This window comes from Magnetococcales bacterium (assembly GCA_015228815.1).
GTDB lineage: Bacteria > Pseudomonadota > Magnetococcia > Magnetococcales > UBA8363 > UBA8363.
On record JADGCV010000010.1, the window covers coordinates 56035 to 112822 of the forward strand.

The following is a 56788-nucleotide window of genomic DNA, read 5'->3' on the forward strand; positions in this document are numbered from 1 at the left end:
AGTTCGGTGATCCGGCGGCGCTGAACAAATATCAGACGATTTTCATCGATTCGATCACCGTGGCCGGGCGACTCTGTTTCCACTGGTGCAAGGGTCAGCCGCAAGCGTTTAGCGATAAAACTGGGAAGCCGGATCTGCGCGGAGCTTACGGTTTGCACGGCCAGGAGATGATCAACTGGTTGGTTCACCTTCAGCACACCAGGAACAAGAATATCTGGTTCGTGGGCATCCTCGACGAGAAAACCGACGACTTCAACCGCCGCTTCTTCGCCCCACAAATCGAAGGTGCCAAGACCGGCCTGGAACTGCCCGGCATCGTTGACCAAGTCATTACCATGACGGAACTTCCTGACGAAAACGGAAAACTGTACCGCGCCTTCGTCTGCCAAACCATGAACCCCTGGGGTCTGCCCGCTAAAGACCGCTCCGGTCGCCTGGCCATGGTGGAGGAACCCCACCTGGGCCGCCTCATGGCCAAGATCAGCGGTCCGGTGCGCCCCATCCATGAACGCCTTGAATACGGTCAACCGGCTCCCGCCGAGACCACCACCACTGCTTCCAACTGACGATACCAGGAGATTACACCATGAATATGAACACTGCTTGGCAGGATTACAACGACGCCGACACCCAGAACAATTTCGACCTGATTCCCAAGGGGACCATCGCACCAGTGCGCATGACCATCAAGCCCGGTGGCCTCGACGATCCCAACCAGGGATGGACCGGAGGCTACGCCACCCTCGCCAATAGAAGCGTCGCGGTCTACCTCAACTGCGAGTTCGTCATCACCGCCGGGGAATACGCCAAGCGCAAGGTCTGGAGCCTGATTGGCCTTCGCAGCCCCAAGGGGCCGGATTGGGGCAACATGGGCCGTACCTTCATCCGCGCCATACTCAATTCCGCCCGGGGCCTGTCGGACAAGGACACCTCTCCCCGCGCCCTGGAAGCCCGTCGCATCCGTGGGTTCGTCGATCTGGATGGCATTGAGTTCCTGGCCAAGATTGACGTGGAAGAAGATGCCAACGGCAATCCGAAGAATGTGATCAAAGTTGCTGTCACCCCGGACATGAAGGAATACCAAGGGTTCCAGCCTTCTTCCACACCGGTGACCGCTACCACCACCCAGCAGGTTCCCGCCAGCCAGGGCGGGTGGCAACAGCCTCCTCAGCAACAGCAACCGGCCCAGCAGGGATGGCAACCGTCTCCGCAGAAACCGCCGCAGCAACAGCAACCGGCCCCAGCCCAGGGTATGCCGTCTCGTCCCCTTTGGGCGCAGTGATGATGAAACGGATCTCATGCCCTGTGTGCGAGGGCAAAGGATGTATCTCGTGCGCAGGGCATGGACGTATCTCGGTCGATTATGAATGTGAAGATTGTCGCGGGGCAGGTTGGGTTCGCATGCGCCTGGACCTGCCGCCATACCAATTCGGGTCGCGCACCCTGTGCAACTGTTATCGACCGCTGCGCGGAGCGGCCAAAAAAGCAAAGAGGTCATGAAATGCTGTTGAGACCCAGACAGGAACAGTTCGTGGAGCGGTCGGTGGCGGCCCTCCGCGAACACGGTAATACTCTGGCAGTTGCATTTACCGGATTTGGAAAAACTATAGCGCTTTCCGCCGTGGTGGGCCGCATGCTGACAGGCAGTGAAGGCAAGGCATGTATTCTGGCCCACCGTGATGAGTTGACCCGGCAGAACCTGACCAAGTTCAGCCGGGTCAATCCCGGTCTTTCCACCTCCGTGGTAGATGCGGAATCCAAGTCCTGGCGGGGACGGGCCACCTTCGCCATGGTGCCCACCCTGGCGCGGCAACGCAATCTGGACGCCATGCCGGATCTGGATCTGCTGGTGATCGACGAGGCGCACCATGCCACCGCCGACAGCTACCGGCGCATCATCGACGTCGCCCGGAACCGCAATCCGGATTGCCGCCTCTACGGAGTTACAGCCACGCCCCACCGGGGCGACAAAAAGTCGTTGCGTCCCGTCTTCTCCAACATAGCGGATCATGTCCGGCTGGGCGAGTTGATCCAGTCCGGGCATCTGGTCAAACCGCGCACCTTCGTTGTTGACGTCGGCACCCAGGAGGCATTGAAGAGCGTCAAGAAGACAGTGGACGACTTCGATATGGCCGAAGTCAGCAAGATCATGAACAAAGCCCCGATCACCGAGGCGGTCATCCGTCATTGGCGGGAAAAGGCCGGTGACCGTAAAACGGTAGTCTTTTGCTCCACCGTGGACCATGCCCGGAATGTCACCGACGCCTACAACGCCGCTGGCATCGAGGCGGTGCTGATCCATGGCGACCTCGCCGACGGCGAACGCAAGGCCGCCCTGGCCCGGTTCGAAAAAGGTTCCGCCATGGTGGTGGTCAACGTGGCCGTCCTCACCGAAGGGTGGGACTACCAACCCACCTCGTGCGTGGTGCTGCTCCGGCCCAGCTCCTACAAATCCACCCTCATCCAGATGGTGGGCCGGGGCCTGCGCACCGTCGATCCCAATGAGTTTCCCGGGGTAGTCAAGATCGATTGCATTGTTTTGGATTTTGGGACTTCCAGCCTGTTGCATGGCTCCCTGGAGCAGGACGCCAATCTGAATGGCAAGACGTTCATCGGAAAGGCTCCCACCAAGCAATGCCCGAAGTGCCAGGCCATCGTTCCCCTGGCAACCATGGAATGTCCGCTATGCGGCCATGTCTGGGAATTGGAAAACGACATCGAAGACGACGCCGAACCCTTGGCCGAGTTCATCATGTCGGAAATCGACCTGCTCAATCGCTCCAGTTTTTTGTGGGTCGATCTCTTTGGCGACGACGCGGCGCTGATGGCCAATGGATTCACCGCCTGGGGCGGGGTCTTTTGCCTCAACGGGCGCTGGCATGCGGTAGGTGGCGCAAAGGGAGTCCCGGCCCGGTTGCTCTCCGTCGGTGAACGTATGGTGTGCCTGGCTGCCGCCGACGACTGGCTCAATGAACACGAAAGTGAAGACGGCGCTCATAAAACCAAGCGTTGGCTGCGGGATCCGCCCACCGAGAAACAGCTCCAATACCTTCCTGCGGAATACCGCCACGACCACGGACTGAATCGATACCAGGCATCGGCTTTACTGACGTTTAAATTCAATAAGAAAATCATTCATGATCTGGTGTTTAGAACGGGAACACAACATCTGGAACAGGTCGCGTAACTCCAAGCAAATGGCGTGGCTGGGCTAGGCGCAGCCTGGCACGGCACGGCACGGCACGGTTCGGCATGGCATGGCGTCGCAGGGCAAGGCACGGCAAGGCGCGGCAAGGCACGGTTTTCAATAAGGCTATTACGTTCATGAACATCGTTTGGACCAGACAGCGTACCAACTGGCACGACCATCATCTGGGGTGGATCTCCTTGCCACCGGGGGTGCGTTGCCACCGGGTCTGGTTGGAAGACTTGCTCCCCAGGGAGCGAGTCATCTTCGAGACCCTGCTCAAACGTCATCCTGGGCACCTCATCGTGCGCCTGGTGGGACGACACCGGGTTCTTTCGAGAAATCTACTGTTGGAGGTTCGCAACATGATGAATGCAACTGACCTTGAGAAGGAGGCGATGACCACCGCATTGCGCCCGTTGGGTGAATTCATCGCCAGCATCGGCATGCATCGCCCCCTGGCGGATTACAGCAAGGAAGAAGTGCTGAATATGATTAAAGTAGTTATCTCCAGCTACCAGGACTACTTCCAAAAGCACAACGACGACATTCCATTCTGAAGGCGATGGAAATGCAATCTGGAGCAAGCACAATGATTCAGGTAGCTGCATTGTACGTCGAGACCAATGGCTCGTATTCAGGTCTTTCCAACGTTGATCTGTGGGATGAAGATCGGGACGCCAGGCTTTATAACGGCCCGTACCCGGTAGTAGCGCATCCACCATGTCAACGTTGGGGACGGTATTGGCACGGATCGCCAGCGAAACCGCATCAGTACTGCCAGGGAGACGACAACGGCTGTTTCGCTGCGGCGCTGCATGCGGTGCGAATATATGGCGGGGTTTTAGAACATCCCGCTGACAGCCATGCTTGGCGATGGTTTGGTCTGAATCATCCACATCGGAAAGGTGGGTGGATCAGTGCTGACAAGGTAGGTGGCCTGACCTGCTGTGTCTGGCAGGGACACTATGGTCATTTCGCAGGAAAACCTACTTGGCTTTATACCCATGGGATCAATCCTCAGGATCTGATTTGGGGGCCGACGGAGCAGCGGATACATCCGGAAGCATTGAAGAAATACGGATATGAAAAAGCACGCAGGATTGGGATGATGGCGATGGTTGGGGGTAGGGACAAAACACGGATACGCAATTCCACACCCCCTACGTTTCGAGATTTGTTGATTGGAATGGCAAGAACCGTCTCCGTGAGAACCAAACAATGATCGATTTCAATCATTGCGCTGCCTTCGGTGAGATCGTCACCGGTTTGATCGATACCGCACTGGTCGCCGAGGAAGCCGCCAGTCCACCCCGGCAATATCTGGGTGGCTCCCGGCTGGGCGTCGCCTGTGAACGAGCGTTGCAGTTTGAATACGCCGGTGCCCCCAGAGATCCGGGCCGGGGGTTCGATGGCAAGATCCTGCGAATCTTCGCCGCCGGGCATCTCTTCGAGGAACTGGCCATCCGTTGGTTGCGGGCCGCCGGATTCAACCTCGCTGTCCGAAAAAAGGACGGCGGCCAATTCGGCTTTTCGGTGGCCAAGGGGCGCATCCAGGGTCATGTGGATGGCATCCTGACCGGTGGCCCACTCGATGTCCCCATGGGCTATCCCGCTCTGTGGGAATGCAAATCACTCAACGACAAATCCTGGAAGGATACCGTCAAGCGTGGGGTGGCCATTTCTAAACCGGTCTACGCCTCCCAGATCGCCACCTATCAAGCCTATATGGAGACCGCTGTTCCTGGCATTACCGCCAACCCGGCTCTGTTCACCGCCATCAACAAAAACACCGCCGAGTTGCATTTTGAACTGGTCCCCTTCGACGCTGCCCTGGCCCAACGCATGACCGACCGGGCGGTGCGTGTCCTCCAGGCTACCGAGGCTGGTGAATTGTTGCCGCGCATCACCCGCGATCCCAGCCATTTCGAATGCCGCTTCTGCGACTGGCAGGACCGCTGTTGGAGGCTGACATGCTGACGACCATTTCAGTTCGGAAGGGCATGGAGTTTGATCCCCATCGCCCGGATCACCTTCATGACGGTATCGAAACGTGGTTTCGCCCCTGGGGCGAAGACTTTGTAGAGACTTTCCCGGCCAAGCCCGGTGTTCTTGGCCAGTTGGGTCATGCCTCGTGCCTTGGCGATGTGGCCGAGTGCCGCAAGCAGCTCCTCCGTGTCGCCATCCGCCATGACCTGGGAGACGTATTCGGCAATCATCTCATCACTGTCCAGATATTGGGCGGGATCGAATGGTGTATATCCATCGGGATTCATTGTTCAAACCTCCTTGGCCATGGTTTGAGCCAGAACGATATCTCGCCTTTGGGTGGATTTGTCGCCACCGCAAAGCAAGATGATTACGGTGCCACCACGCCGGACAAAATACAGTCGATACCCGGGGCCATAGTCAACCCGCATTTCGAAGACACCCCCGTCAACCGGTCTCACGTCACCAAGGTTGCCCCTTTCAGCCCTGATCAACCGACGAAGAATCGCCGTCCTACCCCGAAGATCCTTCAAAGAGGAGAGCCACATACTAAATGTTGGAGATTGGATGATCGCGTTCATGGGGTGAATTGTATCTATGTAGATACGAAAACGCAAGAGGCGGCAGGCCGCTTGGGAGAAGTGGCATGTTGACGCCTCGGCTGGACTTCAACAACACCCAACCCCAACCGGAGAATCTGACGAATTCCGTCGATTTGACCCCTGATCCGAAGGCCATTGCCGCCTACTTCGATCTGGTCTTCGGCTATTGCGACGGCATGATTTCCCTGCGAGGGCTGACTGATCCCGGCCAGGGACTGGCCAACCATCCCCACCACGTCTGGATTGAGGCGGATCAGCAGGTTGCGGCCAAAGCCCTTACCTTCGCCCAATGGGCCGCCAACAACGGCTCTGCCTTCTACGTCATTCCCGGCACAGTGGCGCAACGTGGACAGGCAAAGGCCAGCGATGTGGTGCAACTCCAGACTGTCCTGGTGGACTTGGACGCCGGAGATGTGGAAGCCAAACTTGAGCACCTTTCCAACTATCTGGGAGAACCCACTGCCGTCGTTGAATCCGGCGGCATCACGCCGGAGGGACAAAGCAAGCTGCACGTCTACTGGAAACTGTCGGAACCCGCAGAGAAGGAGGACATCACCCTGGTTTGCCGCCTGCGCCACGAAATTGCCCTCAAGGTGGCTGGCGATCCCCACTTTCGCTCTGCGCATCAGCCCATTCGGGTCGCCGGGTCGGTTTATCACAAGCACGGCCACAAACGGTTGGTGGTCTTCCGTACTTTCACTCCACAGAAATTCCACCTTCCATTTTTGGCGGAAGCGATAGGCGACATGCCTTCCATGGAAGGGATCGACGTCTCCAAACTGGACTTCAATACCGCGTCCATGGCCAAACCGTCCGTGGCCTCCATTCTCACCACCCCGGTACGGGACGAAGCCCAGGATGCCTGGACCCGCTTCGATGGAGCATCCGCCGCTATCGGCCACTACATCCGCATGGCCCATGAAGGCCGCATGAAACGTGACGATGCCTGGGAAGCCATCCGCCAATACAACGCCGCCATGCTGCGACCACCATGGTCGGAGAAGCGGCTGGCTAACGAGTCGGAGAAATTGTGGAAAAAACACTGCGAAAATAATGGTCCAGCGATTGGTGCGCAACGAGGTGATCATGATTGGCCGGAGCCACTTCCCCTTTCCAATACCATGGAAACGCCACAGCCTTATCCCCTCGATGCTTTGCCAGAAGTGTTGCGAAATGCTGCCCGTGAGGTGGCCCGTTTCGTCAAGGTTCCCGTCGCTTCTCCGGCAGTGATTGGGCTGTCGGTGGCAGCCCTCGCCATCGGCAAGAAGGCCCGTATCCAGGAACGGCCTGGGCTTTATCACCATTCTGCCCTGTTCCTCGCCCTGATCGCGGCCAGCGGCGAGCGCAAAAGCCCGCCATTCAAACTTATGACTTTGCCTCTGGAACACTGGATCGAGGGAGAACTGGATGATTATCACCGACGCGTCGCCGAGGCCTCCACTACCAATCAAGTGCTGGACGCCCTGATTGCCTCCCTGAAAAAACAGGCAACCAGTGCAAAATATTCGGAGCAAGCGCAACAAGAATTCGTTCGCAGAATGGCCGAAGAGGAGTGCAAAAGGATTCCAGTGCCGCCTCACCCCCGCATGTTTACTTCCGACGCCACCGAGGAACGACTGTTCCAACGCATGCATCTCCGGGGTGGAGAATACGCCGTCCTATCCGGCGAGGGACGCCCCGTCTTCGATGCCATCATGGGCAAATATTCGGGCAAGGATCGCACCGGTGATGCCATCTATCTCACTGGAATTTCAGGAGACACCATCACACGCGACCGGGTGGGCAACGAAAACGGTCCCGAGGATCGCATGATCGTGAATCCCTGCCTCAACGTTTGCGTCATGGTCCAACCGGACAAGTATTTGGAAGCGGCTCGCCATCCGACCCTGCGGGAATCAGGGGCATTGGCCCGTATTTGGCCGGTTTGGCTTCCTTCCTTGGTGGGGACCCGCATGGAGGAGGTCAACGAACCCGGTCTCAACGAGTTTCTCCTGCAACCCTACGAGGAGACCATCCAGGGGCTTCTCAACGCAAGGGTTACGGAAGAAAAGGACAAATCCGCCTGCCATCTGGTCAGGCTCTCCCCAGAGGCACGGGAATCCCGACGGCAATGGCATAACGCCGTGGAACTGCAAATGGCAGAAGGGCGCGATCTGGAAGACGTGCGGGACATCGCCAGCAAGGCGGTCTCGGCCACGGTCAAGGCGGCGTTGGTGCTGCACCTCCTGGAACGCCCAGGTCTGCTTATGGAGGAAGAATCGGAACTGGATCTGTCCACCTGGGAGCGGGCCAAATTGCTCGGAGAATACCACTTGGCAGAGGCGATACGGGTGCAGCGTCTAGCCGGGGATGCGCTTGAATCCGCAGCCCTGAGAGTGGCCCGATGGGCTATGGAGTCTGGAACAATGGAGTTTTCGGTCAGAACCCTATGCAAATTTGGACCACGGCCAAGGATGCAAACGAAGGAAGCAGAGTCGATCATGGGATTCATGATCGAAATGAACTGGGCGAGGAAGCTACCACCAAGTCCAGGAGAACGAGCCATCCGATTTGGCATCAATCCCAAGTGCCGCCATGCCGCCAGTGCCGCCAGGGTAGAGGTGGAAAGTGAAAAATAGGTTTTTGGTAAAAAAGGGTGGCGGCATGGCGGCACTGGCGGCAGATGGCGGCATTGGCGGCAAATAGGAGACAGATACTGTTTTTAATAATTTGATGATGTCTACACCCTCCTATAGGAGGATAAATACGAATAAAAATTGTGTGTAATTGTCTGCATGAATCTAATCAGGATCAGGAGAAAAACGAGATGAAAGAAATAATCACCCTACCACAAGCCAGAACTCAGGCATGTGAAGGACTCCCAGTCGGTTCCGCCCCTATGTGGAACATGAAACATCGGGAGACCTATGAGCAGCGGTTAATGGAGATTCTTGATCACGGTAAACGCCCATTCAGCTATGGAGAGTGGATATTTGATCCCGAAACTTTGGTGCTACGCCATAGACAAAGCGACTACGAATTGGATCTTGAACGGGCAACAACAGCAGCACAACTCCTTGATTGGATTCTTCAAATATCCAAAAAACCAGGAATGCAACTGGAACAAATGCTGACCTTGTTGAGAGCGGTAGCAAATGTTCGAAATGTAGGATCGTTACAAGGAGCATTCTGTCCATACGGTCGAACTATGCCTCCGGTTAAATGGTGACATCATGGCAAGCAAAAAAAATAAATGCGGACAGTGGTGATGTTCTTGGCGGGACCCCACCACCGTCCTAACCACATCAACCATCAGGAGGATTGAACATGGCTGTTGAGAATTTGCCCTACGAGGACGCAATCAGGAAAGGGATGATCCTTGCCCTGGATCTGGGCAGCAAGACCGGATGGGCATTGGGAGCGCCGGGCGGCAGGCCCATCATGAGCGGGACAGATGAGTTCCGCCTCGGTCGCTTCGAGGGCGGCGGCATGGTTTTTCTGCGTTTCACCCGCTGGCTGGATGAGGTCAGAAATCTCACAGTTCCCGCCGGTGGACTGAAGGCGGTCTGCTTCGAAGAGGTGCGAAGGCATATTGGAACCACCGCTGCCCACGTCTATGGCGGCTTCCTTGCCCACCTCACCGCATGGGCCGAGGCAAATCAGATCCCGTATCAAGGCGTGCCGGTCGGAACCATCAAACGCCACGCTACCGGCAAGGGCAACGCCAACAAGGCCGCCATGATCGCCGCAATGAAAGCCAAGGGACACCGTCCCGGCGATGACAACGAAGCCGATGCCCTCGCTCTGCTGCATTGGGCGCTGGCCCAGGAGGTGGTGTGATGTTTGACGGACCTCGTCCACCGCGTTCCTGTCTGGCCCGGTTGCAGGCAACCCGACGCGATCCCGAACGGGAGCGATGTAACGGCTGGCGTAACCACGGCATCCTGGTGGTGTCAGAAAACGATCCACGGCTGGGTTGGCCCGAACGGGAGATGATCAGGCATCTGGCCGAAAAACTGTTTGGCAATCGCAAGGGAAAGGAGGCATGCCGTGGTTGAATCGAAATGGACCCCAAAGCTGGTGGCCGACCGTCTGGAAGAAGCTGCCAGCACCCTGCGCCGTCTCCCGGTGACCGGGATGAAACCCAGAGAACATGGCAACTCCTGGCCCACGGTGATCCACGACGCCATGGAAGCCTACGGCTGGAACGATGCCGAACTCCGTCCGGGACCGCCTCCGGCGGATGCCATCACCCGCATGGACGAATGTCTGGAGTGGTTGCGGTGGGTTGCTCCCGAGGAAATCCGGCTGGTCTGGCTGCGTGCGGAACGGATGCCTTGGAAGGAGATCATGCGTCGGTTCGGAGTTTGTCGGACCACGGTCTGGTCCAGGTGGATGGCGGCTTTGCTCCAGATCGCCACGCACCTCAACGCTGGTTCTGGGAAAAAGATGTTTAAACACGGTGTTTAAACATCTTCACGCTGAACATCCGAGACAGAATTTGCTATGATCCTGACTATGATCGCGGAATCGCGCGCACGGCGACGCCGGCCTCTCTGATCACCGCCCAAACCCGCCCGGAACACTCTGTGGCGGGTTTTGCTTTTTGGGAGACCATTTCAGAGTTTGGCAACATGAACCCGCTTGGGGAGATACCAACGTGAAACACGGATTGGCCGTCAGTCGAATCAAAGGTGTTCGTATGGTCTGTCGCAAATGTCAGGCTGAATGGCTATTGCCCCTGGACGCAGTTTCCCTGCCGCCACGCTGCTTCAATTGCCAGGCAACCGTTCCGATCGAACCCCTCCAGGACGCACTCCGTGGAATCGCCCGCTTGAAAAACGCCGTGGTCAGCGGCAGTAGCACGTTTGAATTCGACGCCGTAGTCGAGAAAACGTAATCAACCGGCAAACGCCAATGTTCACCGTCACCGCCAACGAGGCCGCCATCAACCGCGCCTTCGACACCCTGGAAAAGCAATTGCGTTTCGCTGCCGCCCAGGCCCTCACCCACACGGCCCAGGACGCTCAGGTAGAAGTAAAGCGGCAGCTTCCCGAACGCTTCACCATCCGCACCAACTGGTTGGCCAAGGGCATCCGCATCCGTCCGGCCAGCAAGAGTACCTTGTCGGCATCGGTGTTGGTGAAGGACGCCTTCATGGCCCTGCAGGAAACCGGTGGTGACAAGACCTCCACTTCCGGTAGCGCCCTGGGCGTGCCGGTGGGGGCACGGCCCACGCCGCAGAGCATCATCCGCCCATCGAATTTTCCCGGTGCGATGGCATCGAGGAAAGGATACTTCATCGGCGTTCCGCGTGGATGGAATGTCAGTGTGGCCTACACTGCAACCGGGAGATCACGGAAAAACTTTTGGAGAAGCCAAGAGGTGAAACCGGGTGTCTGGCAGCGGCTGGGATACAAAGGTCGTAGCGGACTGAAATTGATGTACGTCTTTGAAGAAAAGGTGCGGCTCAAACCCAGGTTCGGTTTTCGCGCGACGGTACGCAAGGTGGCGGCGGAACGCTTCCCCCATCGATTTGCCGAGGCGTTGAAAAAGGCCCTGGCGACGGCACGGTAGCGGAAATGCAAAACCGCCCCGTTTCCGAGGCGGTCGTTGGGGGTTGGCTATTGAGCAAAGTAGGTGGTGAATGAACCGGGTGATCCTTGTTGGTTTGGTCCAACCACCCTCAACTTGTTGGTGGTGATCACCAGCCCCAGTTTCTTTTTGGCGATGGAGAGGAAGCCCCTGATGGTGTGTCCTTTATGCCGACATCGGCATAAAGGACATTATGCCGACGTCCGGATTATGCCGAACTGCGTTGGCAAACCATTATCCGGGGCGGTGCTCGCTGCGATGGCATCGGCATAATCAGAGAGCCTCGAGGAAGGCGAGCAGTTTATCGGTCGGTCGGAAACGGCCGGGTTTTGTTTCTATCGGAGCCGTCTTTTCCAAAGCGCGTTCCTTGATCTCCAGATCCGCGTGCAGGTAGATTTGGGTTGTCTCGATCTGTTCGTGGCCGAGCCAGAGCGCGATCACCGAAGTGTCGATGCCGGCCCGCAGCAGGCGCATGGCTGCGGAGTGCCTCAGTACATGCATGGTCACCCGCTTGTGTGCCAAGGATAGACAAACGGTCGTTGCGACCTCGACATATCCGGCCAGTCGGCGTTCGAGCGCGTCGCGGCTGAGGGCGCGTCCAATCCGTGTTGGGAACACCGGGTCCGCAGGCAGACCTGCGCGCTCGGCCAGCCAGGACCGCAGGAGCGCGACGGTGCCCGAGGTGAGCGGCGTGATCCGCTGCTTTCTCCCCTTGCCATTGCAACTGACATGCGCGCCAAGTCCGAGATGGACGTCGGCACAGCTCAGCCCGATCAGTTCAGAGGCCCGAAGCCCGGTCTGGACGGCGAGTCCGAACAGCGCCGTGTCGCGCCGCCCAGTCCATGTCGCCCGATCCGGCGCGCCCAGCAGGGTTTCGATTTCCACCTCGGTCAGGTAGGTCACAAGCCGTCGCTCAAAGCGTTTCGGTGGAATGGCGAGAACGCGTTCGATGGTGGCAGCATGTTCAGGATGGCGAAGTGCTGCGTAACGGAACAGGGAGTGGATCGCGGCAAGTCGTGCGTTGCGCGTGCGCACGCTATTCTTCCTATGGCTCTCCAGATGGTCGAGGAAGGCACCGATCAGAGGCGCGTCGAGATCGTTGATATCGAGTCGGCTTGGCGTCTTGCCGCGTTGCTCCGAAGCGAAAACCAAGAGCAACCGCAGTGTGTCGCGATAGGCACCCACCGTGTTCGGGCTGACCTGCCGTTGGCGGATAAGGCGATCGGAAAAGAACGCCTGTAGGGTCGTGGTGAGCGCACTCATGCATCACCTCGCAGGTGGCGCTCGAGCCGAACGCAGGCCAACTCCATCAGTTCCGGCGCGGACGAAAGGTACCAGTAGGTGTCGCCGGGATCGGCATGACCGAGATACGTGGACAGGATCGCAAGGCGGGAACCAGGGGCGCTTGTCCTGTAGTCATCGGCGATGGTGCTGACGGCGAAGCTGTGCCGAAGATCGTGGATCCGGGGCCGGCAGGTCGCCGAGCGCGGGGCAATGCCACAGTGATGCAAAAGTTTGCTGAAAATCGGCTGCACGACAGTGTAACGCAATCGCTTTCCAGCCGAGTTGGACAGCAAGACCTTCACGGTCTCCTCACCGGGGCGATCGTCCCGGCGCAGGTATGTATCCAAGGCCGCGACTGTTGTTGGATGCAGCGGCAATTCGCGGGACTTGCCGAATTTGCCGTTGCGGACCGTGAGGATGCCACCCGCCGCATCGAAGTCGTTGCAGTCGAGGCCGATTGCCTCGCCAATGCGCATGCCGGTTGTCGCCAGGAGGCCGATCAGCATCCGGTATGTCGCCTGCACATGTGATCCGCGCAGGTAGCTCGTGGCCCGCATCAGATCCGCGATCTCCTGCGGCGTGTAGAGATACGGCGTCGCGCGACGCCCTCTCGCCGGTAGAAGATCATCGGGCGGCACCTCGGTCATCGGGTCGAGTGCGCGGAGGTGCCGGGCGAAGAGGCGAACATCGGCCAGACGTCTGGAGTACCATGTCGCGGCGGCGCCTACGGGTAGGATCGCCCAGGCCAGCGCCGTCTCGGTCCGGATATGAGCCTCGCCACGATCTTCGGCGAAGGCGATGAACTGGCCGACAAGCCGCTCAGCTTTGTCCATCTTGTAGCCGAGGGCGCGCCGCATGGTCAGATAATCGGTAAGGGCCTGACGAAGTGGGCTCATTGTTCGTCCTCCGGCCAGGGGCGCGCGATCAGGCGCAAGCTGTCCCGGTCGACCTTGGCGTAGATCGCTGTGGTTTCTACTCGGCGATGACGCAGCAGTTGGCCGATCTCCGGCAAGGATGCGCCGGCGCGTAAAAGCTCGGTTGCCGCAGTATGGCGCAGGCGATGCGCATGGACGCGCCCAAGACCCGCCCGCCGGGCGGCGTCCGCCACGATGGTGCTCACACGAGTCGCGCCAAGCGCGTGATGTGGTGCGAAGTGCCGGACGAACACGGTTCGGCCCAGGGCGTCCGTAGGCCGGGCGCTTGCCAGATACTCTGCCAGTTTGAGACCGACATCAGGCGGCAATGGCATCCGTTCATGACAATTGCCCTTGCCGCCCACAATGATCGTGCCAGCGCGCCAGTCGATATCGTCGAGCCTGAGCCCGGCAACCTCGCCGCGCCGCAGACCGAGGCGTACCAACAGGGTCAGTATCGCCAGGTCGCGGCAACCGACGGGCGTGTGGGCATCACATGCGGCAAGAAGGCTCCGCACCTGATCGGGTTCGAGCCCCTTGGGCAGCCCGGCCAGTCGGCGGCGCGCAACCGTCGGCACGGCAGAGACGAGCGATCGTTCCGTGACGCCATCGAGATGCAGAAATCCGAGGAACGAGCGCAGCGCCGTGACCGTCAGCTTTGCCACACCGCTGTTCAGACGCGGGCACCAGGCCATCACGAAGGATGTGATATCAGCCGGGGTCAGGCTCCCGAGTTGGAGACCATTGGCAGACATCCTTCGGTCCAGAAACGGGCGCAGGCAATTAATGTATCCAATGGCCGTCACCGGGACCAAGCCACGTTCCGTGGCCAGGAAGCGCTGGTACCGGTTCAGAATTCTTCCGGCAGGTCCGTCCTCCCCGGGGGGGTCGACTACAGGCGAGATCCCCAGCTCGCGAAGATAGCCGAGAATGGGTTCCAGTCCCTTGCGGGTCTTGGGTTTGGCGGCACCGGCAGAACGGCGATCCGACAGAAAACGATCAATCTGCGCCATGGACAAATCGCTTGCGGTGAGCTGCCGCATCTGCAGCCAGTCGCTCAAATCGCGCAGTAGCCACCGTTGTTGTAAAATCGTTCCGGGCGCATATCCTTGCCGCCGCAAATTTTCCGCAAAGCCCTCCGAAAGGGCCGCAAGCGGAGCGCTACTCGGTGTCTTGCTGGGGTCAATCAACATTGAAGTCTCCTCGTTTCGAAGTGAAAGAGGAGATATTACCAGTTCTCGGCCCTATGGATTATGCCGACCAATGGGCAACAGATTTGAGGTTATTCAGAAGCATACAGACCTACATCGGCATAATCCAGGCATCGGCATAATGACCTTGCCATCCCGTTGCTGCGGCGATCTGGGCGGCGGTCGCTCCTTCCGGGCGTTTCAGCATCTCAATGACCTTCGCCTTCTTGGTGTTGTCCCTGGCCTTCGGTGTCTTGGCGATGGCCTGTTCGGCAGTGGCGACCTCTGCCTCGACGTCGTTGTTGGTTTCAAGCGTTGTGGCCGCTGGCGGTTCGTTGGCCTGAACCTGCCAGTCCCAGACCATCCCCTGTTGGGCTGCAACAATTTCGGCATCCTCTTTGGCCTGTCGCTCTGCCTCGCTGCGGTTCAGGTATTGACCTCGTGCCGATTTGAAGTCTGGATCCAGCACCATCAAGGTGTGCATCGGTATCTTGTCGTCTTCGGTGATGAGTCCTTTGGCCCGGAGGGATGTAAGGACCTTGTTCACTGCGCCACCCTTGATGTGATCTGGCATCGGGTGGATCGACCCATCTTCGCGGGTGGTTGCGGCCATAAGGATCATCTCTTGGGTTTTTGTCAGCTGGCTCATGGTCTTCGCTCCTGAAGAGTTTTTGTTTTCGATGGCCCCATGAAGCTATCGTTTGCGTCACATAATCAAGCGCAAAATTGTTTTGATTTGATGATTTTTAATATCATAAACCTTACCATGATCGGCACGAACCGGATGGGACGGTTGTTATGGAGCGAGGGATAAATTACAAGAGAAGAGTAAAACAAGTAAAAGAGTTAAAAAATCCCTTGACAAAGGCGTTTGAGTACGGTTTTCACCCAAATTCGGTCACCGAAAAGAGGAACGAAATGCTCTATAACAACCGAGTATTCCAATGGTTATTCGTGAATTTTTCAATAATATCATTATTTTGGGTCCTTCCTGGCCATGGACCCGATGGGTGCCGCGCGACCCCGGCATTTCGCTAGCGCCAGACGATTTCACAAGGTTGACAAATCCCGGTTGACACGGTTGACAAATCAGGACCAGAAGCCTGTTGTGAATGCATTTTTTTGTCAACCAAACCTTGTCAACCAGACCCGGTTGCCAGCCGGATTTGTCAACCAACACCTGTCAACCGGACTGGTTGACAAAACCCTTTCCCTGGAAGCAAACCATGCCACTGCAAATTGAAAACTGGCCCCTGGACCGGTTGACACCCTACGCGCGAAATCCCAGGCGCAACGATGAGGTGGTGGACCGCATGGTGGGGGCCATCCGGGAGTTCGGCTTTCGTATTCCCATCGTTGCCAAAAGCGATGGACTGGTAGTGGATGGCCATCTGCGCCTCAAGGCGGCCCGGCGACTGGGAATGGTGGAGGTGCCGGTGGTGTTGGCCGACGACCTCACGGAGGCCCAGATCAAGGCCTTCCGGTTGCTGGCCAATCAATCCGCCAACTGGGCGCAGTGGGATGAGGATCTGCTCAAGGTTGAGCTGGAAGAGCTGCGCGCCCTGGATTTTAATCTGGAGATGACCGGGTTTGACCTCTCCGAAATCGACCGCATGCTGGAAAGGGAGGGTGGCGAGGAAGGCGGAGGCGGTTCCTGCGGCACCGAGATCATCCCGGAACCACCGGCTACCCCGGTTACCCGGGCGGGGGATCTGTGGATCCTGGGGGATCATCGTCTTCTCTGCGGCAGCAGTCTGGTGGCGGAGGATGTCATTCGCCTGATGAACGGCGAACGGGCGGTTTTATTTGCGACCGACCCGCCTTATCTGGTGGACTACAACGGCACCAATCATCCTCCCAACAGTGCCCGCAAGGCCAAAACCGCCCGGGGTGACACGGGTGGCACCAACGGCAACAAGGATTGGTCCGCCACCTACGGGGTCACATGGGACGACTCTTCCCAGGGGCCGGAACTCTACGAGGGATTCATCAGGAATGCCATCGACCATGCCATCGATCCCCATTCGGCCTGGTACTGTTGGCATGCGTCCAAACGCCAGGCCATGTTGGAATCCATCTGGGAGAAGTACGGAGCCTTCGTTCACCAGCAACTGATCTGGTCCAAGACCCGTGCGGTCATGACCCGGACCCATTATCTTTGGGGGCACGAGCCGTGTTTCTTTGGCTGGATCAAGGGCAACAAACCGCCCCGGGTAAGCGAAGAATATCTCTCCACCGTCTGGCACATGGCTGGCCTGGAGGGTGACGATCGTCCGGAACACCCGACGCCCAAGCCCCTGGACTGCTTCGCCATTCCCATGAAGCAGCATGTCCAGCCGGGCGGTCTTTGCTACGAACCCTTTTCCGGTTCCGGCTCGCAGATCATGGCCGGCGAAAAGACTGGACGGCGCGTATTCGCCATGGAGATCAGCCCGGTCTATGTGGATGTGGCGGTGAAACGATTCATTCAGACCACCGGGCGGATCGTCTACCTGGACGGCTCCGGGGGGAAAACGTTCGAGGATGCAGCGGCGGAACGGGGAATTGATTTGAATTCCTGAAGATCCAGCCTTTCCAGACAGGCCATGGGGACGTAAAGTACCGGGATTCGTTGCCCATTTTCTTCCAGCGCAGACGGTGTTCCCATGAGTTCCCTGACCAAAGCCGAGATCGTCGAGACCCTCTACCGCAACCTTGGTGCGGGCTGGACACGGCCCCAGGCGCAGGACCTGGTGGAATCGGTTCTTGAAATGATCCGGTCATCGCTGGAACGAGGGGAAACGGTCAAACTGCCCGGTTTTGGCAACTTTTCCGTCCGAAAGAAACGCGCCCGGGCGGGCCGTAATCCCAAAAGCGGCGAGGAGGTGGAAATCTCCGCCAGGAAGGTGGTGAGTTTCAAACCCAGTTCCATGCTGAAAGACAGGGTGAGTGGCCAGCCCTCCCAAAGGGCCGCAGAAATACCCGGACAATGCCGGGTGATTTCCGAGAAAGCTTCGATGTGACCGCTACGCGTCGATGCGATAGGCGGTGTGATCGTTCTGTAGGGCGTCCGGATCCATGGGCTTGCCGCCCAGGCCCTCGATGATCTTTCGGAGGGTTGGGCTTCGCCACCCGGTCACCTCGGCGAGCTGGGCGATGGTGGCCCCCTCGGGACGCTTCATCAGGGCAAACATCACCTCCTCCTTGATGACGGCGCGCAGGGCCGGGTTCGGCTTCCGCCGCAGGATGTCCGCCATGCCCAGGGCGTAGGCCTCTTCGAGGGCGTGGAGAATGAAGGTCCAGTTCGATTGGGTGACCTTGATGTGCCGCTCGGCGATGTCGAGCAGCGGTTGATGGGCGGCGATGGTCGTGACCTTGGCCGGCATGGAAGAGCGCACGGCCCAGTCCCGATGGATCTCCTGTTGCCGTGCTTCGGCGTCGAAGGAATGGTCGGTCATCGTCATCACTCCGCTATTTTGTAGGTCGTGCAGCCGCCCTTGGCGTTGGGTCCGACGTGGTGCAGGCGCTCGGTCGTGACCTTCAGGCCCAGGCGTTTCTTGAGGGTACCGGAGATGGCTCCCCTCACCGTGTTGGAACTCCACAATGTTGCCTGAACAATCTGCTCGATGGTGGCTCCCTCCGGGCGCTTCATCATTTCGATCATGAGATTCTGTTTGGAATTCTCCCGGGGAGCGGCTTTGCGCGGGGCTCTTCCCGCGGCAGCCAGGCCGGCCTGATAGGCGGCGGTGAGGGCGTTTTTGATGGGGCCGATATCGTGCATTTGCCCGTCGTAGACGGCCCTGTTGGGGTCAAGCGTGTCAATGCTCAGGTACCTTTGGGCGATGTCATCCAGGATGATGTCCAGTGAATCCGGTTTGATGTCTTGCGGCTCCCCGGAGTTTTCCTGTTCCGGATTGGGTTGGGGGCCGGTTTTCTCTTCCAGTTCAGATGCGCAGGCCTCTGGCAGTTCCAGTGGTTCCTGACCGATGGCGCGGCGCCCCGCGTCGCTGATGCACCAGTTGCGGTATGGCGGGTTGAGGCTGGTATCCTCGATCATGCCCCGTCCTTCCAGGGCGGTGATCACCTTCATGGCGGCACCCCCTTTGATCTTCTCCGGCAGGGGGTGAATGCTTCCATCCGGGCGGCTGGCGGCGGTTTCAAGGATGGTCTTCTGGGCGGTGGTGAGGTTGGTCATCTCTTCAAGTCTCCTGTTTGGATTGCTGTGCGTCGTTGCACCCATGAAGCCATGGAATCGGATGACATATCCAGAACTGTTTGATCCACTTTTTCATAATATTTTCATCATGTTTCACGTTGGTTGCACAGAACTGCCGTGATCCATGGAGCCACCACGACCATGCAGATCAGTCAATCGGAATGGGCACGGCGGCAGGGATTTTCGCGCCAGTATGTGAGCAAGCTGGTCAAAAGCGGCATCATTCGTCTGGTGAATGGGCAGATCGACACGGATCAGGCCGAGTCGGCGTTGGCGGCCACCCGTGAACCGGCGCGGGCGCTGCAACGCAAGGAAAATCCGCTGCAAACACCCGTGCCGGTTGTCACACCGCCAATCAAAAAAGAGGCACCCGGGAGCGTGCTTCCCGTTTTGCCGGACATCCCCGGCGGGAACGCGGGGGATTTGTCCACGCTTTTGCTCAAGGCCCGCATCAAAAGCGAGATCAAACGGGCCAGTCTGTTGGAGATTCGGGAGAAGGTGGAAAGCGGCAAGTTGGTGGATAGTGACGAAATGCATGCAGCGGCATTCAACCGGGGACGTGCGATCCGGGCGGCCTGGGAGGCATGGCCCAACCGGGTGGCTGGCACCATGGGGGCGGAACTGGGGGTGGAAACACGCACCATGCGCATTCTTCTGGAAAAATTCGTGCGCTCGCATCTCCAGGAGTTGGCTGGGATGGATGGAGAAAATCATGGGTGGCAGCACAGCGGAGCAGTATGACGAAGCCTATTTCCAAGGGTTGCGGCCCGATCCAGTGCTGATGGTCTCGCAGTGGGCCGATCGGCAAACGTTCGCAACGGATTGTGTTCCATTTTTCATGGATGGGGTCATGAAATTTTGAGGAACTCGGCACTGCGTGGCGGGGCTGGGCACGGCATGGCAGGGCATGGCGCGGCAATGCAAGGCAAGGATTTTATCGAAAGTCATTTTACCTGTTGGACAACCGGATCAACTCCCACTGGAAAAATCATCATGAAAAGACTATCGATCAGCATCGAGGGCGTGACGCCACTCCTGATGAACAAGTTCCATGACGCGGCCCAAATGGCGGCCACCAGTGGAACACGCATCAGCACGATAGGAAACAAGGGCACGCCACGGGAAATCGCAGAGAGCAAGCTCTACATCGGGCAGGAGGGGATGCCGATCATCCCGAATCCCAACTTGTTCCGGGCGATCATCGACGGAGGCAGTTTTTTCAAGAGCGGCAAATCCAAAGTGACGACCATCAAATCGTCTCTTATTCCGGCCTGTCTCTCCATTGAGGAAATGGAGATCCCCGTCACCCACAAAGATCCATGGATGGTGGATACGCGCCCTGTCCGCATTCCCTCGACTGGGGGACGCATCCTGGCGCATCGCCCTTGCTTCCATGACTGGAAATTGAGGTTCACGGCCCTTCTCGATGACGAAATCATCACCTTGCGATTGTTGAGAGACATCGTGGATGCAACGGGTATCCGGATCGGTCTGGGCGATTTTCGTCCAGCATGTAAAGGACCGTTCGGCAAGTTTGTCGTGACCAACTGGCAAGAGGACGAAATGGATGCCAGAAAGGTGGCGTAATGGCCACCCTCGACGAATTGCAGATCCGCCGGGACCGACTTCTGGAAACAGTTGCTGGAATTGGTGGAGAAGGAAACAGACGATGAGTGAAACGGCCAGACTTTACAACGAGGCCTTCTCCCAAGGGCTGCGGCCAGATCCTTTGTTGCTGGTCTCCCAATGGGCCGACCGGCACAGGGTGCTCTCCTCGGTCTCCTCCAGCGAACCCGGTGCTTGGCGCACCGCACGCACCCCGTATCTGAAGGAGGTAATGGACTGCCTGTCGCCATCCTCTCCGGTGGAACGAGTGGTTTTCATGTCTGGCTCGCAGCTCGGAAAAACCGAAGCGGGCCTGTGCTGGTTGGGATACATCATCCATCTGTCGCCGGGTCCGATCCTGATGACCCAGCCCTCGTTGGAGATGGCCAAGACCTACTCCAAACAACGCCTGGATCCGCTGGTGGAGGCCAGCCCGGCGTTGCGGGATCTGGTGCGTGAACCGCGCTCCCGAGACTCCGGCAACACGATTTTCGTGAAAGAATTTCGCGGCGGTATCCTCAGGATCACCGGGGCCAACTCGGCGGCGGGGCTTTCCTCCATGCCGGTTCGGTTTCTGTTTCTCGATGAGGTGGACCGCTACCCTGGCGACGTGGATGGAGAAGGCGATCCGGTGGCACTGGCCACCCAACGCACCGTCACCTTCTCCAACCGCAAAATACTGATTGTCTCCACTCCGACCATCAAGGGTTTTTCCCGCATCGAGGGTGCCTATGCCGAAAGCGATCAGCGTCGGTATTGGGTGCCCTGCCCGGAGTGCCAAAAGGAACAGGTTCTGGTCTGGAAACAGGTGCGTTGGCCGAAAAATCAACCGGAAAATGCCCATTACGTCTGCATTCATTGCGAGGCGATCATCCCGGAACACCGCAAAGGCTGGATGCTGGAGCGTGGCCGCTGGATCGCCGGGGCCAGGGGCAATGGTTTGATTGCGGGGTTTCATCTGTCAAGCCTTTACAGCCCCATGGGTTGGGTTTCCTGGGGGCAGATCGCCGAGGAGCATGTGCAGGTTCACCGGGATCCGTTTCGCTTGAAGGTATGGGTCAATACCAAACTGGGCGAAACCTGGGAGGAGATTGCCGAGAAACTGGACAGCGAAGGATTGATGGAACGCCGCGAGCTGTTCGGCGACCTGTTGCCCGTTGGCGTCGTGGTCCTGACCGCAGGTATTGACGTCCACCCAGACCGTTTGGAGATTGAAATCGTTGGTTGGGGACGGGATGAGGAGTCCTGGTCCATCAAGCACATCGTGATTTTTGGAGACCCAACGGCACCAACGGTTTGGGATGATCTGGACCATCTGCTGCGTTCCACCTTTGCGCATTCGCGGCAGATGGATGACCTTCCCATCTTTGCCGCTGCCATCGACACCGGCGGTGCCAACACCATGTCGGCCTATGCCTTCTGTCGGGACCGGCAGGATCGGAGGGTGTGGGGCATCAAGGGAATCGGCGGCATGGGCAAACCACTTTGGCCGCTGCGGGCCAGTCGTAACAACAAGGGACGGATCCCGCTGTTTATCATCGGTGTCGATGCTGCCAAGGAATCGATTTACGCCAGGCTGCGCATCAAAACCCCTGGGCCAGGCTATTGCCACTTCCCGAAGGATCGAGACGCCGAATGGTTTCGCCAATTGACGTCAGAAAAAGTAGCCACCCGTTACGTCAAAGGTCGTCCCATCCGGGAGTGGAAAAAACCGGACAGCGCACGCAACGAGGCGTTGGACTGCCGGGTTTATGCCGTGGCGGCCCTGCACGGCATGATGAACATGGGGTTTCGGCTGAACGTCGAGGCAGACTGGCAGGAAAAAATTCCTCTCAAGGAGGGGATCACCGTTGTTACTCCTGTCGAGGAGCCGCGATTGGTGTTGCCTGAAAAAAACCGGATTGTTGCGCCGCCACAGATTGAGAAACCACGGTGGCTTGCAGGTCGGCGTTCTGGGTGGTTGGACAGGAGGTAACGAAAAAAATACCGCCCCCTTTGTAGGGGCGGCAGTTTTTCAGACGCCATCAAAAAACACCTCGGCATCATCGCCGTATTCAGCAGCCTTATGAACAGAGGCCTTGATGCGGGCGCGGGCAAGGCGATGCGCGATCTTGGTGTCCCTGGTCTGTGCTTTTTTGCTGCGACGATTCCGGTAAGTATCCCAGGGAAAAGTGTCATGCCCAGGGCAGCAAAAAACATCTTCGCGACGGACTCCGTAGGGTTTCATGGATTGGTCCTCCTTCATGGCTGATGTGATGACGACATGAAGCCATCAGAGGCGGACACATATCAAGAAAATAATGAGAAATTTTTCAATAAAAACAGTGATTGCGATGATGTGTCGCAAACCGTGGACGGGTTTACAGAATTGGTGGGGCGAGTTGCCCGGAAATCGCCGCCGTCCGATGTTTTGAAACCGGAGCGGCGGCGTAATTCCAGGGAATCAATGCACCATACCGATGGCTTTGCGATAGACATCAAGCATGGTTTCCTTCTCATCCAGTTCGTGTTCTTCCATTTTCCGGATCTTGAGAAGTTCTTTCATTATTTTGACATCGAAACCATTTCCTTTGGCTTCCTGGAACACCTCCTTGATGTCTTCGCAGAGGGTCGTCTTTTCTTCCTCAAGACGCTCGATTCGTTCCAGATAGCGAAGCAGAACTTCACCAGGGATACCTTGGTATTCGGAGGGGACTGCGGGGGATTTTTGGACTTCCGGCATATTCGACTCCTTGATGCATGAATGTGCGATGTCAAAATTTCGTAAAACACAGCTCCATATCATCATCGCAAGCAATAGGTGTGCCTTATCGGAACGTAGCCATTATGTATGGCTGGAGTAAACGTCATGGCTTTCACGCAAACAGAACTTGATGAACTCAAACAAGCCTACGCCTCCGGTGCCCTGCGCGTCGTCCACGAAGGCAAAACGGTCGAATACGGGTCGGAGGCCGATTTGCTGCGCCGTATCCGCATGGTTGAGGGCGAATTGAAAACCACGACTGGTCAGAATGCACCCAACGTCAGTTTTGCCAGTTTTTCCAGGGGCTGATGGGCATGAATATGCTTGATCGCATTGTGGTGGCCATCTCGCCAGAGCGAGGTCTGCGCCGTGTTCGAGCCAGGGGGGCCATCGATGTTTTGCGCCGTGAATACGATGGTGCCAAGACTGGCCGTCGCACCGATGGGTGGATTACGCCCGGCAATGACGCCAACGCAGAAATCGCCATCGCCTCCACCCGGTTGCGCAACCGCGCCAGGGATCTGGTGCGCAACAACCCGTTTGCTGCCAAGGCGGTCATCACCTATGCCTCCAGCATGGTAGGCTCCGGCATCCGTCCCAGGCCCAAAGCCGAATCCAAAGTTCTGGACGCTCAGATCACCAGTCTGTGGGAGGATTTTTCCAACCAATGTGATGCCGACGGTCGCACCAACTTTTACGGTATCCAAACATTGATGGTGCGCAGCATGGTGGAGAGCGGGGAATGCCTCCTCCACATGATCAGCCGCCCATCATCTTTCGGGCTGGCCGTGCCGCTGCAACTCCGGGTGCTGGAAGCTGACCATCTGGATGTTTCTCGTGACCAAAACCTTCCGGGTGGTGGCTTCATCCAGCAGGGGATCGAGTTCGACAGCCACGGAACCCGGGTGGCTTATTGGCTCTACCCACAACACCCGGGGTCGTCCAACATCACCGCCAAAACGGTGAGTATTCGTGTTCCGGCATCAGATGTGGTCCACCTTTTTGACCGCATGCGCCCCGGACAAAACCGTGGCGTCACCTGGTTCGCACCAGCGTTGCTGCGCATGCGTGATCTCGACGACTACGATGAAGCGGAGTTGATGCGCAAAAAGATCGAGGCCTGTTTCGTCGGGTTTGTCATCAACGCCGATCCTGGTCAGTCGCTATCGATTCCAAAGACAGAAGCCAACGAAAAACGGGTGGAATCGTTCGAGCCGGGCATGGTGTCGTATTTGCCTCCCGGAAAAGATATCCGTTTTGGTTCCCCGGCAACCACCTCTGGATATGTCGAATACATGCGCTGGCACTTCCACGCGGTATCGGCGGCCTTGGGGCTGACCTACGAATTGCTGACGGGTGACCTGTCCCAGGTCAACTATTCCTCCCTGCGTGCCGGATTGATCGAGTTTCGCCGTCGGATCGATGCCATGCAACGACAGGTGTTGGTTCCGCAGCTCTGTACCCCAGTCTGGAACCGGTTTTTGTCCACCGCCCAAGCTGCCGGGCTGGTGGGTGATGGCAAAATCAGAATCCAGTGGACGCCGCCCCGGTTTGAAGCGGTTGACCCGCAAAAAGACACCATGGGCGAAATCCTCATGATCCGGGCCGGATTGATGTCTCTTGCCGAGGGAATTGCCCGCCAGGGCTACGATCCCGACGTTGTAACGGCGGAATTCGCCGAGATGAATAAGGTTCTTGACCAACTGGGTATCACTCTGGATACCGATCCCCGCAAATCGACCCGCAACGGGCAGCACAGGCAGTAGAAACAAACCACCGGAGAAAAAGAAATGGAAAAAAGAATCGACCTGCCCATGCAGGTTCGGTCGGCCAGTTTCGTCCCGGAAACGGTCAATGCCGAGGCACATACCGTTGAAATGGTATGGTCCACCGGGGCCACGGTGCGCAGACGCGATTGGATGTCCGGCCAGAGTTACGATGAAATCCTCTCCATGGACCCAGCCCATGTTCGTCTTGGCCGACTCAACGGTGGGGCACCTCTTCTGAACAGCCATCAGGCATCCACGCTTGATGATGTCATTGGCGTTGTGGACCGGGCATGGATCACTCCCGGAACCAACGGATACGAGGGACGTGCCAGTGTGCGTTTTTCCCAACGAGAAGATGTAGCGCCGATCTTCAAAGACGTTCAGGACGGAATTCTGCGCAATGTCTCGGTTGCCTACACCGTTCACAAATACGAAATCACGGAAGAAAGAGGAAAGGTCCCGGTCTGGCGGGCGGTGGACTGGTCGCCTTTGGAACTATCCGCAGTCCCGATTGGTGCCGATCCGGGTGCAGGTTTCCGCTCGACCGAACCCAAAACCAACCCATGTGAAATAGTCCATACCAAAGGAGCAGAAATGTCTGATCAAGCCCGAACCCCAGCAGAAGTGGCGACAGATTCTGCCGCCAATACGACCACCCCTCAGGCGACGCAACCCAAAGGGACAGAAATGCCAGACCCCGTCGCTCCCACGGAAGACACGGCCTCAAAACCTGTCGAAACCCGATCTGCTGTCTTGGGAAAACCCGATGATGCACCCACCCAGACCCGTGCCACCACCGTGGAAGATACAGAGTCCATGATCAAGCGGGCGTTGGCGGCTGAACGCAAACGGTTGGCGGACATTTACGATGCCCAGGAGAAACTCAAAGTGGATCGCTCTTTTGCTGATAAACTGGTCAAAGAAGGCGTTGGTCTGGACGATGCCCGCAGGAGCCTTATCGATGAAGCCGCCAAGCGTTCCGGCGAGATTCAAAACCACGTGATCACCATCGGCCAGGATGAAAAAACCACCCGCAATGCGGCGGTGGAAAACGCTTTGCTGCACCGTTTTGACCCAACCAACCATAAACTCACCGATGCTGCCCGCGAATGGCGTGGGTTGACGTTGCTGGAAATGGCCAGGACATTTTTGGAGAAGGACAATCATCGTGTAACCAATGGTCTTTCCCGGCATGAATTGGCCACTCGCGCACTGCACACCACGTCGGATTTCCCGACTATTTTAGCCAACGTGGCCAACAAAACCCTGCGCAACGCTTATGAAACTGCTCCGCGTACCTTCCAGCCTTTCTGCCGCCAGGTGACTGCCAATGACTTCAAAGCCATGACCCGGGTGCAACTGGGCGAGGCCCCGGCTTTGGACAAAGTCAACGAGGGTGGCGAATACAAACGTGGTCCCATGGGTGAGGGAAAAGAATCCTACCGGGTGGAAACCTATGGCAAGATCATTTCCATTTCGCGACAAGTTTTGGTCAACGACGACCTGAATGCGTTCACCCGTATTCCGCAATTATTCGGTGTGGCGGCGGCCAATTTGGAAAGCGATGTGATTTGGAGCATCTTCACCTCCAACCCGAATATGGGCGATGGGGTGGCGCTTTTTCATGCCAATCACAAGAACCTGGCGGCGGCTGGCACCACCATTTCAGTTGCATCCCTCGCCGCTGCCCGCAAAGCCATGGCGGTCCAAACCGGGTTGGATGGCACGACCATCCTCAATGTTCGTCCCGCATTTATCCTTGTCCCGGCAGCGTTGGAGGTTACTGCCGAACAGCTTTTGGCGGTGAATCTGTTCCCAGCCAAATCCGTTGATGTGGTCACCCCATCCATTCGTTCGTTGGTGGTCATCGCCGAGCCGCGTCTGGACGCATCCAGTGATAAAACTTGGTATTTATCTTCAAATCCAAGTCAGATCGACACCATCGAGTATGCCTATTTGGAGGGCCAGACCGGTGTCTACATCGAAACCCGCATGGGTTTTGAGGTGGATGGCGTGGAGATCAAAGCCCGGCTGGATTTCGGGGCCAAGGCCATCGATTGGCGTGGATTCTTCAAGAATCCAGGCGCGTAAAGTTTGAGGAGGAATGCGATGAGAAACTGGATCCAACCGGGCGACACGATCACGGTGGTCGCCCCTGCCGCCGTCAATGGTGGCGATGGGTTGATGGTCGGTGCCTTGTTTGGCGTGGCGGTCTCCACTGCCGTCATCGGCACCAATGTGGAAATGGCTACCACCGGTGTGGTGGACCTGCCCAAGGCCTCCGGTGCCATCACCCAGGGTGCAAAACTTTACTGGGACAACACCGCAAAGAACGTTACCACGACCGTTGGCACCAACACCTTGATTGGTTGCGCCATCGTGGTCGCTGCCGTTGGCGACACCACCGCCCGGGTACGGCTGAATGGGGTCGTGGCGTGAGTCGCTGGGACACAATGCGTACATTGTTGAACCGATCCTGTTTTGCCACCTTCAGCATTCCGGTGGTGTACACCCCCTCCCTGGAAAACAGGATGGAGTTGGGCGGCATGCCCATCAATCTGGTCGGAATCTTCGATGAAAAACGTGAAATCGTCTCTCTGATGGGAAATGGTGGCCTCGATGTCGTCATCCCGCGCGCCGTTCTGGAGATCAAAATCTCCGATCTGGGCATCGAGCCCATGGCCGAAGACGATGTGACCATCGATGGGGTGCCGTATCGCGTGTTCGAGGTCCAGCCTGACGGGAAGGACCTGGCCATTCTGGTTCTCAACCGCATTCAGGATCCATTCGCGGTTTTTTGACTGGAGCGCCCCATGGTGTCACAAGCAAATAATTTCAAATTTTATCGCGGCGACACCAAGGTCTTCACCCTGTCGTTTGCCGCCGTGGCCGGAACGCCGATCGATATCACCGGCCACGAGTTGTGGTTCACCATGAAACATTCACCCAATGATCCGGACGTGGCCGCCGTACTTCAAAAGCGGATCGTTTTTCCGGCGACCCCGGAATCGGTGGCCGGGGCGGGTTCACTGACCCTCCATTCGACCGAGACCGCAGTCATCGAGCCGGGGGTGTATTTCTATGACATGCAAAAGGTCATTCCCGGCATTCCAGGAGAGCCGAACACACCGCCGGTGGTTGCGACCCTCATCAGCGGGCGCATCCAGGTGCTGCCGGACATCACCCAAAGATGCGGTTCATCGCCATGACCGGGCAACGGATCGAGGTCACGGTTGGCGAACAACCCATCGTCGTGACCCTGGGCGAGCCGCAGCTCAAAGTCGCCGTCAAGGATGAATGGCTGAATTTTTCCGCACCGGTCGTTCTGCAATCGACCGGAGGATGGCCCTTTGGGGAAAACCCCAGGCGGGTGAACGGGATTGCCCAAAACGTTCCGACGATTGTGGATCGCGTGGTGATGCCAGGGCAGTACCGGCAGGTCAAATGGCTGCTGGCCATCACGGATTCCTCCCTCGGTCTGGGAATCGGCAGTGAGATCAACGTGTTCATGAGAGGAGGCATCATCGATTTCACGGAATACGCAATCACAGGGGATGCAGACATTCTCACCTACAAGATTGATTTCGTTGTGGACGGGGATGAGGTGTTGATGATGTTGACGTCGTTTTACGACGGATTGCTGGATGTAGTCAGCATGAAAATCGGTATTTTTTCTTGAACAAACAACCTGATTTTGGAGATCAATCATGGGTACTGTTGCCCCGTTTCGCATCAAAGGTGGGTTGGACCTTGATGGCAAGGTTCAATTCCAGGTGTTTCCTTCCATTCCGTCTGGTACGCAGGCGGATTTGCTGTCCGTAGGATCCTTGGCGATTGCCCAGGACAGTGGCCAATGGTATCGCAAAACCACCATTGGTGCCGGTCCGGACAAATGGGCCGCGTTGCTCACGTCGATGGATACCCTGGGGATCGCCCCCAACTGGCTCAGTCCGGTAGACGCCGCAATCACTGCGGTCATGACCAAAACGGAAGCGAAAACCGTCGCGCTGGCCATGCCGAACCTGCCCATTCGTGTCCTGTGCGCGAATCTTTCGGACGCTACCGCTGCCATCCATGACGCGGGGTTTTATCCCCAGGCCGGGGTACTCATGGATCCGGCGGTGGCCAATCCTCCGGGGAGCCATGTCTACGAACTTCGTTCCACGCTTCCGATCACAGCAGACACCTCGGCTGGTAATGATTTGACACTGGAGCTTACCACCAACAATCCGGTGGATGCGACCGAGACCACCGGTACCATCGTCGGCAACGCCATCGCCGTGAACCTGAAAAACACCGCCGGTACCTCCACGGCAACGATGTTCGATGTGGTCCGTGCCCTCGAAGCGGTGGATACGGACAACAGGGTCAGGATGCATTGTCCCGATTTTACCGCAGAGCAGATTGCCGCCGGGGTCGATACCCTCACCCCGTGCCCCTTGCCGTTGCCGCCGACCGCCTTCACTGGCGGATCGGCGGCACGAATTGGCTTCGAGAAGGTTCCCGTCCGGGAGATCCAGGATGAGACCCGGCAAAACTTTGCTGGCGATACGGTGTATGTCGCGGAGGGTGCCGAGAAGGGGTCCGTCTACTGCTACAACATGGACCAGGTCTGGGTGAAACAGGGGGCCAGCAACGTTTTGGAAACCGGCTTCATTCAAACCTTTGTCGGCAAATCCGGTGATGGCGCGGAGCTGCCGACCTATTCCAGCAACGCCATCGTGACTCAATCGGCCAACCTGGAAACCGCCATCGGTCAGTTGGACGCGGCGGAGCAGGATACCCGTGATTTCATTGGGATGAGTGTCGGCGAGGAGATGCCGCTCTACGCCACCACCCATGTCGTCGAGCAGGGGGCCAGTCTCAATGAGGCCATCAGCCAGTTGGATCTGGAACTTTCCTACCTGTCCGCCTTCATGGGCAAGGTCAAAGGCAATGGGCTGCCCGTTTATGCCTCCACCAGGATTGTGACCCAGAATGGCACGCTTGAAGAGGCCATCAGCCAGTTGGATGACGCCTTGGGGACCGTGAGCCACGAGAGCAACGTAACCCAGGTGACGACGGCGGTTACTGCCGATTCCATCCTCATGGAACAGGAAATGGCCGCCGAGTGGCTCATTCATGCGCGGGAAGTCGCCAATCCCGGCAACGTTTATTTTACTCGTATCCTTGCCGCGCACAATGCCGCCATCGGCCTCCCTGCGACCGCCGCCCATTTCAACGAATCCGGCATCATCGAACTGGGGCAACCCATCGACGGCTTTGCCATCACCATGGACGTGGAAACCTCGGGTCCGTTGAATGCCCGGACCATGCGGTTGCGCATGGCCTCCGTCGTACCGGTGGACGTGACCCTGTCCCGCTCCATCGTGCGCCGGGCGGCGTAACTCTGCATCCATATCATCCTTTGCCGTTGGACCCGCCAGAGCGGAAGGGACCCAAGCCTTCCGCTTTGCGCGTTTTGGGGGAGATCGATGACGACGCCCGATTTCACTTCCGCCTATCGTGTCCGGTGCCTGTCGCTCGATGGTCACGTCGGCATTTTTTCCGGGGATGAAGACCCCCGGACGATGGATACCTCCTCTTTCCCGGTCGGGTCGGTGTACTTCCAGACCGACGGCACGACCTGGAAACGCACGGGTCCGGCGGCATCCGCATGGATCAAGGACGGCCAACCAAACCCCCGTGGCGATGGATGCCCCTGGTTGCAGGTGGTCCGGGCCGTCCAGGCGACCTCAACGGAAGCGCAGGTACTCAGGTTGATACAAATGATGTCCATGGGAACACGTTGCAATCACGAACACCATTGAAGAAGGAGCAGTACACGTCATGTCGAAACACATTCATTTTAATGCCGAGTCCAGGTCTTTCATCTTTGCCGAAGATGTCGGCGGCCCGGGAACGCCAGGGGCGAATCTGGTCACCGGGGCGGAACCACAGTCAGAACCGAACGCAGGGGATTGGTGGCTGAACGCCTTGAATTTCGAAGTTTCAGAGTTTGTCGGTGACCAATGGGTGGTGCGCGGCACGCTCAGGCGTGGTCAGGCGGTCCCTGGAGAACGGGGTCTCCCCGGACCCCAGGGGATTCAAGGAATCAAGGGTGATCCCGGCGATGTCGGTCCCCAAGGATCCCAGGGACCTCAAGGACCCCAGGGGATTCAAGGAATCAAGGGGGACAGCGGTAACATCGGACCCGCTGGACCCCAAGGTCCCCAAGGATCCCAAGGACCTCAAGGTTTGACCGGTCTGCAGGGGATCAAGGGTGACACCGGTGACGGCGGACCCCAAGGCCCCCAAGGTTCTCAAGGATCCCAAGGTTTGACCGGTCCGCAGGGGATCAAGGGTGACACCGGTGACGGCGGCGGAATGGTACCGGGCTATTTCGGCATGAATGATTGGATGGGCGTGGTCAAGAGAATCGGTTCCGTGACACTTGGAACGTCGATTCAAAAAATGATCTATTGCCCGAGCAATCACTATCTGTATGCGTTGGACAATGATGGGGTCGGTACCGTCAAGGTGTTGAACCCATTGAACAACACCACGGTCGCCAGCTTCGCTCTGCCATCGGGACTCGGTGTTGGTACCGGCATGGCCTACAGCCCAGTCAACGACAAACTTTACATCGTCACGCAAAGCAACAGCGTGGTCGTCATCGATCCCGCGACCAACGCCCTGGCCCCGGTGCAACCCATCGGGGTTGGTTCAAGCCCGGTCGCCATCGAATACTGCCCGGCAAACGACCGGCTGTATGTCTCGAATGCCGAAAGCAGCACCATTTCGGTCATCGATCCTTCGTTGAATACGGTCGTGGCCACGATTCCCCTGAGTGCGATGCCGGGCCAGATGGCCTACAGCCCCGTCAACGACAAACTTTACATCGTCACGCAAAGCAACAGCGTGGTCGTCATCGATCCGGTGAACCATTCCCCGATGACGGGCATCTCTGTCGGCGAGGGTCCCCTTTCCATCTCCTATTGTCCAGTCAACAACAGGATCTATACGACAAACCCCGGTGAAGGGACGATTTCCGTCATCGATCCCATGGACAACACGGTGCCCTACACCATGGGGATCAGTGCTGGACTTCCACAAGGCATCATCTACTGCCCGGACACCCGGAGAATGATGGCGACGACCGTTTTCCCGGGCAAGGTCATCGCCATCGAACCGACGGTCTACTCCGGAGGCCGGGAGACCGTCGCCGTGGCACTGACGGGATCGGGAAATGTTTCCCAAAACCTCGTGTATTGTCCTGTCAATCAAAGAAAATATGTCTTGCAGGGAGATTCCGGGGTACTCATCTTTTCCTGACCCCATCGGATTGGAGCTTGAATGGACGATTATCTCGCCGCTGCCCCCTTGATCGTGGCCCGGCTCAATGAGCGGATCGGCAACGTCACCATCAAGCCGGTCTGGGGCATGCCCAGGATCCAGGAGACCTTCGACCTGCCCCCGGCGGTGTGGGTCTTCCTGGAGGAGGATCGTCCCGGCCAAGCCAACCTGTTGGAGGATGGGGTGTCACAGCGGGTCGAGCAAATATGGCTCTGCCTGATGGTCGTCAATGATGCCGAACACGAAGCGGGGCTTTTGATCAGTCAAATCATCGCGGCATTGAACGGTTGGCAACCCGCAGGGGAGACGTTTGCGCCGTTCACGCGCGTCAAATCAACCTTTGCTCCGGATCACTCGCCCACCGGGATGTACTACTTCCCGGTGGCGTTTTCCACCCATTTTGTCTTCCAGAAGGATTAAACTCATGGCGAGCAGCCAAGTCAGTCTCATCGGTGTCGGCAGGGTGTTCATCGGATTGCGCTCCGGCGGCAAGTTGCGCTTCGTTGGACAGGTGAAGGAGTTCAAGTTAACCATCTCGGAGAAGACCGAAGAATTGAAGGATTATGTCAATGGCGGCGGCCTGGCGGACAGCGTCAGTTTCATCGAAAAGGTGGAAGCCTCCCTCACGTTTGCCAGTCTGTCGGTGAAAAACCTTGCGTTGGCCCTGCGTGGCGTCGATGGCCCGACGGAGGAGATCACGAAGAACAATGAAGAATACATCGCCTACCAGGGAGGACTCATCCCGTTGGAAGGGGTGGGACTGAAAAATGAAACCGTGACCGTTGCCCCGGCGACCCTCTGGACGGCGATCACGCCTTTCGTCTCCGGCGACCTCATCAAACCCACCGTGGGCACCCATTTTTATCGCTGCAAAACCGCAGGGACCAGTGGCACCACGGCTCCCACCTGGAAAACCGATGGCACCGATACCACCGACGGAACCATCACCTGGACCGACATGGGAACCATGGCCTTGACCGCCAGCGAATACGAACTCACCAGTGCGGGAATCTTCATCCCGGAGACCTCCACCAAGATTTCCCCGCAGGGCACCCCGGTCAAGGTCACCTGCACCACCTCTGCCGGGTCCATCATCCAAACGTTGGTCAATGCGGGCGAAGCGTATCGGATCGTGTTCGCGGGCAAAAATTTTGCCCGTGCTGGCAGTCCCCTGTCGGTCGATCTTTTTCGGGTCAAATTTTCTCCGGTGAAGGATCTTTCGTTCATCGGGGAATCGTTCGCGGAATTGCCTTTGACCGCCAGCGTGCTGTCCGATGACACCAGGACCGGCGTGGGCCTCAGCTCATTTTGCAAAATCGAACTGTAAGGAGGGAGGATCATGCGCCGCAGCAAAACCATCACCCTGGGCCACCCGCCACGGGAAGTGACCCTCCGGGAACCGACGGTTGCCGAAATACGCAACTGGCTCCTGGATCTGGAACGACTCAAGAACGACCCCATCGATTTCGTGACCCATGGCCTGTTCAACGACGCCTCGCTGACCGACCTTGTGCTGATGTCCAATCTGTCATTGGCGGACCTGGAGACGATGGTCCCCTCGGAACTCCGGGAATTGATCACCGCCTGTCAGGAGTTGAACCCCGATTTTTTTACCGTGCGCCAGCGTCGGATGCTGATGTGGCAGATGGAGGCGCACAAAGCCTATGCGACGCTGACCAGGGAGCAACAATGGATGATCTCCGAGCCGGGTCCGGTGGAAACGATTTCGCCTCCATGAGCAACCATCTGGTCCGGTCGGCCTGCACCCTGGCGCGGGCAGGTCATGCCGGGGTGTTTCACTATCCATGGTCGGTGTTCATGGCCGCGATGGATGAGCTGTCAGCCTCTTTGAAGAGAAAATAAATGCCTACGGCTTCTCTTGAATTCGCCCTTTTCATGGACACCGCCAACATTGCCCAGGGGATGGGGCGTGCCAGGAAGGAAGTGGCGGCGGGTTTGCGTGGCATGACCCAGGCAGCCAAGGATGAACGCAGGCGTATCGAAGATGCATTGGCCAACATGACCGCCTTCCGGGAACTCAAAAAAGGGGTTGCCGAGGCCAGGGCCGAATGGGTGAAGACTCACACGGAGGCCACCCGGCTTGGGGCGGCATTGAACCAGGTTGGCCCACCCACAAAGGCGATGAACCGGGAGTTTGAAACAGCGAAAAAAGTCGCAGCCGAAGCCCAAGCCACTTTTGTCCAGCAGAATGTCACCCTCCATTCCCTGCGCACCGCGATGGCCGCTGCCGGGGTGTCTACGACCGGTTTGGCTGCGGCTCAGGCCAGACTTCGTGCCGAGTTGGTCGCCAATGAGGCCAGGTTTCAGGCACAGTCCCGCTCGATGTCGCGCATCCAGGATGCCAGAAACATCCTCGACCTTGGCTCCAGGGTCAACACCGACCGGGATATTCTGCGTCTCCAGGCGGCCTACGAACGGTTGCGTGCCTCCGGGAATCTGACCGGCATCGAGTTGGCACGCGCCCATGTAAAAATGACGGAAGGCATCATCGCCTTGCGCAACGGCACGGACGGTTGGGCGGCACGCCTTGCCCTGGTCCGGGAACAACTGGTGCAACTGGCCATTGTCGGTGCGGGGATTGGCTTGGCGGCCAGGGAGGCCATCGCCTTCGAATCCGCCATGGCCAATGTTCGCAAGGTGGTGGATTTCCAGACCCCCGGCGAATTCAAGGAGTTGACCGCCGATCTTAAACACCTGTCGCGGGAAATTCCGACCTCCCTGGACGGTCTGGCGAAAATCGCCGAGGCGGGCGGGCAGATGGGGATTGCCACCAGGGAGATTCGTGGATTTACGGAAATCGTGGCCAAGATGTCCACGGCGTTCAACATTTCCCCCAACGAAGCCGGGGAAGCGGTCGGTCGGCTGATGAACATTTTCAAGTTGACCGTGCCGGAGACCCAACGTTTGGGCGACGCCCTCAATCATCTGGGAAACAACACCAACGCGGTGGAACGGGACATCCTCAACGTCCTGAACCGCACGGGTAGCATGGCCAAGGTGTTTGGACTCGCCAATACGGAGGCCGCTGCCCTTGGAACGGCATTTTTGGCCCTGGGGCGTCCCCCGGAGATTGCCGCCACGGGCATCAACGCCTTGATGCAGACCCTCCAGACCGCCCCCACCCGTGAGGGGGAGTTCAAGCAGGCGTTGCAGCGTATCGGTTTTTCCGCCGAGCAGTTGGCCGCCGACCTTGCCAAAGCGCCACAGCAAACCTTGATGCATTTTCTGGAAACATTGAAAAGCCTGGACGCACAGACCCAATCGGAAACTTTGGTGAGGCTTTTTGGCCGGGAATATGCCGACGACCTTGCCCTCCTGCTGACGGGTCTGGACACCTACAAAAAGACCCTCGATCTGGTGGCCAAAGAGACCCACTATGCGGGGTCGATGCAGAAGGAGTTCAACGAACGGGTCAAGACCACCGCCTCCCAGATACAATTGGCAGGCAATGCCTTCTCCGAAGCGGGGGTGAATCTGGGGTCTGCGTTTTTGCCTGCCATTGTCGCGGCCTCTCAAGGGATGGCCGCGATGGCCCATGGCGTTGCGGTTCTGGCCGACCGTTTTCCCCTTTTATCCGCATCCGTCGTTGCAACCGTGGCAGCCCTGGCGGGATGGGGTGCATTGCGGTTGGCGTGGAGCGTCATGCGGGCCGGGGTCATGGCGTTGACTGTCGAACTGGGTTCGCTTGCCGTGGCGGCTCGTGCGTTGGTGCTTTCGCCAGTAGGAGCCGTGTTGACCGCTGCGGGTGTCGCGGCCTATGCGTTGGCCAAAGCCACCGCCTCCAGCGTCCTGCCGTTGCTGGAAAACGCCGCTGCCCTGGGCAAAAGTCGGGAGGCGACGGCGGAAAAAATCAAAGTTCTGGAGACGTTGAAAAAAACTCTGGAGACCACCAAGGAAGGGACCCGGGAACACCTCGCTGCGGAAGAAAAACTGGCGGCCATTCTGCCAAAAGCCAATCTTTCTCTGGACGAGCAGGGACGAATTCTGGCCAGGACAGGAACGGCTGCCAGCGTCAACACCGAAAAACTCAAAGAATATCTCGACATGCTCAAACGAGAGGATCGCCAAACCCTGGCGTTGCAACTGGAGACGCAATCGCGGGCCTTGAGTGTCGGAAAAAAGGAACTGGCCTCCTATACCGAAGGCTTGCGCCATTGGTATGGCATCGGTGTTGGCAAGGCACAAACCGAATCGCAAAAATTTTGGCTGTGGTTGAACAAACTGACCGGCACCTACGAGCAGAATATCACCAAGGGTGCGGAACTGCGCCGCCAATTCGATGAATCAGGGACCGGGTTGAACTCTTTGTTGACCGAGGCGAAAAAGGCGGGGATGTCCATGGAGGATCTGGGTCGGGCCATGGATGGCATCCATGCCGATGCCGCGACCAAAGGACAGGTCCTGGCCCTTTTCCGGGACATGACGGGTGCAGCGACCGCCGCCGCCGGAAAGGTGGGCACACTTGCCGACACCTTCAAACAATTCTCCATCGCCCTTTCCGGACCAACCGCCGCCGCCAGGAAAGGATTCGTGGAGGCCATGGGTGCCGCCGAGCTCCAACTGGGCAAATACAATGAAGCCCTGGGGCAGCGCCGGGCAAAACTGAAGGATGCGGTGGACAACGAAACCAACTCGTACAAAGCCATGGCATCCGCCGCCGCAGTCGCCTTCGAAACGGTCACCCAGGTCCTGGACGAGCAATTCGACCATCGCCGTGACCGGTTGCAAGCCATGGCGGGCGAGGAAGCACAGGCGCATCAGGTCTCCCAACGGGCCATGCTGCATGCCACCACCGCCCTGGCCATCGAGGAAACCCACGCCAAACTGACCCAGGCCGACCGGTCCATGCGGCAGTCCCTGGAATTATCGAAAAAAGAGTTTCAAACCAAGATCGACCATGCCAGGCGGCTGGGACTGGATGCCGCCAGGGTGGATGAGGAACGTTTGCAATCCCAGCGTGGCATCCTGGAAAAAACGGCGGTCGCCTATCGCCAAAACATCGACCGGATGATCCAGGAGGAAAGACGGTTGCGGGATGAAGCCAGGAGTCTCGCCGAGCAGCGCAAGGAGTTCAACGCATCGGTGGCGGATCGCGTGGCCAACGTCCAGGAAAAGGGGATGGACCCCGTGCAGGTCGATGTCTCCCGGCAAAAACGTCTTGCCGTGGAGCAATCCCAGGCCGAGGCTGCGTTGCAGGCGGGGAATTTTGCAACCGCGCGCAAACATGCCGAGAAGATGATCGCCCTGGCCGAATCGACCTCCGATGCGGTGCGCCGGGGTGACCAGGTGGTGATGGACGCCAAGACGGCAACAGCCCGTGCCATTCAACAGGTTCAGGCCGCGGCACAAATCGAAAACCAGGCATTTCTCGCGGAAGAAAAGGCAAACGTGGAAGCTGCCGATGCCCTGCAAACATCGGCGGCGGCATCAACCGACACGTTGACCCGATTGCGGAATGTTTTGCAAGAGGTCGATGCCGCTCTTGCCAAGGACCATACCCTCATCCTTGGAGCCGACACGAAAAAAATAGCGCAAATCGGCCCGGAAATCGATGCGATCCTGGAGAAGATCAATCCGGTGGTGCAAATCAAGGCCGAACTTCAAAGCAGTGCAACGGCGTTGGAAACCGTCATCGAGGATGTGCGCCAAGGGGCCACCGACCGGGCCAAAGCGAAGATCGATCACGCCGCCAACATTTTTGCATCATTCAAGACAGAATTTGCCGGTTGGCAGCCGGAGGTCAAGGCGACCTTCGATGCGGTTGCCGCACACAACGCCATCGATGGCCTGGTGGCCAAGATCAAGGAGATTGACAACCAGGGAGCCAAGGTGACGTTCGAAGCGGAAACCAGTGCTGCCATGGGCAAGATCGATCATTTGATTGCCCGGATCACGGACATTCCGTCCGAGAAAACAGTCACCATCAACTATATCGAACGCAAGAATGTTGCCCCGAACCAGGGGGTTGCGACGGGGTTTGCCCGTGGCGGCTTCCTGCCGGGTTGGGGCGACGAAGACAACGTCCCCGCCTGGTTGCAGCCAGGCGAATTCGTGTTGAACAAGCAGGCCGTGCGCAAATACGGGCTGGAAAAAATTCACGCCCTGAACCAAATGCGGCTGCCACAGTTCGCGCACGGAGGTTTGGTGCGGCAACTGCGATCCAAGATGCCACGGTTTGAAATGGGTGGCGTGGTGCGCAATCTGGTGATTCCGACCCTGCCACGGATGTCATTCGCGGGTGGCGGGGCGGTCACACCTCCGGTTGAAGGGGTGGTGCGACTTGAATTGATCACGAACAGCCACCGGGTTCCCCCATCCCTCACCGGCAGCCGGGCACAAGTTCGTGAGTGGGTTCAGGCATTGCAGGAGTCGCAGCGGGGGATGGCGTAAAACCCGGTTCTTTACACCGGAGAAATTGCAATACCTTCGGTGATGAAAGCCTCTGTGGCAGGAATGCTCTGTTCCCTGTTGGTTTGACGCCCCCGTCGAATCAGCCTGTTGCCGATATATTCATCAGCCTCCTCAAAGAATGTATCGGTCAGTTCTGGAGCATCGTCAGGATCAACCCACTCTGCTTCCATATTTGATTTGTTCTCGTTCATTGGCTTTCCTCAAGGAAATGATGCGGAGCGTATCTTCTCTCCGAGTCCAGACCATTACGATCATACGGTTATCAAGTTTACCAAAGGTAACAAACCGCTGTTCACCGTAATCTCTACGTTGGTCAGCCCATGTAAAATGGTGTCGAGCAAACACTTCACCTGCACGAGCAAAATCAAGATTTCTCACAAGAAGGGTCTTGTCGCGCTTTACAGGGTCATAAGTGATCTTCATATCGTCCATTGTAGTGACGTGTTCAATAAGGAATCAACCATGAAACGCCTCGGAGATCTTTTTCTTCCCGACTCCATCCAATGGAAAAATCAATACGATTGGGCACCTGTGGCCCAGGAGACGGGACGGACCCTGGGTGGCAGCCAGGTGGTGTGGAACGTCTCCCTGGTCGGTGGTCGTCCGATTGATTTGGAGGCCAGCGGCGATGTGACCTGGCTCACTCGTGTCCAGGTGGAGGCGATCCATGCCATGGCTGTGCAGCCGGGCGGCATTTTTGATCTGATCCTGGATGACGATTTGTTCCAGGTGATGTTTCGGCACCAGGATCCACCGGCAAGTTCCTTCCAACCGATTTATCCATACGCCCCATTTTTCAATGGTCTCATCAAACTGATGCAGGTGTGACATGCCCATCGAGAACCAACAGATAAAATTCATGAAGTCCCAGACCGTCAGCGATGCAGCGGGCAACGGTGGACGGATGTCCGATCTGGAGGCCGCCAACGGCGTCAAAAACAACGTCTGGCCCGACGTGCCCGCCAGCGAGCGGCAAAATGGCTCCACCAAATTCCGCAAAATATTCATCAAGGTCGCGAGTCCCGACAACCTCATGCTCAAGGAGACCCGGGTGTTCATCCAGACACCGACCCCCGCCGGGGACAGGGTGGTGTTCTTTGCGGGCACGCAACGGGATGTACAATCGGAGGTGTCCGGCATTGCGCAAATTCAATATGGCAGCGGGTCGTTGAACGCCGAGGTCTCAGCCGGGGCCTCTGTCATCACCGTGAATGTGGAAGACCCGGCGGATGCCATCTTCAGCCCTGGCCAGATGATCCGCATCTCCAACAAGACCTCGGTCGAAGATCTTGAAGGAATGGAGGAGTTCGTTTCCATCGACGCCGTCACCTGGAACGGAAACCTTGCCACCCTGACCCTGGCGGCTGGGACGACTCTGACCAATGCCTATCTGGCTGCCGATACCACCAGGGTGGCCTCGGTGTTTGAATACGGGGAGGTTTGGGCGAAGACCAGCAATTACGCCCTTTCGACAACCTCCGGAACCTTTGGTGGCTGGAATGGTTCTGGCAGTCCACCGGTTACACTGACCGAGGCCAGGATCGCGGATCACATCGCAGGCATCGAGCAGACCTGGACGCTCACGATTGGATATTACGGTCAAGATTTCCAATGCGTGGGTGATACGGTTGGACCTTTGGGACAGGGCCAGATGGCGGAACCCTTTGCGCCCAACAATCCCGCCCACTCCAGGCCCTATTTTACCCTTCCCCCGTCGTTTTGGGGTGGATCGTGGCAGAACGGTGAGGTGGTGTCATTCACCACCCACCCCGCAGCCATCCCCATCTGGGAAAAACGGATCATTCCGCCCGGCACCGATTCATTGGCCGGTGACCGGGTGGTGATCGGCGTTGCTGGAGAGAGCGAGTGATGGGTGAAGTCTCGGCAAACCTGCACCTCGACGTTCATTCCCCGTCGTCCGACCAGGATTCCCTCTCCTTTGCCCAGGATCCCGTTTTTGAACTGGTCGTGGATGGCACCGATCAGGAGGGCAACAAACCGGTCACGATCGAACACAAGTGCAATGCGGTTGTCAGCATGTCCGTTTGGCTGCAATACACCTGGAACCGCCCCCCCAACGGATTCGAAGCGTTGAAAATGCTGACCCCAGGGCAAAAGCGGGTCAAGGTATTCTGCCCCAAGGCCATGGACAAGGCGGTCAAAATCTACGTGGACAACTCCAGGGAAAGTGTGCGGAGCATGGGCCGTCGCAATGATCCGGTGACGGAAACGCTGACCTGGAGTGGCGAGGTGTGGAAGCCGCTGCGGTACCCTTATGACAATCCGGAGGCGACGATCATCGAAAGAACCGTGTTCCGGGATCGGAAGGGCAATCGGGTCGCCGAGCCAAAATATGACCGGAGAAGATGCGGTTACGCCACAGCAATGGAAGCCATCGGTGCGCTCGTCGTGCAGTATGCGCCGGGGTATTCCCTGTTTCAGATCGAGTACGATACCGGAAAACAGGTTGCCTCCAGGGAATTGTTTGAAGAGATGAAAAAATGTTGGATCAGCGGCGACATCGGCAAGGCTTCTGTGCCACCCGTGCGTCTGGTGGCCATCTCCGACCGGGCAGCGGTCAGCGCACAGTTCGAACGGTCGTTCTGGCCCAAGGGATTTCCCAAAGTACGGATCATCTTCCCCGAGGAGGTCAGGAGCAAGAATATGTTCATCGAAAATCAAGGCACCCGGGAGACGGTCACTGAAATGATACCGTTGAACGCGGACGATCCTGAAACATTGTATGGGGTAAAAAAGACGACCTCTATCGAGGGAGAAAACGAGGATGGAGAAAAATTTTATTTCAGGTTTTTGAACCCATGACCCTCATCGTGGATCTTGGCCCTTTCCAAGAAATCGTGCTGGTTCAGTTCAACAAATTTTGTTACGGACGGGCCATGATCGGTACGAGAGTCACTCAGCCCCAGGGGTCGTGGCCCGGATCGTACATGGAATACGGTTATTTTGTTGCGGACAAGGGATTCCCCGATCCCTGGCTTCAGTGGCTGGCCCAAAAGATCGCCGAACACATCCCTGATCAGTCACATCCCCGGTTCACGTGGCTACTGCAAGCAGATGCCTTTGATGAGACAACAGGCCAATGGGTTCCATTCAAGCGCGGGCTTGTCGATTTCAAGGTGAACTTTTGGCAACACAGTCCGCCGCCGTATTCGGCGCAGGTGACCGTGGATCGGATCTGGCCGGAAGGAACCCTGGAAACTGTGTCAGTGGATTCTATGACCCTGCCCTGGGCAGGGGTTCATATGTTTCACCCGGAGTACCACCTCACCCCGCAAAATCCACCGCCGCCTCCCTCCGATCCACCGGCAACCTGGCCTTATCACCCCAGCAACAGAACGTATTTCAAGGAACAAAGAATCCGGGTTTATCCGCCACCCTTGCCAGCATGAGTTGGAGTTGTGATCATGGCCATCAATCAATATCTGGATCGGGTGAAACAACCCGCCATCGTCAGCGGGACAGGGGGCTATGTGTTTTCGAATGCATCCACCCTGATGGGTTACAGGACGTTTCAGGACGTGGTCGGTGGGGTGTATGGCGTCCCTTATTGTGCGGAACATGGCGCGAATTGGGAGGTCGGGGAAGGGACTTTTGATTGGGGTGCCAATACGTTGAACCGAACTTTGGTGATCTGCACCAACCAGAGCGGGGATGGCGTTTTGCTGCCTTGGGGGACCGATGAGGTGGTCACGGTATCCCTGGTGCATCATGCCAGGTCGATCCAGAATGCAACCAACGCCGGAATCATCATTCCGAAATACGGCCCCTTGTCCGTTGCCAACGGGACGTTCAGGTTTTATCCGCCGCAGGAGATGTTTCTCCGACACCTGGATGCCTGGGTCGGGACTCCTGCGGCAGGGCAGGACATCAAGTTTACCGTCAAGAAAGGGACCTACAGCCTGGCCACGGGGATCATTGCTGCCGGGGCGTACAAGATGACCTCCCAGACGCTTCCGGTGTTCAGCATCAATCCCAATGTATGGCTTGCGATCAACATCACCCAGGTTGGAACCACCACAGCCGGTACGGATCTTTGCGTGCGATTCATGTGAATCATGGCCATTTCATCCTCCTCCATTGCCGAAGTGGCCATCGCAACGGAAAGACCACCCGTCATGGCCGTTGCCGTGCAGGCATGGAGCGAGCAGCGGTATGGCAACCTGACAACGGGGACGCAAAACGCGCAGAGCTATGGCATGTTTGCCATCACCGCCGCCAGCGAACAGCGGTATGGCAACCTGATGGCAGGGACGCAAAACGCGCAGAGCTATGGCATGTTTGCCATCACCGCCGCCAGCGAGCAGCGATACGACCACTGTTTTCTGCCGCGCATCGCCCACCTGCAACGGTACGGTGGCTTGATGTCCGAGGCCCAAGGGGCGTTCCCGTATGGCAACGGTCCGGTCCAGGGACAACACGACCAACCGATCACATTTACCCTGGACATTGCTTTTTCACAGGGATGGACCCTTATGGCGGTCATGCGGGCACAATGTGCGCAGCCATGGACTTCCACCACGTCGGTCATGATGCAGGGTACCTTTCGGTATGACCTGTTGGCGCGCAATCCCGTCTTGGCCTCATCGAGGCAAATATGGAATCTGTCCGATGACCGGTCGGTCCGGCGTGCAGGCAACGTCATTCGTGCCTTTCATTTCGGAGAATTGATATGATCGGCTCCATCATTTCCGCCACCCTGTCCCAGGCGGAAATGGATTTTGCCTGGAGTGGTACTTTTGAGGTGACAAACCCGGCATCGTTTCAGCGCATCCGCATCGATGATCCCATCGATCTGGAACTGGGTGGTGAAATCTTTAAGTTAATTGTTGACAACAAAACGCTGGAGCGGGATGGCGTTGGCATGCCACGGCTCACAGTCTCGGTAATCAGCCCCACGGTGCGTTTTACCACACCTCGCGCTACCCCATTGGACAGAGTTTGGGACTCGCCCGTGTGGGCCAGGGACGCGGCAGAAGAGTCCATTGGCGAAGCCGTTGAATGGGACTTGGTGAACTGGCTGATCACAGGAGGGCGTCTGGCAGTGCACGAGGCCTTACCACTGGATGTCGTCCGCACCATTACCGCAGCCGTAGGTGGCTTGGTGGAGTCCCTGCCGGATGGGACGCTCCGGGTCCGGCATCGCTTTCCGGTGGCAGTGCCAGCCTGGGCGACGGCCAACGTGGATCATGTTTTGACCGATGAGTCCGACAACCTCTCTTGCCGCGAATCCCACATCCTGCGCACCCGGGTCAACAAAGTGCTGGTCCGGGGCTATTTGCCATCTGGAACAGGGTTCTTATCCGTCGAGGTTGACTCGCGGCCTGACGGTTTGAACCACGGACGCACCAGCTTTTTTGCCGGAGACACGGCCCACCTGCTGGTGCATGCCGGTGATGATGTTGCCTTGGAAGACCCGCTTGTTTCCGCCGGGGTGATCCTGCCGGGGGGATGGCAGGTGATCAGCATGACGCAGGATCTGGTGTTCAACAGGGTGGCGACTGCCACATTGGACAAACCCGCCATCGGCATTGACTCGGTGATCTGGATCGGCAATGACCTGGGTGATCTCACCCTGGAGTCCGACAATCGCACGGTTTCTGTCCCGAATGCGGGTGTGGCCATCGCCAGAGTGACGTATCGTTCCATAGCGTGTGCCTGGGGCCTGTCCTCGCCATCGACCGTGGCCGGGTTGAGCGAATATCCGGTGCAGGTCCATTTCTCAGGTACGACTGGAGAAGTACTTGATGCAGGCGAGATTTTTTGCCAACGGGGTGATGGGGCGTTTCGTGGCACGGACATCTCCGACCCGCTTCTGACGACTGATGAAGCCAAGCGTTCCCGTGGTCGGGCGGAAATCGATGCGGGTGAATCCCTCCAGGAGGTCTCATTGACCTGCCTGCATCGGCCAGGATTTATGCCGGGGCAGCTCGTGGAAGTTCACGATGCCCTGATGGGTCTCTCCTGGCGCGGCAAGATTACCTCGGTGAGCCATTTCGCCGCCGGGGCGAAACTGATCACTTCGTTGGAGTTGTTGCGCTATGTCCAGCCCTCTGTTTGACCTGCGAGAACTTCTCTCCGGAAACGCGCCGGTGGCGGGGATGGTGATTTCAATCGATCATGGCGTGGCACAGGTGGCAACAAGGAAGGGGGTGGTCGAAGTCGCTGCTGAAGGGATCAGGGTTGGTAACCGGGTGGTGGTGAAGGACGGTCGAGCAGTAAGAGTGCAGGATGTCGTTGATGCGCCGGTGTTTCTTGTGTGATGTCGCCATCCCTGCCGCTCCCCTTGATCCGCATCCTTGCATCCGTCGGGAGTCCCTGCGTCTTGTTCAGGTTTACATCGCCGGACTCAAACCCAATGTGGCGTTCAGGTTGTCGCCGACAACGACCAGGTCCAGTCCGTCGGGAAATTTTCGCGCCAAACATGCCGGGAATATTTTCATCAGTGTGGCGAATTTGCTTGATTCTTGCGGGGGTGGGTAATCATAATGTGGATTCATGGAATGGAGGGTGACCGAAGGAATTTTTTCGCGAGTATCGGCCCTCTCTGACTGTTTCCCTACAACCGGCGCGCCAGTTCCCAACTTTACTATATTTTGGAGGTTTAATGATTAAATTCTTAGGCAATTTGATCGTATTTGTAACTTTAGCGGCAATGTCCATGACAGGATGCGGAAATATTGTAGTACCAGGACAACATCTCACTGTCACTACAAACATCAAGCCCTGTCTTCAATCAAAATACGACGGTGATTTTGGTTTAACACTTGGAGTTGAACAAATTAAGTGGCAAGACAAGCTGGTCAAGTTTGGCATTGATAATCTGCCAAAATCACAGAAAAGAATGCTTGAGCAGCAATTTACATGGATTCCTCAGGACAAGTTCATAGTATTTGACGTTTACCTTGAAAACCGCGCTCAAAGTCCGGTGACATGGAACCCCAGGAATGCACCAGTGTTCGCTCTGCTTGATAAAAAGGGAACCATGTATAATGCATCAGGACAGAACGAAGGGAATATGGATGATATCTCAGCAAAGATAATGATAGGTGCGACAGTAAACCCAGGACGGAAACTGAGAGGAACAGTCGTATTCGACGTTCCTAGAACGGATTCGTATGTTCTGCTCGTTAAACAAGGTAAATGGACAGGTGGATGGAGCGTTATTGGCGGCAATGAATTTATGAGATGCAATGTTGATAGTTAACACGTATAAGATCGTAGCCGTTCAGGCTCCCTCTCCCTCTGGGAGAGGGCCGGGGTGGGAGGATGTCATTTATGCAGCTTAAAAGTTTGGTCAGCGTCTTTTCGACTTATTTCCTCCTGATTGGCTTGGCCATCTGCTTGGCTATGGTTCCGTCGGTAGTCGATGCAAGTGATTCTGACAAAAATGTTTACACGGTCCAGGTTTCTGCGAGTCGCTCGCGCGAGGACGCCATTGCCGAAATGGAAAAACTGCGACGACAGGGTTTTACCCCTTTCATGCTGGATATTTATAATAGTAAGAACATCCTCTGGCATACTGTACAGATTGGCTATGATACCAATTTACAGGTCGCTAAAAAACAAGCCCGGAAATTCAGGAAGAAAAGTGGGAAAAGTGCCGAAGTGTTAACGCTTCCCGCAACATCATTTGCTTACTTTAAGCTGCGTGCATCAGGAGAATCTTTTGAAGGGACTCAGAAATTATGGACAAATCAGCCATCACCAGCGATAGAAGAGCCTCCCAAAAATTTATCTGGTACCTATTCGCAGCAACCATCAGTGAGTTTGAAGGACATAAAACCAGACGTCTCTGATCCTGTGACCGATGGTAAGAAATTGAAGAGTATGGAACCAGACGTCCCAGATTCTTTAGACGTCGCGAGCCCTTTGACCAATGATAAGAAATGGTATGTTGTTGCCAGTGTTGGTGTATCTCATGTTGGTAAAAGTTCTGAAGATTTGGATCGCGACCTTTCCTCTCAAGGTTTTACCACCACTTCCTCAATCGATAGAACCAACCAAGGTTTAAAGTTGATTGGAGGGTACAAGTTTGCTCGGTATTTAGGAGTTGAGGCTGGTTTTGTCCATTTCACGAAAGTCAACACCAAGATAGACGCATCTAATGCGGGCGGCATTGCCAATGCGGTCGTCAACCACGCTCCATTGACGATGAACGGTGCTGTAATGTCTGGGGTTGGCACTTGGCGAATTACCCCTGAAATCGCTTTACATGGAAAGGCCGGTGGATTTTTGTGGAACGGAAAGGTCAACGCCAACGCCCTGGGGGATAGCGTAACCCGCAAAGATGATGGCATCGATCCAATATTGGGTGTAGGTGCCGAGTTTAACATATCAGACCAGACGTTGTTTCGTATCGAATGGGATCGGTATTTAACTTCCGATAAGATGGATCTCTTTTCTTCTGGAGTTGGAGTCCGGTTTTAATGCGTATACTTACAAAAAGACAATTAATACCTCCTTTTGGCTATCCATTGATTGTTGGTCTGGTATTGGTTCTGCTTGTTATTTCTGGGTGCTTTGAAGGGGGTAACGTTGATATTATAACCAAACAAACATCTGATGACACTGATATCAGTTCCTCTGGCGGGGACGGTATTGGACCTGATGATAATATTTATATAGTTACTTTCGATGGTACATCCTCAGACTCATCAGAATCTTCAGCAAATAATAACGCTTCACTGTTAGCAGACTTCGAAACAATAGATATACCAAAGAGAGGATTTGCAAATAATTATTCTTCATTTGATTTTCTATCAAAAACTGGTGCCAGATTTGATCGCCTTTTATCTTTTAGTACAAAATTTGCGTTCGCACAATCATTTGATAGAGTGAGATGGTTATCTCAACATGTGCAGATGGATTCTGAATTTTGTTATGAAGAAAAGAAAAAATATCCGGGAAATGCCTATTGCGGATTTGCTTCAGTCTTGATGGGAGCGGACTATCTTTTAAATGGGGAAACTACACCAAAGGCACCAGCGACCCTTGGTTATAGTGATGATACGTCAAGATGGATCGTAAATTCTGTAAAAGATGCATTCAAAGATAAATACAGTCCATGTGGCGGCCTCCTTGGTATCCTTCCAGATGATGACATACCAACGTTTGCTAAAGAGCTAGGTGTGAGTAAACCAGACTCACAATCAAAATCTGATGGAGCCACACCATTTGATAAAACAAGTCGTTCTAAAACTGCAGCAGAAGAATGGCTTAGAACCGCCTTGAATAATCGTCGGCCTGTAGTTGCAAGAATTCCTTACCAAGGTAATAAAATTCTTGGGCAAAAATCAAGAGAGAATTATTTCTCAGGAGGAACAAAAACAGTAGAAATGAAGGCAGACCCAAAGTCGGAGAAAGACCCAGAGTCGGTTGTTCGTCATTGGATATTGATCGCTGAAATAAATGACGATACGGTTTTGACCTATGATCCGGATCCGCATGCCAAGAATGAAGAAGCTGGCATAAGGAGGTATACCAAGAGTTCATTTTTTGAACAGCTAGTAGACAATAGGAATAAATCTAAAGGTCGGATGTTTATGTATCAATTATGTGCGGATTGTGAATCTGGTACAGAGGCATTTGCAGCACCAGCCCAAGGAGTAACATTAAGCCTTAATCATTTGCACACAGCAGGCAACAGCACTCCCATTGTGTCACCTCTTGTTCCAAATTGCCAGTTTTCTTCACAAAACATGCCTCCTGGACTGTCATTGGATACAGAAGGGCGGATTAATGGTACGGCAACACAAACAGGATCATCTTCACCGACAATTATAATGCAATGTAACAATGATAATGTTAATCGTGTAGCGACAAAAAATATTAGTATGACAATCGTTTCAGATAATTTGAATACCACACCAGGGACGGATACAATAGCCAGCATTGATCTTATTACCCTATCAAAGCTCAAAAATGGTAAAGTTGGAAATATATATTCATTGCCACTTTCCACATCCAGAGCATCTGATTCTTTATCTTTCAGCGTTATTGACGGAAAATTACCACCCGGCCTAAACCTGACTGGCGGTACTATTGTGGGAAAACCAACTCTAAGTGGTACCTACAGTTTCGATATACGTGCAACAATATCAACAGCTTCAGCTACGAAAAACTTTACAATAGTTGTCGATCCCCAAACGGATGCTCTAGTAATTGCGCCAACGCTAAATAAAATACAACCTGATACCGTTTTAGGCAAAAACGGACAGCAGCTAATGAAGTTAGTCGGTTCTGGATTTAGCGATGGCTCGCGTGTTCGCCTTGTGGACATTACCAACAATGTAACCTATGAAAAAAGTCCGGTATCCGTAAAGGATGCCGAAATTGAGATTAGAGCCAACTTCTCTACAGACAAAGCCACCTGGACGGCTACTGTAGTAGGGCCAACAGGATTGGAGTCTGCACCTGTTTCATTTTCAGTGTTGGCTCCAAGTACAGAAGCAAGTCGTCCCATCGTGTGGCCAAGAGCTTGGACGCAGCCACTTGATGACGACCTCAGAGTGACTGCAGAGTATGGAGCCTTTGGTAAAGATTGTTCGAATGCCGATCTAACGGCAGTGTATACATACTATCTCGATAGTGGTCGACTGGAACACCTCGGCTTGGACTTATCTGCTGCTGCTGGAAAAGTTGTAAAGAGCATTGCACCGGGTAAGGTTATCTATAGTGGAAAGATGTGGACTGAAAAATGGGCTGACGTTATTCTGGTAGAACATTGGACTACCAGTGCGGAAACTTTCACAGCGGTATACGGCCATCTTAATTCAAGTGTGAAAAAAGGCGATGAAGTCAAGGCAGGAGACCAGCTTGGTACAGTTTATAATCTGCCGTCTCCGTATGGATCTCATCTTCACTTTGGCGTTGCAAAAGACAGGCAAACCTCTGTTCCAGGATTTTCCAGTGATAACAATTCAACAAATGGCGCATGCACACAGCATCCTGGTGTAACTATTAATCCAGAAACTTTCTTGCAAGGGAGATCACCGGCAGATGTTGCTCCTACAAATGCAAAGTTGGCTATTCCAATCAACTTGACGCCTGGCAGTGAGACGAGTCCAGGAAGCACCGTAGGGAGTGGTCAAGTCACCTTAAGTTGGTCCTCAGTAACTGGGGCAACGTATTACGAAGTCATAGTTAAAGATACTGATACAGGCTCTTCACAAAGCACGACTGTAAAGACTACATCTTATAGTTCCAACCTTGTCCCTGGAAAAAAATATCAATGGTATGTTTCTGCATGTAACGGTAACGGCTGCTCCAAACACACCTTAGGTCAATATTTCCAAACTCCAGGAGATAGCATACCAGATACGCCGACCATCGACATGACCAACTCTGTATTTGGAAGTATTACCGGTCCAGGTACAATGATGAGTAGTACGTCGGTAAGCCTGTCATGGAGTACGATGAGTCGGGCGACACGCTACGAACTAGGTGTTCGGGATGTCACTACCAATAACCTCGTTGTAGATACCTCTATTGTTGGAACATCCTATACTGCAAATCTGGATCCAGAAAAACAATACAAGTGGAATGTCGCTGCCTGTAATAGTTCCGGATGTTCAAAATATACAACTCCAATCTATTTTCAAACACCAAAACTCGCTGCCTCATTTTCACCGCCTGTTGTAACCTTGACCGATGGCCAGATCGGTTCCAATCCTCCTGTCCCTGTAGCAGGTACCTTGACTGTCAATAGTGGTTCATCTGGTACATCAGGGACATTGAGTGCCAACAATCCTGACGGTGGTTCATTGACCTATAGTATCGTGACCAATGGGTCGAAGGGGGTGGCAACGATCACTAATTCTGCCACCGGAGCCTACACCTATGCGCCAAACGCTGGTAGCAGTGGGACGGATACATTCACCTTCAAAGTTAACAATGGCAAAGTGGATTCCAATGTTGCGACGATCACGGTCACGATCACTCCGGACAGCGCGGTGGTGCCGACCATCACTTCATTGAGCCCGACCAGTATGACCGCCTCTGGGACGCAACAGACCCTGACAATCAACGGCAGCAATTTTGTTGCTGGTAACCTGGTTCAGTTCAAGTGGGGCGTAGGATCAGAAGCCAATATTTGGAAAAATTCGACTTCGACACCGAGTGTGACGTCCAACCAAATCAGCCTGGGTATATATCCTGGCACCGTCTCCGATACGATTCATGTTCGTGTATGTACCAACAGCGATGCAATCAATTGTTCTTCACAACAATCTATGACAGTAACGTCTGCAACTTCATTTTCACCGCCTGTTGTAACCTTGACCGATGGTCAGATCGGTTCCAAAGGTATCGTTGCCAAGACCGGTCAAACCACATCTTATGCAGCGGGGGACGATGGTGCCCTGCAAAAGGGCGTTGCTTGGCCCAACCCGCGCTTCACCGATAATAGCAACGGCACGGTCACGGACAATCTGACAGGTTTGATTTGGCTCAAGAGTGCCAATTGCTTTAACCCTCAGGATTGGACCTCTGCCCTGGCCACGGCCAAAGGGTTGGCCAATGGGCAGTGCGATCTGGCGGATGGCTCCGTTGCCGGTGATTGGCGACTACCCAACATCAACGAACTGGAAAGTTTGGTCGACTATAGTCATCATTGGCTCTATCAGGAGGCCGGGTATCCGTTTTCGGGCGTCCGGCTCAGCCACTATTGGTCGGGCTCCACGCACGCCCACTACACGTCCGGCGCCTGGTACGTGCACCTCGGCTACGGCATCGTGTACCACAACGACAAGGCGAACAGCAACCTTGTCTGGCCTGTGCGAGGCGGAGAATGATGGTCCCCTCTTCCCTGTCATCCATGGATCATCCCCTGTTCACTGCGGAGAACCTTTATTGGGCCTGGCGAAAATGTAGGCGTCGAAAAAGCCATATCCGGAGCGCTACCGATTTTGAGTACAATCTGGAAGAGAACCTGTTCGCCTTGCGTGATGAGTTGCGGCGGCGACGTTACTGTCCCGCTCCCTCGCGGGCCTTTCTGGTGGCAAAGCCCAAACGTCGGGAAATCTTTGCAGCTCAATTTCGTGACCGCGTGGTCCATCATCTTCTCGTGGATCACCTGGAACCGGGTTGGGAGCGCCGTTTTATTCATGATTCCTTTGCCTGCCGTAAAGGCAAGGGGACCCATGCGGCGGTGGAACGACTGCGTTCCATGACGCGCCAAGTGACTGCCAACGGTTCCCGCCCGGCGTGGTATCTGCAGTTGGACATCAAAGGCTTCTTCATCTCCATCGATCGGCGGATCCTTTTTTCAAGGTTGGTGGCGCACGAAATAGATCCCGTCGTCCTCGATCTGATCCGGCTTCTGGTTTTCCACGACCCCACCCGGAATTGCCGCTTGTGCGGTCAGCCCATGTCCGCGTTTCAGGCGTTACCGGCCCATAAGACCCTGTTCAAGGCTGCCTCGGAGTGTGGGCTCCCCATCGGCAATCTGACCAGCCAGTTTTTCGCTAACGTCTATTTGGATACACTGGATCAGTTTTGTAAGCATCACCTGAAAATCCGGCATTATGTCCGCTATTGTGACGATTTCGTGATTCTGGCCAACCATGCGGACGAGTTGCGGGTCTGGGAGCGGCAGATTGAAACATTTCTCTGGGCTCACCTCCGATTGCGTTTGAATGAGAAAAGGAAACTGCGCCCCGTTTCCGACGGTATCGATTTTCTGGGATACATCGTGCGCCCGGATTATCTTCTGACACGCAAGCGTGTGGCGGGCGCTCTTCGGGAAAGACTGTCCGGAGCTCAAGCCATTCTGGTAGCTGAAGGTATGACGCTGGCTGAGGGGGAATCCCGTTTTTTCCCTTGGAACCGGACTCTTATGAACCGAGTCAGACAATGGCTGGTCTCCTTTCGCGACCATACCGAACGGGCCTCCAGTCACCGTCTTTGGGGTGACATGATACGCCGTTTCCACTGGTTGGATGAATATTTCATCTGGCGCAACGGCATCCCAAACTTTCGTTACCCGCCACCCTTCCATTCTCAGAGTTTTAATCAGCAGAAACGTTGGTTCCTCAGTCTGTTTCCGGATCACGTGGTCATGATCCGATTGGGCTCCTACTGGGAGATCGCTGCGTCCCGCGCCGACCTGTTACCTATTCCCAGTTGGCACGGTCGGCGTTTTACTGAACGCAGTTTCCAGGCGATCAACCGCATCCTTCTGACTCGATGGGGGCGTGTGGTCTGGATTGATGAGACCGGACGGAGGATCACTCCCATTGCGGAACGAGTATTGACAGGACACTGGCCGGGGAATTTTTCGGGTTGTCCACCAAAACCAGATTCTCCAATGGTTGTTGAAGAGCGGCATGGAGGTGAAAAGCCTCCTTTTCAGCAGGCGGAACAAGGGTGAATGAATTTTGCAAACCCGGACCAGCCGGGTGTGAGGGAAGGAAGGGGACGCTCGGTCAGGATCAGGACCAACCTCAGATGAATGCAAAAATGAAATTTGCGGCTGCTCCAGAGAGTGAAGAAAAGGCGGCACCGTCAACGCGGGTGAGGCGGAAGGGACGAAAACCTGGAGGATAGATGCTGTTCTGAAGAGTTGATTGGCCGAGTAACGATCGGGTCTTTGGCTACTGTAGTCGTGGTTGTGGGAGTGACATATCGGTACTGAAGTGACGGCCTTGGAAGGGAGGAAACGGTGAAACGGATGCGCATGTTTTTGGATAACGGGGTAGCAGAGTGGATACTGGCCATATCTTTATTTTTTGTATTTTCCTCAGTGCATGCTGCGGGAGCGCCGCCCGCCCCGGTTCCCAAGACGGGCCAGACCACTTTGTATGGCGCTGGCGACGACGGCGCGTTGCAAAAGGGTTTGGCATGGGCCACCCCCCGCTTTTCGGACATGGGAGATGGGACGGTACGGGATACCCTGACCAGTCTGATCTGGATGAAAAATGCCAATTGTTGGGGTGACATGGCTTGGTTATCCGCCCTGGCCAAGGTTGCTGGTCTTAACGGTGGCACGGAAACCTGTTCCGGCTATACCGGGAACCAAACCGACTGGCGTCTGCCGAGTATCAAGGAACTTAGAAGCCTGATCGACTATGGTCATTTCAAACCGGCGTTGTCGGCTGGGTATCCGTTTTCGGGCGTCCAGACCAACTACTATTGGTCTGGATCCACGGTCGCGAGTGGCACGTCCGGCGCATGGGTCGTGAGCCTCGACAACGGCTACGTGAACGACAGCGACAAGACGTACAGTTTCTATGTCTGGCCTGTGCGAGGCGGACCATAGGGCCTTGGATACTTTGGGTGCTTTGCGAGGGGGGAGTGCAGAGGGGGGAGGCTTCCCCCCTCTGCCCGCCGCAGGCGGGATTCTTGTACATAAGAAAAGTAAAAATTCCCAGGACTGTCCCTTTCGTTTTATCCATCCGGCCAATTCCAAGCTCAGTACAAGGCTGATTTGACAAATTTCAGTAGACTGTGAGGGTGAAATCCTGGACAATCTGACCGTGGAATAGTTGTTTCACCGTGGCCGAATGACAGTCAAGATCGTTCATGATTTTGCAGTAATCTATCCACGAACTGATCAAAAATATTGAGGTAATAATGAAACCTGGGCGCATGATATTTTCCACATTATTTTTGCTGATATTTTTCACCGCTTCATCTCATGCTGGTGATGTCGGTATTGCATCTGACGGATCAATGACCTGGAAGGCTGGTATTGATGGGGTCGAGATCGAGTGGAATGCAGATGGTTCGGTCAAACGGTTGTACTCACGCTACAGCCATCCTGTTGAATTCGCTGACAGGCGTGGAATAATGACAGCGCAGACGATTGCAGAAGAAAAAGCAAAGGGAGCAATTGTAAGGTTTATGAATCAATCGGTGGGTTCCAACAGAATCGTCACCGAGGTAGAGAATGATATCAACAAGGCAACGCAAGAGCGTCAGTCGGGAGCAAACGCGACTGTCCGAAAGATGGATGAGCGTACCCTTATCTCCAATTTAACAGAAGTGACGACATCGTTTGCGGCTGGGAAGTTAAGCGGGGTGATTATCCTGGAACGTGGTTATGAAGAAAAGATGCAGGAGGCGTGGGTCGTTGTTGGGATAAGTCAGAAAACGATCAACTCAGCACGGTCTGTGAGTCAGATGACATCTGGTGGGGCAAGTGCGCCCCAGGTCGATCAACCCTCTGCCAAAAGATCAGAAAATGATCCAGGACACCAAGGATCTGAAATTCGGCGCACCAACCAGAAGGACTGGTAATGTTCATTGGCAGCATTGAAATGGGGATGCGATTTTTGATCTTGGTGCTGGTTGCCACTCAGATCGGTGTTTTTTCCATTCCAGCGTATGCACAAGAGTCCGCCACCTCCATAACCGTAACAGGTAACGGTGCGACTCTTGATGAAGCCAGGAATGATGCGATCAGACTTGCATTACAACAAACCATGTCCCAGCTTGTTGTTGTGGATCGTGCGATCAGCAACAACGCAGTTCTCCGGGACAAGGTTATGAGTACCATGAACGGATATATCGATGCGATCAAGGAGCGTAAAGTAGAGAAGACAACGACCGGTTTTTCATTCACAGCTGATATCTCAGTCTCAGCAAGCCGTATCACTAATTTCCTTGGCATAACGCTGGCGTAAAGGGTGAAGTGGCTGGAACTGAAATATTGTCTGAAGTGAACAGGAAGCTGGCTCAACAAGATGCAGAAAAACTCCAGGCTAGAGCACGGGGCGAGATATTTGACCGGATTTTTCATGGATATCCGGTGGATGCGTTGGATGTAAAATTAACCAAAATTGATATTTCAGAAACAGATCCAAATATTCTGGTCTTGAGTCTGCAACAATCTTTTAAAGATTCCTTTATTAAATCATTTGAAAGTACTGTGCGTGCCTTGAGTCTGTTTCAGTGCAAGGATAGGAAACGTACTTTGCCAACAACAGGCAGGTACGCCTCTGATGACGTAACACAGATTGCTGAAGAAACGTTATTCTTTCCGACCAAGTGTCGTGGCCCGCATCAGCTACAATTATCTGAAGTTTCTAAATTATTCGGGATGGTCTGTTTAGGCTTGCATGATGTTGTTCGATGCTATGGGTTGCCAAAAGTTGATTACTGTTCGTCATGCCCATTCAAAACCAAAGACCATGAATTTTCATTGAATAACGTCGTTGTCTTTGGAAGGTTTATCGATACAGCGTGGCAATCTGCGTTAATTAATTCTCAAAAATGCATGATTGGTGTAGCGTCACAACCGAGAAACATTTCAACAGATACTGCTTATGTACACTTTGATCTAGATTATAAAGCTTCGTATCTTTGCAATTGCACAGAAGAAGATGATAGGTTTTTCAAAGCAACCGAGAAAAACAAACCGAGGTTTATTGCTGCATTAGATTTTGACCCACGAACTCTATTGCTCAAGGTTAATCGCTCATCTATTGATCTGAAGAGAGCAAAATATTTAGTCACTGTTGCAGGGATGACATCTCAATCTTGGTCTGAAGAAGACATTATTAAGAACAAGAGATGGATTTTGAATCTTGTACCTGACGCATCACCTGAATCCAGTGACGGATGCGCTCTATTGGATGATGCTGTTCAGCGACAAATGAGTGGTGGGAATCCATGAGATATTTGAATTGATCCAACCTGCTCATTGATCAAATCGGTGCTATTTCACGTCTTGTCCCTCCCGATTGGTCCATCAGGCCAGATTTTGGACGCAATGGACGCCAGATTCGACAGATTTTGATGGACTGGAAAGGTGAAATCCTGGACAATCGGGGTATGGAGGAACCGATTCCGCGTGGCCCAACATCTCGGCATCAAGTTTCGGGCGTCGTGTTTACGGGTGGTTTGATGACGTGGGAATTGGGTGTCAGTGCTGACTTGAGGCCAACAGGGTATGGAAGATCAGAAAGAAAAGAACCGGTCCCAGTACGATACCACCCTGAAGGATTTGT

General features: G+C 55.6%; 61 protein-coding genes (2 of these 61 running past the window's edge). 49 read left to right on the top strand and 12 right to left on the bottom strand.

The window, feature by feature from the left end; translation table 11 throughout:
* The 6 genes from HQL76_06080 to HQL76_06105 form a co-directional block, all read left to right on the top strand.
* Nucleotides 1-566, top strand: the 3' portion of a protein-coding gene (locus HQL76_06080; GenBank protein ID MBF0108725.1) for an ATP-binding protein. Its footprint begins 307 nt before the window's first position; 566 of the gene's 873 nt are visible here — the last part of the coding sequence; the start codon falls outside the window, past its left edge; its stop codon occupies nucleotides 564-566.
* A 26-nt stretch (nucleotides 567-592) separates the two neighbouring features.
* Nucleotides 593-1282, top strand: a complete 690-nt coding sequence (locus tag HQL76_06085; protein ID MBF0108726.1) for a hypothetical protein — start codon at nucleotides 593-595, stop codon at nucleotides 1280-1282.
* 219 nt (nucleotides 1283-1501) lie between these two features.
* A complete protein-coding gene (locus HQL76_06090) occupies nucleotides 1502-3187 on the top strand; it encodes a DEAD/DEAH box helicase (GenBank protein ID MBF0108727.1) in 1686 nt (561 codons plus the stop codon).
* Nucleotides 3188-3324: 137 nt separating this feature from the next.
* Entirely contained in the window at nucleotides 3325-3747 is a 423-nt protein-coding gene (locus HQL76_06095; GenBank protein ID MBF0108728.1) for a hypothetical protein, read from the top strand.
* A gap of 32 nt (nucleotides 3748-3779) precedes the next feature.
* Nucleotides 3780-4412, top strand: a complete 633-nt coding sequence (locus HQL76_06100; GenBank protein ID MBF0108729.1) for a hypothetical protein — start codon at nucleotides 3780-3782, stop codon at nucleotides 4410-4412.
* Nucleotides 4409-5167: a hypothetical protein gene (locus HQL76_06105; protein MBF0108730.1), complete on the top strand. Its 759-nt coding sequence runs from the start codon at nucleotides 4409-4411 to the stop codon at nucleotides 5165-5167. The genes HQL76_06100 and HQL76_06105 overlap by 4 nt, the downstream gene beginning before the upstream one ends.
* Before the next feature lie 8 nt (nucleotides 5168-5175).
* Here the strand turns inward: HQL76_06105 and HQL76_06110 are convergent, their stop codons facing one another.
* Nucleotides 5176-5463: a putative addiction module antidote protein gene (locus HQL76_06110; protein MBF0108731.1), complete on the bottom strand. Its 288-nt coding sequence runs from the start codon at nucleotides 5461-5463 to the stop codon at nucleotides 5176-5178.
* A gap of 3 nt (nucleotides 5464-5466) precedes the next feature.
* On the bottom strand, nucleotides 5467-5757 hold the full coding sequence (locus tag HQL76_06115; protein MBF0108732.1) for a type II toxin-antitoxin system RelE/ParE family toxin: 291 nt from the start codon (nucleotides 5755-5757) through the stop codon (nucleotides 5467-5469).
* A 65-nt stretch (nucleotides 5758-5822) separates the two neighbouring features.
* Between HQL76_06115 and HQL76_06120 the strand changes: the two genes are divergently transcribed.
* The 7 genes from HQL76_06120 to HQL76_06150 all read left to right on the top strand — a co-directional run bounded on the left by HQL76_06120 (nucleotide 5823) and on the right by HQL76_06150 (nucleotide 11334).
* Nucleotides 5823-8396, top strand: coding sequence for a DUF3987 domain-containing protein (locus HQL76_06120; protein ID MBF0108733.1), 2574 nt, complete (start codon nucleotides 5823-5825; stop codon nucleotides 8394-8396).
* A gap of 188 nt (nucleotides 8397-8584) precedes the next feature.
* The gene (locus tag HQL76_06125) at nucleotides 8585-8986 is read left to right on the top strand and encodes a hypothetical protein (protein MBF0108734.1); all 402 of its coding nucleotides are present in this window, start codon (nucleotides 8585-8587) and stop codon (nucleotides 8984-8986) included.
* A gap of 98 nt (nucleotides 8987-9084) precedes the next feature.
* The gene (locus tag HQL76_06130) at nucleotides 9085-9597 is read left to right on the top strand and encodes a hypothetical protein (protein ID MBF0108735.1); all 513 of its coding nucleotides are present in this window, start codon (nucleotides 9085-9087) and stop codon (nucleotides 9595-9597) included.
* A complete protein-coding gene (locus HQL76_06135; GenBank protein ID MBF0108736.1) occupies nucleotides 9597-9815 on the top strand; it encodes a hypothetical protein in 219 nt (72 codons plus the stop codon). The genes HQL76_06130 and HQL76_06135 overlap by 1 nt, the downstream gene beginning before the upstream one ends.
* The gene (locus HQL76_06140) at nucleotides 9808-10227 is read left to right on the top strand and encodes a hypothetical protein (protein ID MBF0108737.1); all 420 of its coding nucleotides are present in this window, start codon (nucleotides 9808-9810) and stop codon (nucleotides 10225-10227) included. Before HQL76_06135 ends, HQL76_06140 begins: the two co-directional genes overlap by 8 nt.
* A gap of 190 nt (nucleotides 10228-10417) precedes the next feature.
* The gene (locus tag HQL76_06145; protein MBF0108738.1) at nucleotides 10418-10657 is read left to right on the top strand and encodes a hypothetical protein; all 240 of its coding nucleotides are present in this window, start codon (nucleotides 10418-10420) and stop codon (nucleotides 10655-10657) included.
* A gap of 17 nt (nucleotides 10658-10674) precedes the next feature.
* Nucleotides 10675-11334: a hypothetical protein gene (locus HQL76_06150; GenBank protein MBF0108739.1), complete on the top strand. Its 660-nt coding sequence runs from the start codon at nucleotides 10675-10677 to the stop codon at nucleotides 11332-11334.
* Between the two features lie 291 nt (nucleotides 11335-11625).
* Here HQL76_06150 and HQL76_06155 read toward each other — a convergent pair whose 3' ends face one another.
* The 4 genes from HQL76_06155 to HQL76_06170 all read right to left on the bottom strand — a co-directional run bounded on the left by HQL76_06155 (nucleotide 11626) and on the right by HQL76_06170 (nucleotide 15362).
* Nucleotides 11626-12615: a site-specific integrase gene (locus HQL76_06155; GenBank protein MBF0108740.1), complete on the bottom strand. Its 990-nt coding sequence runs from the start codon at nucleotides 12613-12615 to the stop codon at nucleotides 11626-11628.
* Nucleotides 12612-13532, bottom strand: a complete 921-nt coding sequence (locus HQL76_06160; protein MBF0108741.1) for a tyrosine-type recombinase/integrase — start codon at nucleotides 13530-13532, stop codon at nucleotides 12612-12614. Before HQL76_06160 ends, HQL76_06155 begins: the two co-directional genes overlap by 4 nt.
* Nucleotides 13529-14743, bottom strand: coding sequence for a tyrosine-type recombinase/integrase (locus HQL76_06165; protein ID MBF0108742.1), 1215 nt, complete (start codon nucleotides 14741-14743; stop codon nucleotides 13529-13531). Before HQL76_06165 ends, HQL76_06160 begins: the two co-directional genes overlap by 4 nt.
* A gap of 109 nt (nucleotides 14744-14852) precedes the next feature.
* Nucleotides 14853-15362, bottom strand: coding sequence for a DUF3489 domain-containing protein (locus HQL76_06170; GenBank protein ID MBF0108743.1), 510 nt, complete (start codon nucleotides 15360-15362; stop codon nucleotides 14853-14855).
* Nucleotides 15363-15966: 604 nt separating this feature from the next.
* Between HQL76_06170 and HQL76_06175 the strand changes: the two genes are divergently transcribed.
* Together HQL76_06175 and HQL76_06180 are read left to right on the top strand one after the other, a co-directional pair.
* Nucleotides 15967-17301, top strand: a complete 1335-nt coding sequence (locus tag HQL76_06175; GenBank protein MBF0108744.1) for a DNA modification methylase — start codon at nucleotides 15967-15969, stop codon at nucleotides 17299-17301.
* Nucleotides 17302-17385: 84 nt separating this feature from the next.
* The gene (locus HQL76_06180; protein MBF0108745.1) at nucleotides 17386-17742 is read left to right on the top strand and encodes an integration host factor subunit alpha; all 357 of its coding nucleotides are present in this window, start codon (nucleotides 17386-17388) and stop codon (nucleotides 17740-17742) included.
* A gap of 3 nt (nucleotides 17743-17745) precedes the next feature.
* Here the strand turns inward: HQL76_06180 and HQL76_06185 are convergent, their stop codons facing one another.
* On the bottom strand, nucleotides 17746-18177 hold the full coding sequence (locus HQL76_06185; GenBank protein ID MBF0108746.1) for a DUF3489 domain-containing protein: 432 nt from the start codon (nucleotides 18175-18177) through the stop codon (nucleotides 17746-17748).
* A gap of 5 nt (nucleotides 18178-18182) precedes the next feature.
* Nucleotides 18183-18914, bottom strand: coding sequence for a DUF3489 domain-containing protein (locus HQL76_06190; GenBank protein ID MBF0108747.1), 732 nt, complete (start codon nucleotides 18912-18914; stop codon nucleotides 18183-18185).
* Nucleotides 18915-19076: 162 nt separating this feature from the next.
* Here HQL76_06190 and HQL76_06195 point away from each other — a divergent pair, with 162 nt between their 5' ends.
* The 3 genes from HQL76_06195 to HQL76_06205 all read left to right on the top strand — a co-directional run bounded on the left by HQL76_06195 (nucleotide 19077) and on the right by HQL76_06205 (nucleotide 22515).
* Nucleotides 19077-19676 carry a hypothetical protein gene (locus tag HQL76_06195; GenBank protein ID MBF0108748.1) on the top strand — a complete coding sequence of 200 codons (600 nt, stop codon included), beginning with the start codon at nucleotides 19077-19079 and terminating at the stop codon, nucleotides 19674-19676.
* Nucleotides 19677-19928: 252 nt separating this feature from the next.
* A complete protein-coding gene (locus HQL76_06200) occupies nucleotides 19929-20522 on the top strand; it encodes a hypothetical protein (GenBank protein MBF0108749.1) in 594 nt (197 codons plus the stop codon).
* Nucleotides 20523-20604: 82 nt separating this feature from the next.
* Nucleotides 20605-22515 (top strand): phage terminase large subunit family protein, encoded by a 1911-nt coding sequence (locus HQL76_06205; protein ID MBF0108750.1) that lies wholly within the window; start codon nucleotides 20605-20607, stop codon nucleotides 22513-22515.
* A gap of 39 nt (nucleotides 22516-22554) precedes the next feature.
* Here HQL76_06205 and HQL76_06210 read toward each other — a convergent pair whose 3' ends face one another.
* Complete coding sequence (locus HQL76_06210; GenBank protein MBF0108751.1) at nucleotides 22555-22767, bottom strand: hypothetical protein; 213 nt, start codon at nucleotides 22765-22767, stop codon at nucleotides 22555-22557.
* 216 nt (nucleotides 22768-22983) lie between these two features.
* Nucleotides 22984-23262, bottom strand: a complete 279-nt coding sequence (locus HQL76_06215; GenBank protein MBF0108752.1) for a DUF2312 domain-containing protein — start codon at nucleotides 23260-23262, stop codon at nucleotides 22984-22986.
* Nucleotides 23263-23388: 126 nt separating this feature from the next.
* Here HQL76_06215 and HQL76_06220 point away from each other — a divergent pair, with 126 nt between their 5' ends.
* The 14 genes from HQL76_06220 (at nucleotide 23389) to HQL76_06285 (ending at nucleotide 38798) form a co-directional block, all read left to right on the top strand.
* On the top strand, nucleotides 23389-23592 hold the full coding sequence (locus HQL76_06220; protein ID MBF0108753.1) for a hypothetical protein: 204 nt from the start codon (nucleotides 23389-23391) through the stop codon (nucleotides 23590-23592).
* A complete protein-coding gene (locus HQL76_06225) occupies nucleotides 23592-25049 on the top strand; it encodes a phage portal protein (GenBank protein MBF0108754.1) in 1458 nt (485 codons plus the stop codon). The genes HQL76_06220 and HQL76_06225 overlap by 1 nt, the downstream gene beginning before the upstream one ends.
* Before the next feature lie 24 nt (nucleotides 25050-25073).
* Entirely contained in the window at nucleotides 25074-27143 is a 2070-nt protein-coding gene (locus tag HQL76_06230) for a peptidase U37 (protein MBF0108755.1), read from the top strand.
* Nucleotides 27144-27161: 18 nt separating this feature from the next.
* Nucleotides 27162-27491: a DUF2190 family protein gene (locus HQL76_06235; protein MBF0108756.1), complete on the top strand. Its 330-nt coding sequence runs from the start codon at nucleotides 27162-27164 to the stop codon at nucleotides 27489-27491.
* A 14-nt stretch (nucleotides 27492-27505) separates the two neighbouring features.
* Complete coding sequence (locus tag HQL76_06240; protein MBF0108757.1) at nucleotides 27506-27853, top strand: hypothetical protein; 348 nt, start codon at nucleotides 27506-27508, stop codon at nucleotides 27851-27853.
* A 12-nt stretch (nucleotides 27854-27865) separates the two neighbouring features.
* Complete coding sequence (locus tag HQL76_06245; GenBank protein ID MBF0108758.1) at nucleotides 27866-28261, top strand: hypothetical protein; 396 nt, start codon at nucleotides 27866-27868, stop codon at nucleotides 28259-28261.
* On the top strand, nucleotides 28243-28731 hold the full coding sequence (locus HQL76_06250; GenBank protein MBF0108759.1) for a hypothetical protein: 489 nt from the start codon (nucleotides 28243-28245) through the stop codon (nucleotides 28729-28731). The genes HQL76_06245 and HQL76_06250 overlap by 19 nt, the downstream gene beginning before the upstream one ends.
* Nucleotides 28732-28759: 28 nt before the next feature.
* Complete coding sequence (locus HQL76_06255; GenBank protein ID MBF0108760.1) at nucleotides 28760-30439, top strand: hypothetical protein; 1680 nt, start codon at nucleotides 28760-28762, stop codon at nucleotides 30437-30439.
* Nucleotides 30440-30526: 87 nt separating this feature from the next.
* Nucleotides 30527-30862 carry a hypothetical protein gene (locus tag HQL76_06260; GenBank protein ID MBF0108761.1) on the top strand — a complete coding sequence of 112 codons (336 nt, stop codon included), beginning with the start codon at nucleotides 30527-30529 and terminating at the stop codon, nucleotides 30860-30862.
* A gap of 19 nt (nucleotides 30863-30881) precedes the next feature.
* Entirely contained in the window at nucleotides 30882-32366 is a 1485-nt protein-coding gene (locus tag HQL76_06265) for a hypothetical protein (protein ID MBF0108762.1), read from the top strand.
* A 21-nt stretch (nucleotides 32367-32387) separates the two neighbouring features.
* A complete protein-coding gene (locus tag HQL76_06270) occupies nucleotides 32388-32807 on the top strand; it encodes a hypothetical protein (GenBank protein MBF0108763.1) in 420 nt (139 codons plus the stop codon).
* A gap of 4 nt (nucleotides 32808-32811) precedes the next feature.
* Nucleotides 32812-33714, top strand: coding sequence for a hypothetical protein (locus tag HQL76_06275; protein MBF0108764.1), 903 nt, complete (start codon nucleotides 32812-32814; stop codon nucleotides 33712-33714).
* Nucleotides 33715-33726: 12 nt separating this feature from the next.
* Complete coding sequence (locus tag HQL76_06280; protein MBF0108765.1) at nucleotides 33727-34125, top strand: hypothetical protein; 399 nt, start codon at nucleotides 33727-33729, stop codon at nucleotides 34123-34125.
* Nucleotides 34126-34250: 125 nt separating this feature from the next.
* Complete coding sequence (locus tag HQL76_06285; GenBank protein MBF0108766.1) at nucleotides 34251-38798, top strand: phage tail tape measure protein; 4548 nt, start codon at nucleotides 34251-34253, stop codon at nucleotides 38796-38798.
* An 11-nt stretch (nucleotides 38799-38809) separates the two neighbouring features.
* Here the strand turns inward: HQL76_06285 and HQL76_06290 are convergent, their stop codons facing one another.
* Together HQL76_06290 and HQL76_06295 are read right to left on the bottom strand one after the other, a co-directional pair.
* Nucleotides 38810-39010, bottom strand: a complete 201-nt coding sequence (locus HQL76_06290) for a hypothetical protein (protein MBF0108767.1) — start codon at nucleotides 39008-39010, stop codon at nucleotides 38810-38812.
* Nucleotides 38970-39242, bottom strand: a complete 273-nt coding sequence (locus HQL76_06295; protein ID MBF0108768.1) for a BrnT family toxin — start codon at nucleotides 39240-39242, stop codon at nucleotides 38970-38972. Before HQL76_06295 ends, HQL76_06290 begins: the two co-directional genes overlap by 41 nt.
* 39 nt (nucleotides 39243-39281) lie before the next feature.
* Between HQL76_06295 and HQL76_06300 the strand changes: the two genes are divergently transcribed.
* The 17 genes from HQL76_06300 to HQL76_06380 all read left to right on the top strand — a co-directional run.
* Nucleotides 39282-39647, top strand: a complete 366-nt coding sequence (locus HQL76_06300; protein MBF0108769.1) for a hypothetical protein — start codon at nucleotides 39282-39284, stop codon at nucleotides 39645-39647.
* A gap of 1 nt (nucleotide 39648) precedes the next feature.
* The gene (locus tag HQL76_06305) at nucleotides 39649-40689 is read left to right on the top strand and encodes a hypothetical protein (GenBank protein MBF0108770.1); all 1041 of its coding nucleotides are present in this window, start codon (nucleotides 39649-39651) and stop codon (nucleotides 40687-40689) included.
* Nucleotides 40686-41642: a hypothetical protein gene (locus HQL76_06310; protein ID MBF0108771.1), complete on the top strand. Its 957-nt coding sequence runs from the start codon at nucleotides 40686-40688 to the stop codon at nucleotides 41640-41642. Before HQL76_06305 ends, HQL76_06310 begins: the two co-directional genes overlap by 4 nt.
* Nucleotides 41639-42229: a hypothetical protein gene (locus HQL76_06315; protein ID MBF0108772.1), complete on the top strand. Its 591-nt coding sequence runs from the start codon at nucleotides 41639-41641 to the stop codon at nucleotides 42227-42229. The genes HQL76_06310 and HQL76_06315 overlap by 4 nt, the downstream gene beginning before the upstream one ends.
* Nucleotides 42230-42244: 15 nt before the next feature.
* Nucleotides 42245-42892, top strand: a complete 648-nt coding sequence (locus HQL76_06320; GenBank protein ID MBF0108773.1) for a hypothetical protein — start codon at nucleotides 42245-42247, stop codon at nucleotides 42890-42892.
* A 3-nt stretch (nucleotides 42893-42895) separates the two neighbouring features.
* Nucleotides 42896-43513 carry a hypothetical protein gene (locus tag HQL76_06325; GenBank protein MBF0108774.1) on the top strand — a complete coding sequence of 206 codons (618 nt, stop codon included), beginning with the start codon at nucleotides 42896-42898 and terminating at the stop codon, nucleotides 43511-43513.
* Nucleotides 43510-44898 (top strand): hypothetical protein, encoded by a 1389-nt coding sequence (locus HQL76_06330; protein ID MBF0108775.1) that lies wholly within the window; start codon nucleotides 43510-43512, stop codon nucleotides 44896-44898. Before HQL76_06325 ends, HQL76_06330 begins: the two co-directional genes overlap by 4 nt.
* Nucleotides 44879-45100 (top strand): hypothetical protein, encoded by a 222-nt coding sequence (locus tag HQL76_06335; protein ID MBF0108776.1) that lies wholly within the window; start codon nucleotides 44879-44881, stop codon nucleotides 45098-45100. The genes HQL76_06330 and HQL76_06335 overlap by 20 nt, the downstream gene beginning before the upstream one ends.
* Before the next feature lie 344 nt (nucleotides 45101-45444).
* The gene (locus HQL76_06340) at nucleotides 45445-46044 is read left to right on the top strand and encodes a DUF4352 domain-containing protein (protein ID MBF0108777.1); all 600 of its coding nucleotides are present in this window, start codon (nucleotides 45445-45447) and stop codon (nucleotides 46042-46044) included.
* A gap of 71 nt (nucleotides 46045-46115) precedes the next feature.
* Nucleotides 46116-47267, top strand: coding sequence for an SPOR domain-containing protein (locus HQL76_06345; protein MBF0108778.1), 1152 nt, complete (start codon nucleotides 46116-46118; stop codon nucleotides 47265-47267).
* Entirely contained in the window at nucleotides 47267-51631 is a 4365-nt protein-coding gene (locus tag HQL76_06350; protein ID MBF0108779.1) for a DUF1566 domain-containing protein, read from the top strand. Before HQL76_06345 ends, HQL76_06350 begins: the two co-directional genes overlap by 1 nt.
* Entirely contained in the window at nucleotides 51628-53208 is a 1581-nt protein-coding gene (locus HQL76_06355; GenBank protein MBF0108780.1) for a group II intron reverse transcriptase domain-containing protein, read from the top strand. The genes HQL76_06350 and HQL76_06355 overlap by 4 nt, the downstream gene beginning before the upstream one ends.
* Nucleotides 53209-53508: 300 nt before the next feature.
* Nucleotides 53509-54096 carry a DUF1566 domain-containing protein gene (locus HQL76_06360; protein ID MBF0108781.1) on the top strand — a complete coding sequence of 196 codons (588 nt, stop codon included), beginning with the start codon at nucleotides 53509-53511 and terminating at the stop codon, nucleotides 54094-54096.
* A gap of 314 nt (nucleotides 54097-54410) precedes the next feature.
* Nucleotides 54411-55076: a hypothetical protein gene (locus tag HQL76_06365; GenBank protein ID MBF0108782.1), complete on the top strand. Its 666-nt coding sequence runs from the start codon at nucleotides 54411-54413 to the stop codon at nucleotides 55074-55076.
* Nucleotides 55076-55462, top strand: coding sequence for a hypothetical protein (locus HQL76_06370; GenBank protein MBF0108783.1), 387 nt, complete (start codon nucleotides 55076-55078; stop codon nucleotides 55460-55462). The genes HQL76_06365 and HQL76_06370 overlap by 1 nt, the downstream gene beginning before the upstream one ends.
* 8 nt (nucleotides 55463-55470) lie before the next feature.
* Nucleotides 55471-56454 carry a hypothetical protein gene (locus HQL76_06375; protein MBF0108784.1) on the top strand — a complete coding sequence of 328 codons (984 nt, stop codon included), beginning with the start codon at nucleotides 55471-55473 and terminating at the stop codon, nucleotides 56452-56454.
* Between the two features lie 276 nt (nucleotides 56455-56730).
* On the top strand, nucleotides 56731-56788 hold the 5' portion of the coding sequence (locus HQL76_06380) for a DUF4351 domain-containing protein (GenBank protein MBF0108785.1). It continues 788 nt past the right edge of the window; only the first 58 of its 846 coding nucleotides appear in the window; the start codon lies at nucleotides 56731-56733; the stop codon falls past the right edge of the window.

Coding starts and splice junctions, on each gene's coding strand:
- HQL76_06270 (MBF0108763.1), top strand. CDS start 32,388: ATGGACGATTATCTCGCCGCTGCCCCCTTGATCGTGGCCCGGCTCAAT.
- HQL76_06235 (MBF0108756.1), top strand. CDS start 27,162: ATGAGAAACTGGATCCAACCGGGCGACACGATCACGGTGGTCGCCCCT.
- HQL76_06135 (MBF0108736.1), top strand. CDS start 9,597: ATGTTTGACGGACCTCGTCCACCGCGTTCCTGTCTGGCCCGGTTGCAG.
- HQL76_06360 (MBF0108781.1), top strand. CDS start 53,509: ATGCGCATGTTTTTGGATAACGGGGTAGCAGAGTGGATACTGGCCATA.
- HQL76_06160 (MBF0108741.1), bottom strand. CDS start 13,532: ATGAGCCCACTTCGTCAGGCCCTTACCGATTATCTGACCATGCGGCGC.
- HQL76_06345 (MBF0108778.1), top strand. CDS start 46,116: ATGCAGCTTAAAAGTTTGGTCAGCGTCTTTTCGACTTATTTCCTCCTG.
- HQL76_06170 (MBF0108743.1), bottom strand. CDS start 15,362: ATGATCCTTATGGCCGCAACCACCCGCGAAGATGGGTCGATCCACCCG.
- HQL76_06195 (MBF0108748.1), top strand. CDS start 19,077: ATGCAGATCAGTCAATCGGAATGGGCACGGCGGCAGGGATTTTCGCGC.
- HQL76_06275 (MBF0108764.1), top strand. CDS start 32,812: ATGGCGAGCAGCCAAGTCAGTCTCATCGGTGTCGGCAGGGTGTTCATC.
- HQL76_06100 (MBF0108729.1), top strand. CDS start 3,780: ATGATTCAGGTAGCTGCATTGTACGTCGAGACCAATGGCTCGTATTCA.
- HQL76_06085 (MBF0108726.1), top strand. CDS start 593: ATGAACACTGCTTGGCAGGATTACAACGACGCCGACACCCAGAACAAT.
- HQL76_06205 (MBF0108750.1), top strand. CDS start 20,605: ATGAGTGAAACGGCCAGACTTTACAACGAGGCCTTCTCCCAAGGGCTG.
- HQL76_06340 (MBF0108777.1), top strand. CDS start 45,445: ATGATTAAATTCTTAGGCAATTTGATCGTATTTGTAACTTTAGCGGCA.
- HQL76_06280 (MBF0108765.1), top strand. CDS start 33,727: ATGCGCCGCAGCAAAACCATCACCCTGGGCCACCCGCCACGGGAAGTG.
- HQL76_06215 (MBF0108752.1), bottom strand. CDS start 23,262: ATGCCGGAAGTCCAAAAATCCCCCGCAGTCCCCTCCGAATACCAAGGT.
- HQL76_06355 (MBF0108780.1), top strand. CDS start 51,628: ATGATGGTCCCCTCTTCCCTGTCATCCATGGATCATCCCCTGTTCACT.
- HQL76_06105 (MBF0108730.1), top strand. CDS start 4,409: ATGATCGATTTCAATCATTGCGCTGCCTTCGGTGAGATCGTCACCGGT.
- HQL76_06245 (MBF0108758.1), top strand. CDS start 27,866: ATGGTGTCACAAGCAAATAATTTCAAATTTTATCGCGGCGACACCAAG.
- HQL76_06285 (MBF0108766.1), top strand. CDS start 34,251: ATGCCTACGGCTTCTCTTGAATTCGCCCTTTTCATGGACACCGCCAAC.
- HQL76_06295 (MBF0108768.1), bottom strand. CDS start 39,242: ATGAAGATCACTTATGACCCTGTAAAGCGCGACAAGACCCTTCTTGTG.
- HQL76_06260 (MBF0108761.1), top strand. CDS start 30,527: ATGACGACGCCCGATTTCACTTCCGCCTATCGTGTCCGGTGCCTGTCG.
- HQL76_06315 (MBF0108772.1), top strand. CDS start 41,639: ATGACCCTCATCGTGGATCTTGGCCCTTTCCAAGAAATCGTGCTGGTT.
- HQL76_06150 (MBF0108739.1), top strand. CDS start 10,675: ATGTTCACCGTCACCGCCAACGAGGCCGCCATCAACCGCGCCTTCGAC.
- HQL76_06305 (MBF0108770.1), top strand. CDS start 39,649: ATGCCCATCGAGAACCAACAGATAAAATTCATGAAGTCCCAGACCGTC.
- HQL76_06090 (MBF0108727.1), top strand. CDS start 1,502: ATGCTGTTGAGACCCAGACAGGAACAGTTCGTGGAGCGGTCGGTGGCG.
- HQL76_06325 (MBF0108774.1), top strand. CDS start 42,896: ATGGCCATTTCATCCTCCTCCATTGCCGAAGTGGCCATCGCAACGGAA.
- HQL76_06200 (MBF0108749.1), top strand. CDS start 19,929: ATGAAAAGACTATCGATCAGCATCGAGGGCGTGACGCCACTCCTGATG.
- HQL76_06250 (MBF0108759.1), top strand. CDS start 28,243: ATGCGGTTCATCGCCATGACCGGGCAACGGATCGAGGTCACGGTTGGC.
- HQL76_06290 (MBF0108767.1), bottom strand. CDS start 39,010: ATGAACGAGAACAAATCAAATATGGAAGCAGAGTGGGTTGATCCTGAC.
- HQL76_06185 (MBF0108746.1), bottom strand. CDS start 18,177: ATGACCGACCATTCCTTCGACGCCGAAGCACGGCAACAGGAGATCCAT.
- HQL76_06180 (MBF0108745.1), top strand. CDS start 17,386: ATGAGTTCCCTGACCAAAGCCGAGATCGTCGAGACCCTCTACCGCAAC.
- HQL76_06220 (MBF0108753.1), top strand. CDS start 23,389: ATGGCTTTCACGCAAACAGAACTTGATGAACTCAAACAAGCCTACGCC.
- HQL76_06165 (MBF0108742.1), bottom strand. CDS start 14,743: ATGTTGATTGACCCCAGCAAGACACCGAGTAGCGCTCCGCTTGCGGCC.
- HQL76_06240 (MBF0108757.1), top strand. CDS start 27,506: ATGCGTACATTGTTGAACCGATCCTGTTTTGCCACCTTCAGCATTCCG.
- HQL76_06110 (MBF0108731.1), bottom strand. CDS start 5,463: ATGAATCCCGATGGATATACACCATTCGATCCCGCCCAATATCTGGAC.
- HQL76_06095 (MBF0108728.1), top strand. CDS start 3,325: ATGAACATCGTTTGGACCAGACAGCGTACCAACTGGCACGACCATCAT.
- HQL76_06210 (MBF0108751.1), bottom strand. CDS start 22,767: ATGAAACCCTACGGAGTCCGTCGCGAAGATGTTTTTTGCTGCCCTGGG.
- HQL76_06255 (MBF0108760.1), top strand. CDS start 28,760: ATGGGTACTGTTGCCCCGTTTCGCATCAAAGGTGGGTTGGACCTTGAT.
- HQL76_06320 (MBF0108773.1), top strand. CDS start 42,245: ATGGCCATCAATCAATATCTGGATCGGGTGAAACAACCCGCCATCGTC.
- HQL76_06155 (MBF0108740.1), bottom strand. CDS start 12,615: ATGAGTGCGCTCACCACGACCCTACAGGCGTTCTTTTCCGATCGCCTT.
- HQL76_06115 (MBF0108732.1), bottom strand. CDS start 5,757: ATGAACGCGATCATCCAATCTCCAACATTTAGTATGTGGCTCTCCTCT.
- HQL76_06190 (MBF0108747.1), bottom strand. CDS start 18,914: ATGACCAACCTCACCACCGCCCAGAAGACCATCCTTGAAACCGCCGCC.
- HQL76_06230 (MBF0108755.1), top strand. CDS start 25,074: ATGGAAAAAAGAATCGACCTGCCCATGCAGGTTCGGTCGGCCAGTTTC.
- HQL76_06125 (MBF0108734.1), top strand. CDS start 8,585: ATGAAAGAAATAATCACCCTACCACAAGCCAGAACTCAGGCATGTGAA.
- HQL76_06335 (MBF0108776.1), top strand. CDS start 44,879: ATGTCCAGCCCTCTGTTTGACCTGCGAGAACTTCTCTCCGGAAACGCG.
- HQL76_06330 (MBF0108775.1), top strand. CDS start 43,510: ATGATCGGCTCCATCATTTCCGCCACCCTGTCCCAGGCGGAAATGGAT.
- HQL76_06120 (MBF0108733.1), top strand. CDS start 5,823: ATGTTGACGCCTCGGCTGGACTTCAACAACACCCAACCCCAACCGGAG.
- HQL76_06365 (MBF0108782.1), top strand. CDS start 54,411: ATGAAACCTGGGCGCATGATATTTTCCACATTATTTTTGCTGATATTT.
- HQL76_06175 (MBF0108744.1), top strand. CDS start 15,967: ATGCCACTGCAAATTGAAAACTGGCCCCTGGACCGGTTGACACCCTAC.
- HQL76_06300 (MBF0108769.1), top strand. CDS start 39,282: ATGAAACGCCTCGGAGATCTTTTTCTTCCCGACTCCATCCAATGGAAA.
- HQL76_06225 (MBF0108754.1), top strand. CDS start 23,592: ATGGGCATGAATATGCTTGATCGCATTGTGGTGGCCATCTCGCCAGAG.
- HQL76_06265 (MBF0108762.1), top strand. CDS start 30,882: ATGTCGAAACACATTCATTTTAATGCCGAGTCCAGGTCTTTCATCTTT.
- HQL76_06370 (MBF0108783.1), top strand. CDS start 55,076: ATGTTCATTGGCAGCATTGAAATGGGGATGCGATTTTTGATCTTGGTG.
- HQL76_06130 (MBF0108735.1), top strand. CDS start 9,085: ATGGCTGTTGAGAATTTGCCCTACGAGGACGCAATCAGGAAAGGGATG.
- HQL76_06350 (MBF0108779.1), top strand. CDS start 47,267: ATGCGTATACTTACAAAAAGACAATTAATACCTCCTTTTGGCTATCCA.